56 protein-coding genes and 4 pseudogenes are annotated in these 55,508 nt (G+C 64.8%); 27 read left to right on the forward strand and 33 right to left on the reverse strand.

The window, feature by feature from the left end:
• From X742_RS144260 to X742_RS144230, 7 genes are all read right to left on the reverse strand, one after another.
• Positions 1-480: sigma-70 family RNA polymerase sigma factor (locus tag X742_RS144260; protein WP_023774586.1), on the reverse strand; the 480-nt coding region annotated here is incomplete at its 3' end.
• A 42-nt stretch (positions 481-522) separates the two neighbouring features.
• Positions 523-1,269 carry an SDR family NAD(P)-dependent oxidoreductase gene (locus X742_RS144255; RefSeq protein ID WP_023774587.1) on the reverse strand — a complete coding sequence of 249 codons (747 nt, stop codon included), beginning with the start codon at positions 1,267-1,269 and terminating at the stop codon, positions 523-525.
• Positions 1,270-1,417: 148 nt separating this feature from the next.
• A complete protein-coding gene (locus X742_RS144250) occupies positions 1,418-2,188 on the reverse strand; it encodes a pseudouridine synthase (RefSeq protein WP_023774588.1) in 771 nt (256 codons plus the stop codon).
• 162 nt (positions 2,189-2,350) lie between these two features.
• On the reverse strand, positions 2,351-3,175 hold the full coding sequence (locus X742_RS144245; RefSeq protein WP_023774589.1) for an alpha/beta hydrolase: 825 nt from the start codon (positions 3,173-3,175) through the stop codon (positions 2,351-2,353).
• Complete coding sequence (locus tag X742_RS144240; protein ID WP_023774590.1) at positions 3,165-3,665, reverse strand: SRPBCC domain-containing protein; 501 nt, start codon at positions 3,663-3,665, stop codon at positions 3,165-3,167. Before X742_RS144240 ends, X742_RS144245 begins: the two co-directional genes overlap by 11 nt.
• Positions 3,662-3,997, reverse strand: coding sequence for a metalloregulator ArsR/SmtB family transcription factor (locus X742_RS144235; protein WP_023774591.1), 336 nt, complete (start codon positions 3,995-3,997; stop codon positions 3,662-3,664). Before X742_RS144235 ends, X742_RS144240 begins: the two co-directional genes overlap by 4 nt.
• 137 nt (positions 3,998-4,134) lie before the next feature.
• Positions 4,135-5,016, reverse strand: a complete 882-nt coding sequence (locus tag X742_RS144230; protein WP_023774592.1) for an aldo/keto reductase family oxidoreductase — start codon at positions 5,014-5,016, stop codon at positions 4,135-4,137.
• A 95-nt stretch (positions 5,017-5,111) separates the two neighbouring features.
• Between X742_RS144230 and X742_RS144225 the strand changes: the two genes are divergently transcribed.
• The 3 genes from X742_RS144225 to X742_RS144215 all read left to right on the forward strand — a co-directional run bounded on the left by X742_RS144225 (position 5,112) and on the right by X742_RS144215 (position 8,282).
• Positions 5,112-6,017 (forward strand): LysR family transcriptional regulator, encoded by a 906-nt coding sequence (locus tag X742_RS144225; protein ID WP_023774593.1) that lies wholly within the window; start codon positions 5,112-5,114, stop codon positions 6,015-6,017.
• Positions 6,018-6,171: 154 nt separating this feature from the next.
• Entirely contained in the window at positions 6,172-7,356 is a 1,185-nt protein-coding gene (locus tag X742_RS144220; protein ID WP_245275615.1) for a PAS domain-containing protein, read from the forward strand.
• 5 nt (positions 7,357-7,361) lie between these two features.
• Entirely contained in the window at positions 7,362-8,282 is a 921-nt protein-coding gene (locus X742_RS144215; protein WP_051407717.1) for a diguanylate cyclase, read from the forward strand.
• 92 nt (positions 8,283-8,374) lie between these two features.
• On the opposite strand, the gene X742_RS1000000175995 is transcribed toward X742_RS144215, so the two are convergent.
• Positions 8,375-8,845 (reverse strand): hypothetical protein, encoded by a 471-nt coding sequence (locus X742_RS1000000175995; RefSeq protein WP_023774596.1) that lies wholly within the window; start codon positions 8,843-8,845, stop codon positions 8,375-8,377.
• A gap of 30 nt (positions 8,846-8,875) precedes the next feature.
• Here X742_RS1000000175995 and X742_RS0138235 point away from each other — a divergent pair, with 30 nt between their 5' ends.
• Positions 8,876-9,115, forward strand: coding sequence for a hypothetical protein (locus tag X742_RS0138235; RefSeq protein WP_015316799.1), 240 nt, complete (start codon positions 8,876-8,878; stop codon positions 9,113-9,115).
• 61 nt (positions 9,116-9,176) lie between these two features.
• Here X742_RS0138235 and X742_RS144210 read toward each other — a convergent pair whose 3' ends face one another.
• A complete protein-coding gene (locus tag X742_RS144210; protein ID WP_023774598.1) occupies positions 9,177-9,404 on the reverse strand; it encodes a hypothetical protein in 228 nt (75 codons plus the stop codon).
• Between the two features lie 947 nt (positions 9,405-10,351).
• Here X742_RS144210 and X742_RS144200 point away from each other — a divergent pair.
• Entirely contained in the window at positions 10,352-10,648 is a 297-nt protein-coding gene (locus X742_RS144200) for a DUF1236 domain-containing protein (protein ID WP_023784848.1), read from the forward strand.
• A gap of 133 nt (positions 10,649-10,781) precedes the next feature.
• On the opposite strand, the gene X742_RS144195 is transcribed toward X742_RS144200, so the two are convergent.
• Complete coding sequence (locus tag X742_RS144195) at positions 10,782-11,630, reverse strand: helix-turn-helix transcriptional regulator (RefSeq protein WP_023774601.1); 849 nt, start codon at positions 11,628-11,630, stop codon at positions 10,782-10,784.
• A 90-nt stretch (positions 11,631-11,720) separates the two neighbouring features.
• Between X742_RS144195 and X742_RS0138240 the strand changes: the two are divergent.
• Positions 11,721-12,137, forward strand: a pseudogene (locus tag X742_RS0138240) (NAD-dependent epimerase/dehydratase family protein); the annotation flags it as partial.
• A gap of 4 nt (positions 12,138-12,141) precedes the next feature.
• Positions 12,142-12,750, forward strand: a pseudogene (locus X742_RS144190) (NAD-dependent dehydratase); the annotation flags it as partial.
• Positions 12,751-12,768: 18 nt separating this feature from the next.
• On the opposite strand, the pseudogene X742_RS01000000170630 reads toward X742_RS144190, so the two are convergent.
• Positions 12,769-13,465 (reverse strand): annotated as a pseudogene (locus X742_RS01000000170630) (RibD family protein).
• 446 nt (positions 13,466-13,911) lie between these two features.
• Here X742_RS01000000170630 and X742_RS1000000176000 point away from each other — a divergent pair.
• From X742_RS1000000176000 to X742_RS144175, 4 genes are all read left to right on the forward strand, one after another.
• Positions 13,912-14,154: a dienelactone hydrolase family protein gene (locus tag X742_RS1000000176000; RefSeq protein ID WP_023774607.1), complete on the forward strand. Its 243-nt coding sequence runs from the start codon at positions 13,912-13,914 to the stop codon at positions 14,152-14,154.
• 262 nt (positions 14,155-14,416) lie between these two features.
• Positions 14,417-15,364 (forward strand): substrate-binding domain-containing protein, encoded by a 948-nt coding sequence (locus tag X742_RS144185; protein ID WP_023774608.1) that lies wholly within the window; start codon positions 14,417-14,419, stop codon positions 15,362-15,364.
• A 122-nt stretch (positions 15,365-15,486) separates the two neighbouring features.
• Positions 15,487-17,070, forward strand: coding sequence for a sugar ABC transporter ATP-binding protein (locus X742_RS144180; protein WP_023774609.1), 1,584 nt, complete (start codon positions 15,487-15,489; stop codon positions 17,068-17,070).
• Positions 17,067-18,083: an ABC transporter permease gene (locus X742_RS144175; protein ID WP_023774610.1), complete on the forward strand. Its 1,017-nt coding sequence runs from the start codon at positions 17,067-17,069 to the stop codon at positions 18,081-18,083. The genes X742_RS144180 and X742_RS144175 overlap by 4 nt, the downstream gene beginning before the upstream one ends.
• Positions 18,084-18,532: 449 nt before the next feature.
• Here the strand turns inward: X742_RS144175 and X742_RS144170 are convergent, their stop codons facing one another.
• A complete protein-coding gene (locus tag X742_RS144170) occupies positions 18,533-18,895 on the reverse strand; it encodes a hypothetical protein (protein WP_023774611.1) in 363 nt (120 codons plus the stop codon).
• Positions 18,896-19,077: 182 nt separating this feature from the next.
• On the opposite strand from X742_RS144170, the gene X742_RS144165 reads away from it, so the two are divergent.
• Positions 19,078-19,380: a hypothetical protein gene (locus X742_RS144165; RefSeq protein WP_023774612.1), complete on the forward strand. Its 303-nt coding sequence runs from the start codon at positions 19,078-19,080 to the stop codon at positions 19,378-19,380.
• A 158-nt stretch (positions 19,381-19,538) separates the two neighbouring features.
• Here X742_RS144165 and X742_RS144160 read toward each other — a convergent pair whose 3' ends face one another.
• Complete coding sequence (locus X742_RS144160; protein ID WP_023774613.1) at positions 19,539-20,234, reverse strand: helix-turn-helix transcriptional regulator; 696 nt, start codon at positions 20,232-20,234, stop codon at positions 19,539-19,541.
• A gap of 575 nt (positions 20,235-20,809) precedes the next feature.
• On the opposite strand from X742_RS144160, the gene X742_RS144155 reads away from it, so the two are divergent.
• Positions 20,810-21,517 (forward strand): GcrA cell cycle regulator, encoded by a 708-nt coding sequence (locus X742_RS144155; RefSeq protein ID WP_031248415.1) that lies wholly within the window; start codon positions 20,810-20,812, stop codon positions 21,515-21,517.
• Between the two features lie 116 nt (positions 21,518-21,633).
• Here X742_RS144155 and X742_RS144150 read toward each other — a convergent pair whose 3' ends face one another.
• Together X742_RS144150 and X742_RS144145 are read right to left on the reverse strand one after the other, a co-directional pair.
• A complete protein-coding gene (locus X742_RS144150; RefSeq protein WP_023774615.1) occupies positions 21,634-21,990 on the reverse strand; it encodes a DUF982 domain-containing protein in 357 nt (118 codons plus the stop codon).
• Between the two features lie 39 nt (positions 21,991-22,029).
• Positions 22,030-22,311 carry a DUF982 domain-containing protein gene (locus tag X742_RS144145; protein WP_023774616.1) on the reverse strand — a complete coding sequence of 94 codons (282 nt, stop codon included), beginning with the start codon at positions 22,309-22,311 and terminating at the stop codon, positions 22,030-22,032.
• 92 nt (positions 22,312-22,403) lie between these two features.
• Between X742_RS144145 and X742_RS144140 the strand changes: the two genes are divergently transcribed.
• The 3 genes from X742_RS144140 (at position 22,404) to X742_RS144135 (ending at position 24,097) form a co-directional block, all read left to right on the forward strand.
• A complete protein-coding gene (locus X742_RS144140; protein ID WP_023774617.1) occupies positions 22,404-23,066 on the forward strand; it encodes a DUF1376 domain-containing protein in 663 nt (220 codons plus the stop codon).
• Positions 22,987-23,376, forward strand: coding sequence for a hypothetical protein (locus tag X742_RS1000000171615; RefSeq protein ID WP_156939443.1), 390 nt, complete (start codon positions 22,987-22,989; stop codon positions 23,374-23,376). Before X742_RS144140 ends, X742_RS1000000171615 begins: the two co-directional genes overlap by 80 nt.
• 127 nt (positions 23,377-23,503) lie before the next feature.
• Positions 23,504-24,097, forward strand: a complete 594-nt coding sequence (locus X742_RS144135) for a DUF6456 domain-containing protein (protein ID WP_023774619.1) — start codon at positions 23,504-23,506, stop codon at positions 24,095-24,097.
• 92 nt (positions 24,098-24,189) lie between these two features.
• Here X742_RS144135 and X742_RS0138260 read toward each other — a convergent pair whose 3' ends face one another.
• The 4 genes from X742_RS0138260 to X742_RS144120 all read right to left on the reverse strand — a co-directional run bounded on the left by X742_RS0138260 (position 24,190) and on the right by X742_RS144120 (position 27,375).
• Positions 24,190-24,879 (reverse strand): Eco29kI family restriction endonuclease, encoded by a 690-nt coding sequence (locus X742_RS0138260; RefSeq protein WP_023794535.1) that lies wholly within the window; start codon positions 24,877-24,879, stop codon positions 24,190-24,192.
• Between the two features lie 22 nt (positions 24,880-24,901).
• Complete coding sequence (locus X742_RS144130) at positions 24,902-26,083, reverse strand: DNA cytosine methyltransferase (protein ID WP_023774622.1); 1,182 nt, start codon at positions 26,081-26,083, stop codon at positions 24,902-24,904.
• 1 nt (position 26,084) lies between these two features.
• A complete protein-coding gene (vsr, locus tag X742_RS144125) occupies positions 26,085-26,498 on the reverse strand; it encodes a DNA mismatch endonuclease Vsr (protein WP_023794537.1) in 414 nt (137 codons plus the stop codon).
• 523 nt (positions 26,499-27,021) lie between these two features.
• Entirely contained in the window at positions 27,022-27,375 is a 354-nt protein-coding gene (locus tag X742_RS144120) for a hypothetical protein (RefSeq protein WP_023774624.1), read from the reverse strand.
• 217 nt (positions 27,376-27,592) lie between these two features.
• Between X742_RS144120 and X742_RS144115 the strand changes: the two genes are divergently transcribed.
• Positions 27,593-28,453, forward strand: coding sequence for an NmrA family NAD(P)-binding protein (locus tag X742_RS144115; RefSeq protein WP_031248418.1), 861 nt, complete (start codon positions 27,593-27,595; stop codon positions 28,451-28,453).
• Between the two features lie 40 nt (positions 28,454-28,493).
• Here X742_RS144115 and X742_RS144110 read toward each other — a convergent pair whose 3' ends face one another.
• The 3 genes from X742_RS144110 to X742_RS144100 all read right to left on the reverse strand — a co-directional run bounded on the left by X742_RS144110 (position 28,494) and on the right by X742_RS144100 (position 32,133).
• Positions 28,494-30,530, reverse strand: a complete 2,037-nt coding sequence (locus X742_RS144110; RefSeq protein WP_023794541.1) for an acyltransferase family protein — start codon at positions 30,528-30,530, stop codon at positions 28,494-28,496.
• A 294-nt stretch (positions 30,531-30,824) separates the two neighbouring features.
• Positions 30,825-31,127 (reverse strand): hypothetical protein, encoded by a 303-nt coding sequence (locus X742_RS144105; RefSeq protein ID WP_023774627.1) that lies wholly within the window; start codon positions 31,125-31,127, stop codon positions 30,825-30,827.
• Between the two features lie 412 nt (positions 31,128-31,539).
• Positions 31,540-32,133, reverse strand: coding sequence for a TetR/AcrR family transcriptional regulator (locus X742_RS144100; RefSeq protein ID WP_023774628.1), 594 nt, complete (start codon positions 32,131-32,133; stop codon positions 31,540-31,542).
• Between the two features lie 103 nt (positions 32,134-32,236).
• On the opposite strand from X742_RS144100, the gene X742_RS144095 reads away from it, so the two are divergent.
• Positions 32,237-33,052 (forward strand): oxidoreductase, encoded by an 816-nt coding sequence (locus X742_RS144095; RefSeq protein ID WP_023774629.1) that lies wholly within the window; start codon positions 32,237-32,239, stop codon positions 33,050-33,052.
• A 27-nt stretch (positions 33,053-33,079) separates the two neighbouring features.
• Complete coding sequence (locus tag X742_RS144090; RefSeq protein WP_031248420.1) at positions 33,080-34,081, forward strand: NADP-dependent oxidoreductase; 1,002 nt, start codon at positions 33,080-33,082, stop codon at positions 34,079-34,081.
• Between the two features lie 59 nt (positions 34,082-34,140).
• On the opposite strand, the gene X742_RS144085 is transcribed toward X742_RS144090, so the two are convergent.
• The 9 genes and pseudogenes from X742_RS144085 to X742_RS144055 all read right to left on the reverse strand — a co-directional run bounded on the left by X742_RS144085 (position 34,141) and on the right by X742_RS144055 (position 40,716).
• Entirely contained in the window at positions 34,141-34,818 is a 678-nt protein-coding gene (locus X742_RS144085) for a GntR family transcriptional regulator (protein ID WP_023774631.1), read from the reverse strand.
• Between the two features lie 148 nt (positions 34,819-34,966).
• Positions 34,967-35,092 (reverse strand): annotated as a pseudogene (locus X742_RS1000000176005) (XRE family transcriptional regulator); the annotation flags it as partial.
• A 246-nt stretch (positions 35,093-35,338) separates the two neighbouring features.
• Positions 35,339-35,695 (reverse strand): hypothetical protein, encoded by a 357-nt coding sequence (locus X742_RS144080; RefSeq protein WP_023774632.1) that lies wholly within the window; start codon positions 35,693-35,695, stop codon positions 35,339-35,341.
• Between the two features lie 142 nt (positions 35,696-35,837).
• Positions 35,838-36,869, reverse strand: a complete 1,032-nt coding sequence (locus tag X742_RS144075) for a hydroxyacid dehydrogenase (RefSeq protein WP_023774633.1) — start codon at positions 36,867-36,869, stop codon at positions 35,838-35,840.
• A gap of 47 nt (positions 36,870-36,916) precedes the next feature.
• Positions 36,917-37,114: a hypothetical protein gene (locus tag X742_RS144070; protein WP_023774634.1), complete on the reverse strand. Its 198-nt coding sequence runs from the start codon at positions 37,112-37,114 to the stop codon at positions 36,917-36,919.
• Between the two features lie 119 nt (positions 37,115-37,233).
• Positions 37,234-37,461 carry a hypothetical protein gene (locus X742_RS04165; protein ID WP_023774635.1) on the reverse strand — a complete coding sequence of 76 codons (228 nt, stop codon included), beginning with the start codon at positions 37,459-37,461 and terminating at the stop codon, positions 37,234-37,236.
• A gap of 31 nt (positions 37,462-37,492) precedes the next feature.
• Entirely contained in the window at positions 37,493-37,696 is a 204-nt protein-coding gene (locus X742_RS144065) for a hypothetical protein (RefSeq protein ID WP_023774636.1), read from the reverse strand.
• A gap of 192 nt (positions 37,697-37,888) precedes the next feature.
• Positions 37,889-39,097 carry an NAD(P)/FAD-dependent oxidoreductase gene (locus tag X742_RS144060; protein WP_023774637.1) on the reverse strand — a complete coding sequence of 403 codons (1,209 nt, stop codon included), beginning with the start codon at positions 39,095-39,097 and terminating at the stop codon, positions 37,889-37,891.
• Between the two features lie 95 nt (positions 39,098-39,192).
• The gene (locus X742_RS144055) at positions 39,193-40,716 is read right to left on the reverse strand and encodes a hypothetical protein (protein WP_023774638.1); all 1,524 of its coding nucleotides are present in this window, start codon (positions 40,714-40,716) and stop codon (positions 39,193-39,195) included.
• 264 nt (positions 40,717-40,980) lie between these two features.
• Between X742_RS144055 and X742_RS144050 the strand changes: the two genes are divergently transcribed.
• Together X742_RS144050 and X742_RS144045 are read left to right on the forward strand one after the other, a co-directional pair.
• Positions 40,981-43,113 (forward strand): Wzz/FepE/Etk N-terminal domain-containing protein, encoded by a 2,133-nt coding sequence (locus tag X742_RS144050; protein ID WP_031248421.1) that lies wholly within the window; start codon positions 40,981-40,983, stop codon positions 43,111-43,113.
• A 1-nt stretch (position 43,114) separates the two neighbouring features.
• On the forward strand, positions 43,115-44,461 hold the full coding sequence (locus tag X742_RS144045) for a VpsF family polysaccharide biosynthesis protein (protein WP_023774640.1): 1,347 nt from the start codon (positions 43,115-43,117) through the stop codon (positions 44,459-44,461).
• A 69-nt stretch (positions 44,462-44,530) separates the two neighbouring features.
• On the opposite strand, the gene X742_RS144040 is transcribed toward X742_RS144045, so the two are convergent.
• Together X742_RS144040 and X742_RS144035 are read right to left on the reverse strand one after the other, a co-directional pair.
• A complete protein-coding gene (locus tag X742_RS144040; RefSeq protein WP_023774641.1) occupies positions 44,531-45,799 on the reverse strand; it encodes a cellulase family glycosylhydrolase in 1,269 nt (422 codons plus the stop codon).
• The gene (locus tag X742_RS144035) at positions 45,796-46,965 is read right to left on the reverse strand and encodes a DUF1972 domain-containing protein (RefSeq protein ID WP_023794554.1); all 1,170 of its coding nucleotides are present in this window, start codon (positions 46,963-46,965) and stop codon (positions 45,796-45,798) included. The genes X742_RS144040 and X742_RS144035 overlap by 4 nt, the downstream gene beginning before the upstream one ends.
• A gap of 441 nt (positions 46,966-47,406) precedes the next feature.
• Between X742_RS144035 and X742_RS144030 the strand changes: the two genes are divergently transcribed.
• The 6 genes from X742_RS144030 to ligD all read left to right on the forward strand — a co-directional run bounded on the left by X742_RS144030 (position 47,407) and on the right by ligD (position 55,283).
• The gene (locus X742_RS144030) at positions 47,407-48,576 is read left to right on the forward strand and encodes a glycosyltransferase (protein WP_023774643.1); all 1,170 of its coding nucleotides are present in this window, start codon (positions 47,407-47,409) and stop codon (positions 48,574-48,576) included.
• Positions 48,573-49,874: a hypothetical protein gene (locus tag X742_RS144025; protein WP_023794555.1), complete on the forward strand. Its 1,302-nt coding sequence runs from the start codon at positions 48,573-48,575 to the stop codon at positions 49,872-49,874. Before X742_RS144030 ends, X742_RS144025 begins: the two co-directional genes overlap by 4 nt.
• A 9-nt stretch (positions 49,875-49,883) precedes the next feature.
• Complete coding sequence (locus X742_RS144020; protein WP_023794556.1) at positions 49,884-51,104, forward strand: GNAT family N-acetyltransferase; 1,221 nt, start codon at positions 49,884-49,886, stop codon at positions 51,102-51,104.
• Positions 51,105-51,213: 109 nt separating this feature from the next.
• Entirely contained in the window at positions 51,214-52,362 is a 1,149-nt protein-coding gene (locus X742_RS144015; protein WP_023774646.1) for a GNAT family N-acetyltransferase, read from the forward strand.
• Between the two features lie 112 nt (positions 52,363-52,474).
• On the forward strand, positions 52,475-52,699 hold the full coding sequence (locus X742_RS144010) for a hypothetical protein (RefSeq protein WP_015316844.1): 225 nt from the start codon (positions 52,475-52,477) through the stop codon (positions 52,697-52,699).
• 94 nt (positions 52,700-52,793) lie between these two features.
• Positions 52,794-55,283: a DNA ligase D gene (gene ligD, locus X742_RS144005; protein WP_023774647.1), complete on the forward strand. Its 2,490-nt coding sequence runs from the start codon at positions 52,794-52,796 to the stop codon at positions 55,281-55,283.
• Positions 55,284-55,508: the final 225 nt, after the last annotated feature.

A 55,508-nucleotide genomic window follows, 5' to 3' on the forward strand; every position in this document is an offset into this window, starting at 1 on the left:
AAGCTGGAGGGGGGCGACGAAGGCGAGCCGCACCGCCTCGCGGGTCTCGTAGCGGGCGTCGGGGCCAGGCTGGCCATCGGCGAGGTCCGGCAGCTCGGCGTCAGGGTAGGGCTCCAGCCAGGCGAGTTCAGCTGCGGCGCCGGCGGCGGCGCGCCCCTCGCTCGGCGGCCGTGCGGGCTCTCGGAGAATGCGATGCGCCGACGACCTCGCCTTGATCGCATTGAGACAGCTGTTGGTGGCGATGGCATAGAGCCAGCCGCGCGGCGAGCCGCGCCCGTCGAAGCGCGAGCGGCCGCGCCATGCCTTCAGGAATGTCTCCTGGACGAGGTCGTCGGCCTCGTGCAGCGATCCCATCATGCGATAGCAGTGGAGCTTGAGTTCGCGGCGGTGGGCCATCGTGAGGCGCTCGAAAGCCCGCCGATCGAGGATCGGCCCGCCTTCCGGACCCAGCGGCTCAAGTGGGCCGGAAGCATCTGTCATGTCGAGCCTGCCAAGCGCGATTGCCCTGATATGCTGCGCCCCTCACGCCGCCGCCGCAAGCCCGCTGCCGCTCACCGTGAAGGCGGTGCCCTGCAACTTGCCGCCGGCGAGCGCGACCACGGCATTGGCGACATCGGCGGGTGTCTGCATGTCGGTCATGCTGGCCAGGAAATCGGCCGGGCTGATGCCGAGATAGGTCGAAACGCCTTCGATGCCGCGCTGGCCGACGCCGGTGCCGGCCATGATGCGCATGGGCGCCAGCGCCATGAAGCGCAGGCCGAGGCCAAGCCGGTCCGCTTCCTTCTGGCCGTGGGCGGCAAGCACCATCTGCATGCGCTTGGCGCCGGAATAGCCACCGGAGTTCGGCGGGCCGCCGCTGAAGGCCGCGCCGCTGGAGATCAGCACCACGCGGCCGCCGGACTTCATGCGGCCACGCAGCGCCGCCTGGCAGAACAGGAAGGATGCCTTGACGTCCATTTCCCAATTGGCCGAGAACTGATCCCAGCTCTGATCCTGGAGGGGCGCCGACGGGGCGAAGGCGCCGGCGCAGATCACCAGCACATCCGGTTCGAGAGCCGCGAAGACCGTATCGGGCGCTGCCTCCTGCTTGGCGTCGACGGCAAGCGTCCTGACGCCGGAGGCCTCCCAGGAGAGCTCCTTCAAGGCGGCCGCGCCGCGGGCGGCGGCAAGCACGGTCGCGCCCTCGCGGAGCGCGGCTTCCACGATCGAGCGGCCGACACCCCGGCTGCCCCCGACCACGACGACATTTTGACCCTGCAACGATCCCATGGATCACCTCGCTCTTCCGGCGGCGGACCATTCCGGCGCCTAAGGATCAGGACAGCCGAGGTAGGGGAAAATCATCGGTGGTGACGAAACTTTTTTTCGAGACATGTGTCCGCGAAAGCCAGACGCAAGAAAACGCTGCCGGCTTCGCTCAGCCCGCCAGCAGCGCCAGTTCCTCCGGCGTGAGATGCCGCGCCATGCCCTTGGCGAGGTCGCCGAGGGGCAGGCGGCCGATGGCGACGCGGATCAGGCGCTTGACCTCGACGCCGTGAGCGGCGAGCAGGCGGCGGATGTGGCGGTTCTTTCCCTCGTCGAGCACGATCTCCAGCCAGGCGGTGCGACCGCCGCTGCGCAGCAGTTCGATCGACTTGACGGCCAGGGTCTCGCCGTCGACGGCCGCGCCCGCGCGGAACATGTCCAGCATCGTTTCATCCGGCACCGCGGCGACCTGCACGTGATAGGTCTTGGGCAGGTGCGAGGCCGGGTCCATCAGCCGGTTGGCGAAGCGGGTGTCGTTTGTCATCAGAAGCAGGCCTTCGCTGGCCTTGTCCAGCCGGCCGACCGGCGAAACGAAGGGCAGGTCGAGCCCTTCGAGACAGGCATAGACGGTGTCGCGCTCGAGCGGGTCGTCGCGGGTGGTGACCAGCCCGCGCGGCTTGTTGAGCATGACATAGACCTTGCGCTCGGCAACCACCTCGACGCCATCGACGACGATCCTGTCTCGGTTCATGTCGACGCGCAGCGCGGCATCGCGCACCACCTTGCCGCCGACGCGCACGCGGCCCTGCGCGATCAGCGCCTCGCCCTGCGTGCGCGAGCACAAGCCGAGTTTGGACAGGGCGCGGTTCAGGCTGACGCTTGAAGGCCCGGCGGGCGGTATTTTGGCGGGCGGCCTGCCGCGTGATGGTGTTCGTGGAGCCATGCTGCTTGGGGTCGATCCGTGGTATCGGACAGATGCCATGGGCCGCACCGGCATCGCAAGCGGCGATCCATTCACGGCGGCGCTGGGATGTCCTCAACCGGCCGCCCATATGAGCCCTGCATGCCCGGATTCCCTTTGCTAGTTGGGATCTACCTGCCGCGCCTAATCTTGCGCGTTGAAGAACGCTGTCAGCACTGGGGCGTGTGCGGCGGGCTTCAATATGTGGTTCTGGCCGGGCAGCGTTTGGTGGCGGGCATTGGGCAGTGCTTTGGCCAGAGCCCTGTTGCCATGCCGCAGCCATGCCGGGCTCTTACCCCCGTCGGTTACCAGCACCGGCACGCGGAGCGACGCCCAGCGGACGGGGTCCAGGGGCTTGCCAAGCTGATCGCCAGCGACGATGGCGCCGTCATGCGGCAGCGTGTGCGCCACGGCCTTGAGCCGTCGCCAGATCGGCGTGAGCTTCATGAAGACGATTAGCAGGCGAGGCATGCCCACCGATTTGAGGAAGGCGGTTATAGCGTCGCCGCGCCGGCCTTCGGCGAGGGCTGTTCCGATCGTCGCCCAGTCGGCCTGCGTGGTCGCGCGGCTGTCGTCGACGATCAGTGGCGCTTCGTAGAGGGCGAGTTTCTTGACGCCGGGGAGGCGGGTAGCCGCCATCAGCGCCAGCATCGCGCCCGACGACGTGCCCCAGACATAGGCCTCGCCCCCGGCCGCCCGCAGTACGGCCTCGATGTCGTCAACCTCGCGCTCGATCGCGTAGGGCGCGGTGTTGCCGCTGTCGCCACGGCCACGGCGGTCGTAGCGGAACACGGTGAAGTTGTCCGCGAGGGCCTTGGCCAGCGGACCGCTCGGTCCCATCGTGCGCGAGCATAGCGCGCCGTCGACGAGGACGAGCGGGTGACCGTGGCCCTGACGCTCGCAGGTGATCAGCGTTCCATCCCGCGACAGTACGGCTTGCGTGGACGGTTTCGCGTTCTCATCCTGCATGGTTGGCTTCCCGGTCTATCAACTGCCCCAGCCGGTCGAAGCTCTGTGCCCAGCCGCCGCGCATGCCCAGCGCCAGCAGGCGCTCGCGGTCGGCGGCGCTCGCCAGCGTCACCTCGAAATGGACATGGGTCCGCATGCCATCGGGCGTAAAGGTCACGGTATGGCGGCTCTGGCCCGGCGGATTGCCGGCCCATTCTCGGATTTCCGGATCCGGTTCGTCGCGGTAGCTCAACCTGACGTTCTCGACGACTTCGAGATAGCTGCCCTGGTTGCGGTAGAGCGCGCCGCTGGCAGTCAGCATATCGATGCGCCAGCGGCCACCGACGCGCACGTCGAGCACGCAGTGAGGAATGGTGCAGTCCCTGATGCCCCACCACTGCGCCACGAGCCTGGGCTCGGTCCACAGTTGAAAGACGCGTGCCACCGGAGCCTCGAACACCCGTTCGATGGCAAAGCCGCGCCCGATGGCATCTTGGGCGCGGTCGCTCATGGCGCCTTGTCCGCGTCGCGCCGCAGCAGATCCTCCATGCGGTCGAAGCGGCCTTCCCAAAGTTTTCGATAATCGTCGAGCCAGCGGTCGATGTCGCGCAGCGGCTTGGGCTCAATGCGGCTCAGATGTTTCTGCGCCGCCCGGCTGCGGGTTACAAGACCAGCCTGCTCCAGCACGCCGACATGTTTGGAGACGGCCCGCACGGTGAGCTCGAAGGGTTGCGCGAGTTCGGCGACCGAGGCTTCGCCATCGAGCAACCGGGCAAGGATCGCGCGCCGCGTCGGATCGGCGAGCGCGGCGAATGTGTGGTCAAGGGAAAATTCAACAGCCATTATGGAACCAACCAGTTCTGGAACTAATTGGTTCTATATATGCCTTGGCTTCCCTCGTCAACAATCTTCCGGAAACTGCGAGAGCTGGCGCGCTCGCAGGGAAGAGGTTCATCCCGGCAAAACGTTGGGTGAAAGTCTCAGGCCGCTGCCTTCTCGCCTGCTATGCTGTTCAAGACCTGGACGGCATCCGCCGGCAGCTCAAGCTCGGCCGCCGCCAGGTTCTCCCTGAGATGCCCGACCGACGAGGTGCCGGGGATGAGCAAGATGTTGGGCGCGCGCTGCAACAGCCAGGCGAGCGCCACCTGCATGGGTGTCGCGCCGAGCTTTTGCGCGACGTCGGCAAGCGTGCTCGACTGCAGCGGCGTGAAGCCGCCGAGCGGAAAGAACGGCACATAGGCGATGCCGTCGGCGGCAAGCTCGTCGATCAGCGCGTCGTCTTGGCGATGCGCGATGTTGTATTGGTTCTGCACGCAGACGATGTCGACCATGCCGCGTCCCTGCGCGATCTGTTTGCGGGTGACGTTGCTCAGGCCGATATGGCGCACAAGTCCCTGGCGTTGCAGTTCGGCGAGTGTGTCGAGCTGCGGCTCGATCGAGCCTTCGGCGGGCCCGTGGATGCCATGCATGGAGCGCAGGTTCACGACCTCGATTACGTCCAGCCCGAGATTGCGCAGGTTGTCGTGCACGGCCTGCGTCAGCTCCCGCGGTGACATTGCCGGGATCCACGAGGCATCCGCGCCGCGCCGCGCACTGATCTTGGTGACGATGGTGAGGTTGGCGGGATAGGGGTGCAGCGCCTCGCGGATGATCTGGTTGGTGACGTGCGGACCGTAGAAATCCGATGTGTCGATATGGTCGACGCCGCTGGCAGTGGCCTCGCGCAGCACGGCAATCGCCGCGTCGCGGTCCTTCGGCGGGCCGAAGACGCCGGGTCCGGCCAGTTGCATGGCGCCATAACCGAGGCGCTTCACGGTGCGGTCGCCGAGCTTGAAAGTTCCGGCCTTGCTTATGTCGGTCATGGGTCTCGATCTCCTTTGGATCGGCACGATATAGACAGTCCTCGCCCGCGCGATAATATGGCGCAATCGGCACAGGCTGTGCGGAAAGGCGAACAATGGCGACGGATCTGGGTGACCTGCAGGCTTTCATGGCGGTGGCGCGGGCCGGCGGCTTTCGCGAGGCCGCCCGGGTCGGCGGCGTCAGCGCCTCCAGCCTTTCCGAGACGGTGCGGCGGCTGGAGAGCGGGCTCGGCGTGCGGCTCCTCAACCGCACCACGCGCAGCGTCGCACCCACCGAAGCCGGCGCGCGGCTGCTCGACCGACTTGGCCCGGCACTCGGCGAAGTCGAGGCGGCGCTCGATGTGGTCAACGGGTTTCGCGGCCGCCCGGCGGGCACGCTACGGCTCAACGTGCCGGTGGTGGCGGCGAAGCTGGTGCTGCCGCGCCTCTTGCCNCCCTTCCTCGCGGCCTATCCCGACATTCGCCTGGAAGTGACCGCCGAGGACAGTTTCGTCGACATATTGGCGAGCGGTTGCGACGCCGGCATCCGCTATGACGAGCGGTTGGAGCAGGACATGATCGCCGTGCCGATCGGGCCGCGCCGGCAGCGCTTCGCCACCGCCGCCGCACCGGCCTATCTCGACCGCCGCGGCCGGCCCGACCATCCGCGCGACCTGCTCCACCACGCTTGCCTGCGCGGCCGCTTCGCCAGCGGCTTCATGCCGCCCTGGGAGTTCGAACGCGACGGTGAGGTGGTGAGCGTCGAGCCGACGGGCCCGCTGCTTGTCAGCACCGGCACCGCCATGGCGCTTGCGCTCGATGTGGCGGTCGCCGGCGGCGGCATCGTCTCGCTGTTCGAGGACTGGCTGCGCCCGTACTTCGACGACGGCAGGCTGGAGCCGGTGCTGGAGCCCTGGTGGCAGGAGTTTTCAGGCCCGTTCCTCTATTATCCCGGCCGCCGCCTGACGCCGGCACCGCTGCGCGCCTTCATCGATTTTGTCGGCGGGATGCGGTGGGACTGATCCCGGACGGAAATCGTGCTGCGTGTTGCGCCGATCGGCCCGTCGCCCCGGCTCCTTTGGACCAAGCGCAAATCCTTGATGTAACACTTTGTTGTCATTGAGGGCCTATCGGAGTGGCGGTACGGCGAAAGCCCGGTAAAGGGAAAGGCGCGCAATGGGTTCGCCCTGGTCCGAATTGCTGGCCAATCTCGCGGTCGTGGCGTTGTTCGTTTCGGTCTGGATCCACACGCATGTGTGGCTGGACCGTTGGCCGCGCGCCGCGAAGGCCGCCGCTTTCGGCTTGCTGATGGGCGCCGGCGCCATCGTCCTGATGCTCACACCCATGCAGTTGCAGCCCGGCGTGCTCGCCGATCTCAGGGCAACGATGATTGCCGTTGCCGGCTTCTTCGGCGGTCCCGTCGCCGGCATCGTCGCCGGGGTCATGGCTGGTGCGTTCCGGACTTTCGAGGGCGGCATCGGCGCCTTCGCCGGTGCGGTGGGGATCGCGGCCGCCATGCTGGTCGGTGTCGCCGGGAACCTTGCCCTGAAGGGCCGGCGGCCCACCATGGTCGACATCATGATCCTTGGCGCGGCCGCCGCTGCCGCATCGCTGCTCGGCCTCAGCGTCCTGCCACGAGATGTCCTGCAGATGGTCCTGCCTGATGTGGCGCTGCCTTCCTCCCTGCTCATCTTCGTCTCGGTGGTGCTGTCGGGGCTCACGCTTTACCAGGAGCGGCGACGCCTCGAGGCGCTGCAGTCCCGGCGCATCTACAAGGCCGTGGTGGAGACACTGCCGGATTGCCTGAACGTCAAGGACCTCGACGGGCGGTTCATCGCGGCCAATCCGGCAACGGCCGAACTGATGCAGGCGGCCGACGCCAAGGCTCTGATCGGCAAGACGGATTTCGACTTCTATCCGCGCGAAACGGCGAAAGGTTTCCGCGAGGACGAGCTTGCCGTGCTGGCCTCGGGCGTCTCGTCCACCATCGAACAGCGCCTTCATCACGAGGATGGAACCGAAGGCTGGCTGGCGACCTTGAAGGCGCCCTTTCGCGACAGGAGCGGGGCCGTCGTCGGCCTGATCACGCACAATCGCGACATCACGGCGCGCAAGCAGCTCGAGGCCGAGTTGGCGGAAAGCCGGGTCCGGCTCGGAGACGCCTTGACGCACATGGCCGACGGTCTGGTGATGTTCGACCCGGACGGCAGGTTGGTGCTGTGCAACGCCCAGTACCGCGCCATGTTTCCGAAGACGGCGGACATGAGGGTGCCAGGCGCCGACTANCCCTACACGACGCTCTTCCGATCTAGCTCGAGGCCGAGTTGGCGGAAAGCCGGGTCCGGCTCGGAGACGCCTTGACGCACATGGCCGACGGTCTGGTGATGTTCGACCCGGACGGCAGGCTGGTGCTGTGCAACGCCCAGTACCGCGCCATGTTTCCGAAGACGGCGGACATGAGGGTGCCAGGCGCCGACTACCGTGACATCCTGCGCGCCTCGGCGCAGCGAGGTGAGGCGATCACACCGCCGGACGAGGTCGAGGGCTGGATCGCCGGCATCATGGCCTCGCAGAAGCTTGTCAGCCAGCGTCAGGTCCGGCTTGCCGACGGCCGCTGGCTCGACGTGCGCACCCGTCCGACAGGCGACGGCGGCAGCCTAAGCGTATTCTCCGACATCACCGAGGCCAAGCAGGTCGAGACCGAACTGCTGGCGCTCAACGAGAAGCTGAACCTTCTGGCACATCGCGACGGGCTGACCGAACTGTGGACGCGCCGCGCCTTCGACGAAGCGCTGGCGCGCGAATTCTCGCGCGCCAGGCGCAATGCGGCTCCGCTCAGCCTGGTGATCATCGATGTCGACTGGTTTAAGCGGTTCAATGACCATTACGGCCATCCGGCGGGCGATGAATGCCTGCGCGCCGTGAGCCGCTGCATCCAGGCGACTGCTCGCCGTCCGGCCGACGCCGCGGCCCGCTACGGCGGCGAGGAATTCGCGCTCGTCCTGCCCGAGACCGATGCCCGGGGCGCCTTTGTCATTGCCGAGACCCTCAGGAGCAAGGTGCGCGACCTTGCCATGGCGCATGCCGGCAGCGAAAAGAGCATCGTCACCGTCAGCATTGGGGTCAGCACCCTAGACGCGGACGGCGCCACGATGGAGATTGCCGATCTTCTGAGACGGGCCGACGAGGCGCTTTACGGCGCCAAGGCCGCCGGGCGGGACCGGGTGCATGGCTGGCGCCCGCATCTCAGCGACCAACGCTCGACCGGTTCCCGGCGCAAGATATGAGGCTTGCAAGGCCAGGGCCGGGCTGCCGCTGGATTTGGATGAGCTGAGCTGGTTATCGCCTGAACGAGGGTCCGGGCGGTGAAGCGTAAGCTTCAGCCGGAGTGAACTGAATCCGTGCTGGCGCGATCGAGCTTCACAAGACGAGCCTTCGCTTCGCCGACGCGCTGTTGCGCGGATCTTATCCTGTCACAAAGCCGCAGATTGATACCGACGCCACAGTCTTCGTCCAGCATCGCGTTTGCGCGTTCAAGGGCGAGTTCCGCTCGGTGAAGTCGCTGCCTCGCCCTGGCAAGTTCCAAGGTCAAAAGTTCCATTGCTGCCGCTTCCGTGGTTTGCGGTCCCTTCCATTGGGAAACCGCTGCCGGGTGGTTTGGTTCCGGGTCGTTCGCGAAGCTGCATCTGCTGCCGAAGTCAGGGCCTGGAGATGCCGCAGCCGCCACGCTTCCAGGATTGGGCCGGTAAGTGGCAGTCATGTCTTTGTTTATTGACCCCGCCAATGGCTGGCGTAGCTTGTCCACGGCCGTCAGCGATGCGAACATACGCGGGCGCTTGGGAGCGATCATCCTGCTTCCACCCAAATCCAGGAGGAAGCTGTGCGCAGGCTATTACAGACGCGCCCTGGCGAATATCTCGATCACCGATTGGAGTGCCCCTTTTGCGGCACCATCCGCCTGCAAATCCCGGCCGATGCGACACCATCGACGCGGATCAGTTGCGCCGAGTGCGGCAGATATCTTGGTATCTGGGATGAACTGCAGACCGACTTCGAGCAACAAGGCGGCAACGATGGGGTTTTCCGTCTCGACAAAGGGCGCATCCAGAAGCTCGACTAGACTTGCCGCGAGCAGCGCTCGATAGCACTGGCTAGGGTCGGCTCCCCATCGCCGATGCCCATCAGGACGGCCTTGGATGGGCAAGGCCGGTCTGGAAGGTGCCTGGCAACACGGGTGAGCCACCGCGGCTCGTCGAGGCTGTCGCCATGGCGTCTACCGGCACGATGATGATCATGCGGGCATGCTGCTCTGGCCACAATGGCTTTCCGAAAAGGAAGAATGTGCTGGCGAGAAAACAGACCAGCAAGAGGATGGCCAAGGTGTTGGCGATGATCTCACCAAGCTGCATTGCTCTTCTCCAATTCACGCGTCCCTCCCGGCAACGAGCGCCAGCAAACTATGTTCAACGTTTGGGACCAATGCGCATGGTTCGCAGGACTTCAGTCCGAGTTGCGGGTCGAGCGATAAACGCACAACCTGCCTTTGCACCGGCCGAGCCTCCGCCAAGTGTGGCAGCCGGGGCATAGCCCGGCCTGCTCGCAACGTGCCGAGCCCTCCGCCAAAGCAGGCCGGGCTCCTTTCTCGAAAGCGTCACAAACGGACCGCGATTTCCACGGGCAGCGGTGAGCGCTGGTTGCGCAGCGACGGCAAGGCCCGATCCGCGGGGTGGCGGAAAGCGCGCCGGTGCCGTCCGCCTTGCTCCACGGCCACAAAGGCGCGATTCTCCTCCCTTTGGCGGCCAGCCAGCATGGTCAGATTGGGATTGTGTGGACGGATCTGTTGTCCCATGGCCTCAAAGCGACCTCACGATTAGCGGTGAAGGCAGCAAGGCTGCTACCAGTTCAAAGTAAGGCTGACGAGCAGGACGGCGATCAAGGCCGACAACGGGACCGCCATCACCAGCGCCGCCTCCATAAGGCGGGTTTCCTTGTCGCTGAACATTAAACCTCCTCACTTGTCGGCTGAGCGCCGGGATTTAGGGTTCGCCCACCGCCCGAAGCAGTGAGCGAACCCTATTGGCGCAGGAAGGGACGTAGCTGCGCCAATTCAAAAACACCCCCGCAGTGCCACCCGACATCGGTCGGATATCCGCGATGAACTTGCAGCGAAACAACGAGCGCGAAAGACGGCCGTTCCCGGCAGTGGCGCCGGCAGGACTATTGCGTTTTTTTATGGGACCTAAGTCCGGTGCTGGCCGGACCGAAGCCCAAGCCTGGAACATTCAACCATGCCTGAAGTTCGATCCCGCAGCGCGGTGACAATGTTGTGCTGTGCAGGTTTCAAATGGAGGTACTCATGAAAAAAGATCTTGCCGCCGTAGCCGCGGTTCTGTTGCTCGCAGGTGTCGGCGCAGCCGCCGCCGAGGACGTCATCATCCAGCCCGAGCAGGAAACGGTGATCAAGGAGTATGTGCATAAGCAGCCGCTGGCTTCGGTCAAGGTTCCCGGCGTGGAACTCAACGTCGGCACGGCCTTGCCCGATACCGTCGAGCTTCACGAAGTCCCCAACGTCAAGTATCGTTACACCGTCGTCGACAACCGGACCGTGATCGTGGATCCAAGCACCCGCAAGATCATCAAGATCATCCAGTAGCGGCGCTTGGCCCGCTGCCGGCTGGCGGCGGGCCAACCATGCAGACGCATTGCCTTGACAGTCAGAATTTGCGTGATGCCGACCTTGCGCAAGCTGAACGGGTTCGCGAACGCCCCTTGAATGGGGTCCTGCGTCAACGCGACGGGTCCGCCCCTCGCTCCTTGTGCCGCCGGGCAAGCCCGCGAATGCGGTCGGCGACCTTGCTATCCACCGGATTGTAGACGGTCAGGCTCAGATCCGGCCGGCCATCCACCGCGAAGGCCGAATATTCCAGCTCGATGTCGCCGAGTTCGGGATGCTTCAGGCGCTTTGTCCCGTCGCCATGGCTGAGCACGTCGTTTTCCCGCCACAGCGCGTCGAATTCCGAGCTGGCGCTGCAGAGCTCCTCCACCAGTTGGGCGACCTCGGACACCGCGCCGGCGCGCGCCGCATCGGCCCGGAACGCGCCGACCACGAAACGCGCGAGGTTCTCCCAATCGTGCTGCTTGGCGCGGATGGTAGGGCTCAGGAACATAAACCGCAGGATGTTGCGCTGGCCAGCGGGCAAGGTGCTGTAATCGGTCATCACGACTTGCGCGGCGCGGTTCCATGCGACGACATCCCAGGTCGCCGTCTTGATCAGGGCCGGGCTTGCCTCCAGCGTGTCGATAAGGCGTTGCAGCCTGGGGCTGACGCCGTCCGCGCCGATGTAGCGGACTTCGGGCGGGCGCCCGAGCCCCAGCATGAAAAGATGTTCGCGCTCTGCCTCGGTCAGCAGCAGACCCTTGGCAATCCGGTTCAGCACATCGGCCGAAGGCGCGCCGCCGCGTCCCTGTTCCAGCCATGTGTACCAGGTCGGGCTGATGTTGGCGCGCTGCGCGACCTCTTCCCGGCGCAGTCCCGGCGTGCGCCTGCGCCCGGAAAAGCCGAACGATGAGGGGTCGAGCCGGGTACGTCTGTCTTTCAGGAATGCCGCGAGCGAACCGGCGGAAGTGTTGGGCATCCTGTTAGCCATTATACCATGATAAGATCACTACTTTAATGGAATAATAGAGCAGCGATAGTACGCAGGCAACTGTGCAGGAGGTTTTGCATGCGTATCTTTTTAACCGGCGCGACCGGTTTCATCGGTTCGGCCCTCGTTTCCGAACTTCTTCAGGCCGGAAATCAGGTCGTCGGCGTCACCCGCTCCGACGCGGGTGCCGAGGCGTTGGCTGCCGCCGGTGCCGAGGTGTATCGGGGAACCCTCGAGGATCCCCAAGGCCTGCGCGACGGCGCGGCCGAGGCGGAAGCCGTGATCCACACCGCGTTCGACCATGATTTTTCGCGGTTCGCCGAGAATTGCGAAAAGGACAGCCGTGTCATCGCCGCGCTCGGTCAGGCACTCGCCGGCTCCGACCGGCCGCTGGTGATCACCTCGGGCGTCGGCATGGGCAGTCGCGGACATGGCCAATTGGCCGTCGAGGATGTCTTCAACCCCGATCACCCTAATCCGCGCATCGCCTCGGAACNCCGCGCTCGGTCAGGCACTCGCCGGCTCCGACCGGCCGCTGGTGATCACCTCGGGCGTCGGCATGGGCAGTCCCGGACATGGCCAATTGGCCGTCGAGGATGTCTTCAACCCCGATCACCCTAATCCGCGCATCGCCTCGGAACTCGCCGGGAATGCGTTGCTGGAGGCCGGCATCAACCTGTCGGTGCTGCGCCTGCCGCAGGTCCACAACACGCTCAAGCAAGGCCTCATTTCGCCGCTCATCGAGATCGCGCGCCAGAAGGGCGTCTCGGCCTATGTCGGCGACGGCCGCAACCGCTATTCGGCCGGCCATGTCTCGGACGCCGCGCGCCTTTACCGGCTCGCGGTGGAAAAGCGGCAGCCCGGCGCGCGCTATCACGCCGTCGGCGAAGAAGGGGTGGAGGTGCGCGCGATCGCCGAGGCGCTTGGCCGTGGCCTGAACCTGCCGGTGGTTTCGATCGCGCCGGAGAAGGCGGCTGAGCATTTCGGCTGGATGGCGATGTTCGCCCCCATGGACCTGCCCGCCTCCAGCGCGCTGACCCAGGCACGGCTCGGCTGGCGTCCGACCGGCCCGACGCTGATCGCCGATCTGGACGCGATGCGGTATTGAGGCGCGTAAGAGGCGGCCTTAGCCTGGGGTGACGGCGTAGCGCAAATGGACGAGCCCATGCGCGAGGGCTTTGCAATCCGTGAGCGACAACCGCACCTTGTCGGCAAGGCCGCTATTCCCAAACTCGACAAAGCCCTGGTTTGCCTCCCGCGCATCGAGCGCGGGGGCAATGAGAAGGCTGAGTTCATCGACCAGCCCCGCCGCCAGGAAGGAGCCGTTGATGCCGGCGCCGCCCTCGAGCAGCAGGCGGCGGATGCCGAGCTCACGGGCAAGCACGTCCAGCATGGCGGCGAGATCGATGCCGGGCGTTTGCGACACGATATGACACGCCGTCGGCGGCGAGTTCGGCCAGATGGCTGTCGGCTACATCATGTCCGAGCAGCACCACGACATGGTCCCCGCCGATGTCGGGTTTTGCAAAGTGCAGCTTGCCCGAGGCATCGAGCGCCACGGCAAAGCTGCCCGCATTGCGCTGCGCGAAATAATGCGGCCGCTCGACCTTGCCGCCATGCGCGGGCGGATGCGCGGCGGCCTTGCTCATCTCGGCCATGGTGACGCGGCCGACGATCCAGGCGTCGCCTTGGAGGTCGTTGTGGATCTGCTCATAGAGGCCCGACCACTCGGCCCGGCTGCCGTCGGGGCTTTCGGTATAGCGGCTCGGATGAAGGCTGCCGTCGAGCGAGGCAAGCATATGGCAGATGATGCGCGGCTTCATATGGTGTCTCCATTTCGTCGGCTTGGCCGCCCCGAAGGTAGTGCCGCACCCGGAAAATGGAAGCCGATGCGGTGTGCCTTGAGGCTGCAAGTCCCGGCGGGTAAAATGACTATCTCTGCGACCTAGGGGCTGGTGCATGGCGGACATCATCCTGTCTCACTCGGTTCTTGGCCTTCGCCCGATCGAGCGTCATCTTGCGGAACGCCTTCGGGCCCGCGGCCATGCGGTCGCACTGCCAGACCTTTATCAGGGTGCAGCGACGGATGATCTCGATGAAGGGTTCGCGATCAAGGCGCGGATCGGCTGGGGTGCCATCTGCCTGAAGGCGCGAGAGGCTCTGGCCCCGGTGCCGGGCGATGCGGTGCCGGCGGGGATCTCGATAGGCGCCGGCGTGGTGGCGGAATTCTGGGCGTCGCGGCCGCTGGCAGCGGGTGTTCCGCTGTTGCATGGTTTGGCGACCGTGCCACACGACCCGGCTTGCCCATCCGACTGCATGTCGCGACACCGATCCACTGTTCCCCGAGCCCGACGTCAGCGCCTGGCAGGAAAGCGCGGAGGCAGCAAAAGCGGATGTGCAGGTTTTCCGCTATCCAAACACGGGACATTATTTTTCCGACCCGGCATTGCCCGACTACAATGCAACGGCGGCCGCGCAGCTCTGGAGCCGCTCCTTGGCGTTCCTGACGTAGAAGGCCTTCGGACCGAAGAGTCCAAATTCAGAGGATTCCGACAAGTTGCTGTCCTGGCTGTTATATCGATGTTGCACAAATGGTTGACCCTGGGTTAGCATCCTCTTGTTGACGCCGATCGGAGGAATTTAGGCGGCTGTCAGCTGGAGCGGCATGCGTTCTTGGCGCAAGGAGGATGCTCCAACACTTTAACCGGCGCATGATCCTTCCTGAAACCGGTCCCGGTTTTTAGGGGCCGTGCGCTTCTGTGGAGGAGGAACCCATGAACAGACGCGAATTCCTGATGACGTCCGTGGCCGCGGGCGCCATGATGCTGGCCGCACGCTCGGCTTTCGCCGAGGACAAACTCACCATTCTCGGCTCGGTGCCAAGTCTCGGCTTTCCCTTCTTCGTGCACATGCTGAACGAGATCAAGGCCGAAGCGCAGGCGCAAGGCGTCAACCTGACCGAGAGCGACGGCCAGAACTCGGCCACCAAGCAGACCGCCGACATCGAGGCGGCGCTGGTGCAGAAGGTCAACGCCATCGTCATCTCGCCGCTCGACGTCAACGCGCTGGCGCCAGCCATCGAGGAAGCGGTCAAGGCCGGCGTTCCCGTGGTGACGATCGACCGCCGCGTCGACGGTGTCCAGGGCATTCTGGCCCATGTCGGCGCCGACAATGTCAAGGGCGGCGAGGCGGAAGCCCAGGCCATGGTGGCCGCATTCCCCAAGGGCGCCAAGCTGTTCCACCTGCAGGGCCAGCCGGGCGCGGGTCCCGCGATCGACCGCAACAAGGGCGTGCACAATGTGCTCGATCCGCTGAAGGACAAGTACCAGATCGTCTACGAGCAGACAGCCAACTTCGCCCGCGCCGAGGCGCTGACGGTGACGGAAGCCGGCCTTGCCGCCAACGGCAAGCCGGACGCCATCATCTGCGCCAATGACGACATGGCGCTGGGCGCGCTCGAAGCGTGTGCCGCGCGCAATTTCAGCGACGTCAAGATCTACGGCTTCGATGCATTGCCGGAAGCGCTGGTCGCGGTGCGCGACGGCAAGCTCGCCGGCACGGTCGAACAGTTCCCCGGCAAGCAGTCGCGCACCGCCGTGCAGATCGCGGTCGCCTACGCCAAGGACAAGACCGAGCCGAAGGAGAAGCTGGTGCTGCTGACGCCGATCGTCATCGGTAAGGACAATCTCGACAAGGCGGAGAGATTGAACGAGACGAAGTAGGCTGATTGAATGAGGCCGGCGGGACAGCATCCCCCTCTGTCCCGCCAACTGTCCGGGAGGACAGAGGGGGTGTTCAAGCGCGGCTTGGCGCACAGCATCCGAACAGCATCGAGGAGGACTGCTTGCCGCCAGCTGAAGCCGCACCCGCCCTGCTTTCCGTCGAAGGCCTGACCAAGCATTTTGCCGGGGTGACCGCGCTGAGCGATGTCTCGCTCGATGTCCGCGCCGGCGAAATCCTTGGCCTGCTTGGCGAAAACGGCGCGGGAAAATCGACGCTTCTGAAAATCCTGTCGGGCGTCATGCCGCCTTCCGGCGGCCGCATCACCTTCGACGGCGCCGACTACCAGCCGGCGAGCCCGCAGGAGGCCAAGCGGCTGGGCATCGTCACCATCTACCAGGAGCTCAGCCTGATCCCGACGCTGACGGTGGCGGAGAACATCTTTATCGGCCGCGCGCCGATCGGCCGGCTTGGGCTGGTGAGCTGGCGCAAGATGGAACAGGATTCCCGCGCCATCATTGCCCGCGTCGGCCTTACCATCGACCCGATGACGCCGGTTTCGGCGCTGTCGGTGGCCGAGCAGCAGCTGGTCGAGATCGCCCGTGCGTTGTCCTTGAAAAGCCGGCTGATCATCATGGACGAGCCGACCTCGGCGCTGACCGAGACCGAGGTGCGGAGGCTGATGTCAATCATGGACCGGCTGCGCAAGGATCACGTCGCGATCATGTTCGTCACCCACCGGCTGGAAGAGGCATCCGCCATCTGCGACCGCATGACGGTGCTGCGCGACGGCAGGCTGGCGGGGCATCTCGAGCGTCAGGGGGGACCGATCAAATTGCCCGCTATCATTGAAAAGATGGTCGGCCGCGCCGCTTCCGAACTTTACGCCCGTCCGGCGCAACGCGCGGCGGCCGGCGATGTGGTGCTGTCGGTTCGGGGCTTGCGCACCGTGCGCGATCCCGAAGCGCCGCACGCCATCGTGCTCGACGGTGTCGATATCGACCTCAAGGCGGGCGAGATCCTCGGCGTCGCCGGTCTCGTCGGCTCCGGCCGCACGGAGCTGGCGCGCGCCGTTTTCGGCGCCGACCGCATCGCGGCGGGAACGATCACGCTCGACGGCAAACAGATCGCGCCCGCATCGCCGGCCGACGCCATCGCGCTCGGCATTGGGTTGGTGCCGGAAGACCGCAAGCACCAGGCGATCTTTGCAGCACTTGGTATCCTGCCGAATTTTTCCGTCGCCTCGCTTGGGCGTTTCAGCAACGGCTTCGGCTTCATGGCCGAGCGGCGCGAGCGCGACGCGCTGTCGGGGTTCAGGAAGATGCTGTCGATCCGTATGGCTTCGGCCGAGCAGGCGATCGAGGGGCTGTCGGGCGGCAACCAGCAGAAGGTTATCCTGGCGCGCTGGCTGGCGCGCGACCCGAAAGTGCTGATCGTCGACGAGCCGACGCGCGGCGTCGATGTCGGCGCCAAGGCAGAGGTGCATCAGATCCTGGTGCAACTCGCGGCGCGCGGCATCGCGGTGATGATGATCTCGTCCGAACTGCCCGAGGTGCTGGCGGTGTCGGACCGCATCGTCACCATGCGCAAGGGACGCATCACCGGTGAAATGCCGGGCGTCGAGGCAAACGAGGAAAGATTGATGGAACTGATGGCGCTCGACAGGCAGGATATGCCGGCACAGGATGCGGAGGGGCAGGCACGATGAGCATTGCCGAGGAACAGAGCCAGCGCGGCGGCGTGACGATCGCGCGGCTTTTGATGAGTTTTGGGCCGCTGCTCTTCCTGGCGGCGCTGGTCGTCGTCTTCACCGTGCTGAAGCCGAGCTTCATCGATCCGATCAACCTGTTCAACATCACCAGGCAGATCTCGATCACCGGGCTGATCGCGCTCGGCATGACCTTCGTCATCCTCACCGCCGGCATCGACCTTTCGGTCGGCTCACTGCTCGCCTTCTGTGGCATGGTCGCGGCCGTGGTCGCCAAGGGCGGCACCGCCAACACGCTGTCGCTGTCGACGTCAGGCACGCAGGGTTTTGGCTGGTTCGCGGCGTTGCTCGCCGCTGTCGTGGTCGGTGCGCTCGCCGGCGGCGTGCAGGGGTTCGCCATCACAAGGCTGAAAGTGCCGCCCTTCGTCGTCACGCTGGGTGGGCTGACGGTGTTCCGCGGGCTGACGCTGACCATTTCCAATGGCGGCCCGATCTCCGGTTTCGACGCCTCGATGCGCTGGTTCGGCACGGGGCTGATCGGTCCGGTGCCGGTGCCGGCGATCATCTTCGCCATCGCCGCCATCCTGTGCCACATCGTGCTGCGCTACACCCGCTATGGCCGCGCCGTCTATGCCGTCGGCGGCAATGCCGAGGCCGCGCGGCTGTCGGGCCTGCGCGTCGACCGCATACTGGTCTCGGTCTATGTCATCGTCGGCTTCTTCGCCGGGCTCGCCGCCTTCGTGCTGTCGGCCAGGCTGAATTCTTCCGAAGCGGTCGCCGGCATCGGCTACGAATTGACGGTGATCTCCGCCGTCGTCATCGGCGGCACCTCGCTATTCGGCGGCATCGGCTCGGTCGGCGGCACGGTGGTGGGCGCGGCCCTGATCGGCGTGCTGCAGAACGGCCTGCAGTTCAACAACGTCTCGTCCTACACGCAAAGCATCGTCATTGGGCTGATCCTGATCCTGGCGGTGGCGTTCGACCGCTGGCTGAAGTCGCGGGTGAGGCGATAGGAACGAGGGCTCTGCGCTCACCCGCCTCTGTCAGGCTGGACAGAGGGGGCATCTCACCCGGCCATTTGCCAGGAAAGCTGTCCCATTTCTTGCAAGAAACGCGATATCGTGCGCCAATATTCGCGCGCCTCGCTCGGCCAAGCCGGTTTCGGCCTGAGCGGCAATGTGCGCGTGACCAGCCGCGTCGAGCGGTTCGGCCGGCGCTGCCGTCTGGCGGCAATTGTGGTGGACCATGGGCGGGCAGGGCGCCGAATGCCCCCATCAGGCCAGCGACGGACAAGGCGGCAATGGTTCCCGCCCCGGCCCTTATCCAGGTCTGGACTCTTGAGCGGGCAGTCTTGAACATTCCAAATTAAGCGCGTCGAACGAACAGCCATCCCAGGCGCAATCTAGAAACCAAAATCGGGGATTGGAACCCGCGAATGGCTCGGTCCAGCCGTACTCGGGCCTCAGGCTGCCTCAAGTGCCCAAAGACGATGGCCGAAACGGCGGAAGAAGCGCGCCACAAGCCGCTGCTGCTTCGCCCTGGCGAGATCGGCCAGCCGTCGTTCCTGGCGCCAGCGCGGCATGTTGCGCCAGCCGGCGATGAAACGGACTGCATCCTCGACGGCTTCGTGCGCCGACAGCGCTGGGCCGATCATGGCCAGGAACAGCGGCTCCGCCTGCTTCAACTCGTCGATGACGGCCTTGCGCCTGAAATGATCCAGGCGGGCCTGCGCGATGCCGGTGCGTCGGATCGCCTCGAAGGCTAAGAGCAAGGCGGGGCTGTCGCCGGTGTAACCGCAGGCGCGGGCGAAATTGGCGGCATCCATCCTTGCTCCCGGATCTGGCGCGAGGTGATCCGGCGCCGACTCATATTTGCAAGTGATATGTAAGCATAACTCTGACAGACATAGAAGGGAGACTTTTGGAAGAGTTTGAAAACCGCGACTCGACTCCTGCTTCGAAACACGGGAAGATATGAACAAATCAGGAACAAAAGGACGGAGAAGTGATGGCGTTGCCGGGCAGGGAAGCAGTGATCGCGCAGGTTGCCTCGCTGTCGGTCGAGTGCGCCGATTGCGGCCGCAACAGGTGGTGGCGGCCCGATCAGTTGAAGCGCTTCGGGGTGAACGGGAGCACGCCGCTGGCCGCGCTGTCGGGCCGTATCGTCTGCTCGGCCTGCCGGGCCGACGGGCTGCCTGGCACGGCGATCTCGATCCAGGCCGCTTTCATCGACGAGCGCCAGCGCGTGCGCTCGGAAGCCCGCATGCTGAGCGGCCGCGACGTGCCGCTGGAGGGGTCGAGGCGAACTTGAGGGGCGGCGGCTGGCGAAGTCGTCAGCAGACGTCGTCTGCGTCGGAAAGGGCAACGTCTCGCCCTCCGCGAAAGGCCTGCAAGATCGTCACGGTGTTGTCCCTGAGGCTGAATGCTATCGTGGCTCGCCGGCGATAGCCCACGGCACGCAGGCCCGGTCTAGTATCCCAGCAGTTCCTTCAGCGGAATCACCCGCCAGACGTGCTTGATGGCGTAGCGGTTGAAGGTCAGCGTCTTGGGCGGATTGTACTGCTCGACCACCAGCTCGCCCGCGGTGCGCCGGACCAGCTTCTTGATGAAGGCCTTGCCGTTCTTCTCGTTCTCGTCCGGAAAGGTCTCGATCACCACATGGTCGCCCGGCACCGCGTCGCGGCCGCCGCAATAGATCATGTCGCCGGGTTCGTAGCGCGGCACCATGGAATCCGAGAGGACATGGAGCGCGAATACTCTCGGCAGGTTGCGGACCCCTGGCGGACGCTGCACGTATCCTGCCGGCTCGCCGTTCAAGGTGAAGTCGCCGTCGTCGCCGCCGACGGCGGCGCCCAGCACCGGAATGTCCATCGCTCCGGCCGACAGCGGGCCGGCGTCGGTGACGATCTCGGCGTCCGCCACCGGGCCGACATCGTCGAGGAAGACGACCTGTCCTTGGCCCAGCGCCACGGGGTCGACGCGCAGGAAGGCGGCGGTCTTCAGCAAGTTCTCGGTCTTAGGCAGGTTGCGCCCGGTTTCCCAGTTGCCTACGGCGGCGACATCGGTCTCGTTGTGTTCGGCGATGTGGCGCATGACCAGGCCACGCTGCTTGCGTGCCTGGCGGATCGCGGCCCCGACCCTGATCGACAGTTGCGTTTTCACCATGGCCTCATGTGACCGGCAAGTCCTGCTTTCGTCCATGAAAGAATGGCTTGCATCAATTTTTGAGTTATGCTTATATCAACTCATGCGAAAGCTCAACCCTCTCAGAGTCGACAGCGCCGCCAGGCCGGCATGCCGGACTGCCCTTTCCATTCCGCCCCGGCCGCCTCCTCCTCGGCCGGGGCGAAGCGCGAAGCCGATTGCCCTGGTGCATCGGCCTTGCGTCGGTCGGCCCGTTCCCGGCGGCCGGAACGGCCGGAGCCGCTCCCCGCGGCTCCGGCCCCCATTCGACCCGGCCGAGGGTGTTGCCTGTCGCACGCAGGACGGCACCGTACATCCTGTACGAGCCGATGACCGGCAGGGCGGGTTCGGCCCCCCGATAGGGACGTGGGGGGCGCGGCTTGCGCGCTTCGCCGCCGCGTCGGTCGGCCGGCGGGGCTGAGCGGCCGGTTCCGAAGCAATCCCAGCGGCCGACAGGCCAGACCAGCCCGACAGCGCCCATGAGGCCGCGGGGCAAACCAGACGCGTGCCTGACGGCCCCGTCCACGGCGGCCGCTGGCCGCGCAATGGAGACGGACATGGCAAGCTACAGTGACAGCGAATTGCAGGCGATTGCCGCCTGGCTCGGGGATGGGCTTTCGGCCTCCAGGATCGCGGCGGCGTTCAGCGCACAGCGCGGCAGCCCAGTATCGCGCAACGCCATTATCGGCGTCGTCCATCGCAACGCCATGCTGGGCGCGATCGGCTTCTCCAATGGCAGGGGCTTGTCGGCAGCCGGCACGGCGATGGGCAAGGCGGCGANGGGCGCGATCGGCTTCTCCAATGGCAGGGTCTTGTCGGCAGCCGGCACGGCGATGGGCAAGGCGGCGAGCCGAGCCGCCAAGGCGGAACCCCCAACGAGCCGTGCCGGCGCCATCCCGCAGCCGGGGAGCACACCGGCCGTGCGGCCGAAGCGGGCTCCTTCGCCCGTGCGGCCACGGCTTTTCCAGCGCGAGGCTGGCGTGCTGACTGCTGATGGGCAAACCTATCGCTTCAAGGTGCCGGCGTCGCCGCACGGTCCTATTGGCCGGCAGCCGCATGGCGTGGCCATGCGCTTCATCGACTGCCTGTTCACCCGCTGCCGCGCGCCGCTCGACCTGGCGCTGGAGGAAGATGCCAAAAATGTTGCGCCCGCGGGACGGCCCGGCCAGGACATGCTGTGCTGCGGCATGCGCACCACGACGATGAAAAGCTACTGCAGCTACCATCAGGCACGCTTTCACCGGCCTGTTTGCGAAGCCGGGTGAAGCTCGGTCCCTTCTCCCCGTTGAATGGAGAGAAAGGCGCTTCTAACGCCGCCGTCACCAGTTTCGATCGCCGCCAATTCGGGAGAATCACTGTGAACGCCCATCGCGCCGCACCGCTATTTCGGCATCTGGCGCCCTTGTTTAGGCTGCTGCGCCGCCCGTTGCTCCAGCATCGTCGCCGGGCCGCCGCCCGCAACCAGAATGCCGGCAACGCGGGCAAAGCCGGTGAACACTTTCATCGCATCGGATTGCGAGATCTGCGCCGCGATGGCGGCGCTGCAGGCGTTGAGGGCGCTGCGATAGACGTGGCCCCGCCGCTCGATCGGCCAGCGCTGCAGGAAATCGGCGGCCTCGCTGACAGTCTCGATCTCCTCGACATGGCCGTCCAGGGAGACTTTGAGCGGCACTCCGGTCTTCATCGTACCCACGGCATTCACCTTCGGTCCAAGCCCGGCTTTCAAGCCGACGCTCATAAACGCAAAAGGCCTGCCGCCGGTTGCATCGCGGCCGTCTCAGGGGCTCGCCGCCGCGTCGAGCCACTCATGCGCGCGGCTTCTTGGCTTGGCCACCAATATGCCTTGTTGCCTGGCCGCCTCGCGGAAGGCCTCGAAGGCGGGGCGCGGACAGCAAGTACCCTCGACCGCGAGCCGGACGAGCCGTGCCGCCTCGAGGTAGCCCGGCGCGGTTTTGTCGGGCCATTGGTGACGAAGCGCCGTCGCCGCCTCGGCCACCGAGCCGACCAGCATGGTCTTGTTGTCGCAGAAACGCAGGGTCACCGGCATGAAAGCCGTCATGGGCAATCCTCCCTTGGGCATGGACGCGTCACAACGTCCGGACCGGCGGCGGGTTCCATTAGCGCGGCTGTAGGAACAAGGTGGTGCGCGGCATGAGCGAACGGCCCTTCATGCAGCTCTACGTCTCCGATTTCGTCGGCGACACGCTGCAACTCTCGACCGAGCAGATCGGCGCCTACATGCTGCTGCTGATGGCGATGTGGAACGCCGGGGGAAGCCTGCCCGAGGACGACGCCAGGCTGGCGCGCGTGGCCCGCCTGCCATTGAAGCGATGGCGGGCGATCAGCGCCGAGCTGCTCGCCTTCTTCGAGCGCGAGGGCGACGAGATCGGACACAAGAGACTGACGAAGGAGCTGTGCAAGGCGCGGCTCAAGTGCGAGGCGAGAGCGGCCGCCGGCGCGCGCGGCGGAGCCGCCACCGCCTTGAAAACAAAGGCGCGTGTCCAAGCAAATGCCGATGTTTTGACGCGGCATTCTCCAGAGTCCAGAAACCAGATGGAAAAAGCTTCCGCTTTTTCAGCGCGCGAGGGGCGCGAAAGACCGGGGATTTCGATTGGGGGCCGCGAGGCGGCTTCGAGATCGCAGGGCCAGGGCCGGCTCAAAATGCCGCTGGGCTGGACCAGGCCGAAAACCCACGGAGACGCCGCCAACGCCATCATCGAGGAGATCCGCGGATATGACCACGGCCGAACTGCAGCAGGCAACGAAGGCGCTGGCGGCAATGTTCTCCTGCTTCCCGCAATCCGCCCTGACTGACGTCGAGATGCAACTGCGCGGCTACCTCGGCGCGATCAGGGATGCAGAGCTGGGCGACCTGCAGGCCGCCATCCAGCGCTTCGTGCGCGGCGAGGTGAGGAGCGGCAACGCGCAGTTCTGCCCTTCGAGCGCGCAGCTCTGCATAGAAGTGCGCGAGCGGCGGGTGATGCGGGAGTTGCTGGCGCGGAGGGGCGCCGGCCTGGTTTCCTCGCCTCCGCGAAGCGGGGGAGAGGTGGCCCGGCGAAGCCGGGACGGAGAGGAGGCCACGCCAGAGCCGACTGAGAATGAGCATCGCAATGCGCACCCCTGAAGAGGCAACTTTCGACTGTCGGCGCTGCCCCGCTCGGTCCGCTTCGCGGCCACCCCTCCCACGCTTTGCCAGGCGAGGAACCCAGGTTCTGCAAGGCCACCACTCGAACACAACCAAGGAGCCACCCATGCCCAAGAAAACCAAGGCCGCCAGGCCGCAAGCGCCGAAACTGCCGAGAGGCGAGGCCGAGCAGGTGCGCATCCGCCGCGAGGTCGGCCATGATTTCGCGCTGAAGGACGATGCCTTCGGCCGCAAGCGGCTGACACCGGGAACGGCCGAGGCACGGCGCGTCTACGAGGTGTCGAATGACGGCCACACTTCCACCGGCGGCATCGTGCGGGTGCGCAATGTCGACCCGCTGCTGGGCATCACCTCGCTGACCCGCCAGCAGCGCGAGGCCGGCATGCGCTACCGCGAGCACTTCCGGTGCAGCCAGCAGGCCGATATCAAGCCGATGCGCTGGACGGAGCGCGTCGACGGCGGGCGCCTCGGCGGCGGCATCGCCGACAGCGTGCTGAACGCCGGCCGCGCGCACGCCGCCGCGACACGGGCGCTCGGGCATTGGGACGTGGCGGCAATCGTGCGGAATGTCGTGTGCCTGGAACAGCCGGTGAAGACCGTGGCCGAACAGGATGGCGAAGGGCGCGACGTGGTGACGAAGCTGTTGAAGGTAGGGCTCGATCTGCTGGCCGTGCATTATGGGATGATGATGGGGCGCTAGGGCAGCTCCATTCTAAACGGCAAATCACCGGGGAAGAGCTACGGTACAGCCCGTCGTCTCGGTCTTCCGCCGAGCGGGTCGATAGCACTGATCTACGCTTCGTCCGCGCTCTCCTCGGTTTCTTTCGTTTCTTCGTCCTGCTGGTCGGCGATCACCTTTGGCAATCTAGCCAGTGGGCGGCCCGCTAGGTAGTCCGCTACGCGTTGCTCCAGGAATTCTGTTGTCATTCCGCCATCACCTAATTTGTCGGCGAAGCGTCGCCCGGGATGAAGCACATCCCAAGGAGACTTGTATTGGTTGGCTCGTCTACGGCCCGGGTCCTTGTTCCCGAAACCATCGATTGCACGATTCCAGGTCGGCTGAAACGTCTCAATGAGCATGTTTTCGCCTAAAGGAATCCAAATGTCGTCCACCACAAGATGACGGAGGGAAAAATCAGCGAGGTTGAGATTGATCGCTTCGTCGATCGACGCTGCATGCTGACGGAGACGACTTGCGAGTGCGTTGCCAGTTGGCGAGAAGTCTCTCCGAAGGCCACCTTTTCTTCCGCCTTTGGGAATAGCCTTGCCTACATAGATCGGCCGGCTAAAGGTGCCGCCTTTATTGCCTTCGGCAATCGGGGCATAAATGGGCAAGCTGCCGGAATAATAGATGACGTACACACCCGCACCAGGAATATGATCGACCGAAGACAGCGGTCCAGGCTCGCGCGTTAGCAGTTCAAATTCGATGCTACGGGCAAGGTTCAGTTTATCCAGCGGATTATAAACATCTTCAGTCACGCTGCCCCCAACACATAAGCCTTCATTTCAGGAAGTCCGATCCCCCCAACGTAAGATGGCGTTTCACGCTGCGCGCGATAATGTTCGCCAGTTCCACCGGGACGGCATTGCCGAGCTGACGCATGGTTTCGGACCATGCGCCGTGGAAGCGGAAATTATCCGGGAATGTCTGCAAGCGAGCGCTTTCGCGCACGGTAAAGTATCGCACGCTACCATCCGGCCGCAGCAGCATGTTCTCGCCGCCCGGAACGCCATGGACGCCTGCTTTCAAGGTCTTGGCCGGTTCGTCGAGCGGGCTCCCAGTATGTCCGGGGTAGGATCGCGCCCCAGGTTGGAACCGGTGATTGTTATGGTTCGCGGCTTTTCGCGACTCGTGCTCGGGATCGGGCAGATCGCCAATCGCATCTCGCGTTGTCCGCCATGGTGCGGTTTTTGGTTTGACGTCGAGCCGCGCCGCGCGCTCGGAATGCCTGTCCCCAACCTTGCGATCAGCATTGCGGACTTTATGTCGGTCCCAGTAGTCCCCGTTTTCCTGATCCCACAGCAAGGCCTCCAGAGAGTGCGTTTCCAATGGAAAAGCCCATTTGATGTCGAGGTCGGCTCGAAAGCCCACGAAAATCACGCGCTCCCGACGCTGCGGAATCCCGTAATTCGCCGCGTTCAACGAACGTGGAACGACCCGATATTCGAGGCCTCTTGGTCCGCGACGGCCAGTATGATGCTTCTCGAGCCGCCGCAGGTGGCTTTCCCAACCCTCGTCGGATTCGGCGACCAACTCGGGGTACGTCATTTGCAGTACGATGTGCGAAAAATACGTCGCGAAGGTTTCGCGGGTCAGCCCTTTTACATTCTCGAAGATGAAGGCGCGTGGCTTGGTTTCGCGGACCGCGCGGACTGCTTCCGGCCACATATCACGCGAATCCAGATGGGCGCGATGCTTGCCGCCCAGCGAGAATGGCTGGCAGGGCGGGCCGCCTGTCACCAGATCGATCTTGCCCTCGTGCGCCCGAAAATCGACGCTGCGGACATCGCCCTCGATGGGCTCGGGCCAGTCGCCGACCAGGCCGAGGCCATCAGTCCGGTTTTCTCGAATGGTATCGCAGCACCATCGGTCCCACTCAATTACGGCTTCCGGCGTGAAGCCGGCACGGCTCACACCCATGCCAAGCCCGCCGGCGCCTGCGAACAGCTCGATCGACTTCATGCTATTCCCCCACGAATTGGCGCAGCTTGTTCTCTAATTGTTCACCCTGCCGCAATTCGCATTCCCAGACAACCAGTACGTTCCAGCCGAGCCGCTTCAGTGCATCCTGTTTGAGCGCGTCGCGCTTCGCGTTTGCCGACAATTTTGGTCCCCAGAAGTCCAACCGGGACTTTGGAAGACGGGCGAGCGTGCACGCCGGATCGTCGTGACGATGCCAAAAGCAGCCATGAATGAAAATCGCTTTTTTGCGTTTTCCAAAAACAATGTCCGGCTTTCCAGGCAGGTCGCCACGGTGGAGCCGGTAACGATAGCCCATCCCGTGGAGCAGCCGGCGCACGACCATCTCCGGCTTCGTATCCCTGCCATGGATACGCGCCATCCGTTCGCTTCGTTCGGTGGTAGAGAGGGTGTCCACTTTTCATCGTCTCATGATTCGGGAAGATGGTGTTGCGTTTTGCCGCGAAAGTGAAGGGCCAGAGGCGCAAGCATTGATGGAGGGAGTCATCTCGCCCGAAGCTTGAAAGCTCGCTAAGCCCAATACCAAGCAGTGCCTGGGAATCGTGAAAGCCGTTTCGACGTTGAGCCTGGCAAGCGGCCCGAAACGTTGTCGGCGATTGGGTGCTCTTTACGTGAGCCGCAACGCAATGGCGGCCGAGCCTATATTGCCTAAGCGCGTGTGACCATGTCGTACCGGATCCTGAACGGTCTGACACCATTATGCCTACGCGGCTGACTATCTCGAATTTCCGGCGCCGGGCCTTTCATCACCAATGGCCGCTACGCGGAGGCGTTGTTGCGCGGCGATTGATGCCACATCCGGCGTTCTAGGCTCACCACGGAAAGCGGTTCGCGGCGTGCACTGATCTTGAAGCACGCTCTTTTATCCGTCCGTTAGCAAGCCACCGGCCGGCTTACGCCGGCCGGGATATATCCCAAGGTCAATAGCCGCAGACGCGCACTGTCTCGATGACACGGTGGTGGTGACGCCAATGCTTCACCAACTCGGTGTGGCAGCGGCGATGGTACATGCCGTAATAGCGCGGCCGGTAACCGTCGTCGTAGACGCCATAACGATAGTGGTGACGGCGGTAATAGGCGCCATCGTCGGAGTAGCCACCGTAATAGGCGCCATCGTCGGAGTAGTGACGGTAATAGTCGCGATGTCTGGGAACGTAGTAGTCGTCATCATAGCCGTTCCCGATGCCGAGCGTAATACTGGCGGCACTTGCCGGAGCGATCACCGCCACCGCCGAAGCGATCGCGATCACGGATGCAATCAAGAGCTTTTTCATGACAACCTCCTTCTTAAGGTGTGTCTAATAAACGCTGCAGCCACGGCCCTGTTCCCATAAATCGATGAATCGATCGTTCGAGCTGGTTGCCGTGGCGCCAAAGGACCTGCCGGGCGATGCCGCCCTGGCCATACCTGTCAGCATGGCGAGGGGCGTTTTGAACCTTGGTCGCCGCCGTCCATTTCCCCTGGATGCAACCAGCAAGGGAGATTGGACCATGCACATCATTCTTGGCGGCACCGGGCATGTCGGCTCGGCAGCGACGGTAGCGCTCCTGCGGCAAGGCGAGCCGGTCACGGTGGTGACGCGCGACAAGGCCAAGGCGGCGCCTCTGGCCGCGCAGGGCGCGGAGGTGGCGGTGGCTGATGTGCTCGATGTCGAGGCGCTGCGCGGGGTGTTCAGGCGTGGCACACGGGCGTTCCTGCTCAATCCGCCGGCCGATCCTTCGACCGACACGGATGCCGAGGAGCGCAGGACTGTGGACGCCATCATTGCGGCGCTGGACAGTTCGGGACTGGAGAAGGTCGTGGCGGAATCGGCCTATGGCGCGCATGCGGGCGAACGGGCCGGCGACCTCACCGTACTGCATGGGCTGGAAGAAAAACTGCATAGCCAGGCCATTCCGGCCAGCATCATCCGCGCGGCCTATTACATGAGCAATTGGGATGCCTCCCTGGAGACCGCCAGGCGTGAGGCCATCGTCAACACGCTCTTCCCGGCGGATTTCGAACTGCCGATGGTGGCGCCACGCGACCTCGGCGAAGCGGCGGCGCGCTTGCTTACGGAGCCGCCGGAAAAGAACGGCCTGCATCACGTCGAAGGGCCGTCGCGCTACACGGCCAGGGATGTCGCCGCCGCTTTTGGCGGGGCGCTCGGCAAGGAGGTGCGCGTGGTCTCGGTGCCTCGCGAACATTGGGCTGAGACGTTCGAGAGCATGGGGTTTTCGCCGAAAGCGGCACAATCCTACGCGCGCATGACGGAGGTGACGGTTGATGACACCTATGATCCGCCGACCAGGCCGGAGCGTGGGAAGGTGACGTTGGAGCGGTATATGGCGGAACTGGCGGGGGCTGGGTAAGCGAGCGTTTCTTCCTTCTCCCACAAGGGGCAAGGAAAGTCTAACTCCCTCTAAACAGCGCCTTTTCCAGCGGTCCTGCCAGTGTCTCGGCAAAGGCCGTCGCCAGATGATGCCTGTCGCGGAAGGCGAGTTTGCCGTCGATGAAGACGTGGCATTCGGTCGGGCCGCAGAAGCGGTCGGTGAGGTCGATATAGAGCGTGTCTGGGATGCTTTTCACCACCGCGCGCTCGGCGGCGGCCACGTCGTCATTGGCGGCCTCGGCCCTCGGTGTGTCGCACAGCGACGGCGCCTCGCGCCACCACAGCGCGCGGGCGACGCAGGCGTCCGCGAAGCTGTCGCCGATCGGCGTGTCGCGGATCACGGCGGTCTCGACGCCGGCCTGGCTGAAGGCCTCCAAGGTAGAGCGCAGGCCGGCCTGCCAGCGAGCTATCTCGGCGTCGCGGCTGGCGGCGGACATGTCGCGCGTCAGATTGCCGATCGAGAATTCTGAGATCACCACCAGGCGCGGCTTGCCGCGGATAATGTCTGAAATCGCCTGTTCGCGCCAGGCGTCGCATTCGGTGTAGTCGCGTTTGAGCACGGCATTGAAGGTCGACAGCCGCGAAGCGCGGCACGAGGATTTGAGGTAGGTGACCACTTTGGTGTCGTTGCGTTTTGCCGCCTCGACCAGCGGCGTCGACCAGTGGTCGGCATGCGAATCGCCGAACAGCACGATGGTGTGGGCGGCGTCGGCCGGCCCGAAGGTGCAAGGTTTCGGCTCCACAGTGTGAAAATCGAGCAGGCAGTCCTTGTCGACGGCGCGCGCGATGGACGGCTGTTCGGCGGCCTCTTCGATGCCGCGCTGGGTCGGGTCGATGTTGCGGGTGGCCAGATGCGCGTTGGCGTAGGCCGCAGCCACGCCGGCGGCGGTCAGCACGAGGGCCGGGGCGAGGGCAAGCCCCGGTAATAGCCGAAGCGGTCTTGCGGCCGGGCTGGCGTCGAAGCGAAAGGCCCTGGCTGTCGCCGCCAGCCAGTCGCCGCGCCGCGCGGGGTTTTCGATCAGCCGGTAGGTGGCCGCCGACAGCGCCAGCGCCAGCACGGCGCAGCCGATACGCTGCGCCACGCCGAGGTCGGGGTGCAGCATGGCGGCATAGACGATGACGGGCCAATGCCAGAGATAGAGCGAATAGGAGAGCGTGCCGACCCACTGCAAGGGCGCCAGCGAGAGCATGGCGGCGGGCGCCAAGGCCTGCCAGCGAGTCTTGGCCGGGGCATCGCCCTGCTCGCCGGCGCCGCTCAACAGCACCAGCACGGAGCCGGCAACCGGCAGCAGCGCGTACCAGCCGGGGAAAGGCAGGTTTTCGCTCAAACAGAGATAGGCGACGGCGATCAGCGCCAGGCCCAGCCACCCCTGTGCCGCCCGCAGCCAGAACTGATGCCGCCACAAGATTGGAGTGGCAAAGGTCGCCAGGCCGCCGGCGGCGAATTCCCAGGCCCGCAGCGGCGAGAAGTAGAAGGCCCAGGCCGGCGAGAGGCTGGTGAACCACAGACAAGCCGCGAAGGAGGCGAGGCCGACGGCGCCGATCACGACCACCGTCATGCGCCGGCCCCGATGCAGCCAGGCGGCGAAGACAAGCAGTGCCGGCCAGACGAGATAGAACTGCTCCTCCACCGACAGCGACCAGAAGTGGATGAAGGGATTGCTCAAGGAATCGGCGGCGAAATAGTCGAACGACCAGCGCAGCAGCCACAGATTGATGGTGTAGGCCGCGGCATACATGGCGCCGCGCGAATAGAGCGCCTGTTCCCGCGGCGCCATGATGAAGGTGCCGACGGCGAGCGTGGCCAGGATGACGAAGATGGCGGCCGGCAGAAGGCGCCGTGCTCGCCTGGCATAGAAGCGCCAGAGGTCGAGCCGGCCGGTCTCGGTGATCTCCTGCATCAGATGCGTGGTGATCAGCCAGCCGGAGATGACAAAGAAGATGTCGACCCCGGCAAAGCCGCCGGGCAGTGCCGTGACGCCAAAATGGTAGGCGACGACGCCGCCAACCGCCAGCGCGCGCAAGCCCTGTATGTCAGGCCGAAACGATGCCGCCACGACACCTCCTTCGTTTGCGCCCAGCCGTCATCGTCCGCCGGGTAGCCGATATTGCAATGCAGCATATATTCCGCAGTGCAACATGGCCAGAGCAAGGACGCTGTTTTTTCCTCTTCATGAAGCCGCGGGAAATGTGTCGGTCGACGATAAGGACTGGCGGCAGGCGCCTGGAGTCGAGGCAGAATGAGCAGTTGTGTCGGGGCCAAAGCGGCGGTGACGGCAAGGCAAAGCACGGCAGTCACGAAAACAGCCCCGCGAACGGGGCTGTTCCATGCCTACGGCGCCAACGCCTTATCAACTGCCGCCGTTCAATTTCACGCTACTGCAGAATTCCGGATGCGTGTTGGTTGGGTTGGCGTTCTTGGACTCGTCGGCGCAAGCGGTCTTCATGGCGGTCTGGTCTTCAGGCGTGAGGGCCTTCCAGGCTTTCACGAAGTCATCATTGCCGACCATCGTCTTCATGCCGGAGTCCGTGTAGAACGGCTTCATCTTGGCAGGATCGTCGAGAGCGGATGTTCCCGTGTTGGATCCCGCGAGAGCCGAACCGGTGGCCATCGAAAGCGCCATGGCGCCAAGGCAAATCATCTTGATGTTCATGACTGGGTCCTTCCCTGTTGCTTTGTGACCGTCGAAGCAACGATCAAGATTTAAACGAAACGGTTTGCCCGAAAGTTCCGGTTTATCAGACCAAAATTCCAAACTTCGCCCAAATATGTTCCGGAGAACCTTGAAACCTTTGCGGTATTGAGCGGTAGCCACGGCGTACAGGCGGTTGCTTGGTTTTTGGCAGCCTTCTCCGTCGCGGCGCATCGCCGGTACCGCTGGACGGCCAGGCGCCTGGCCCTCTGGATAACTTCGCGGTTCGCGGATGGTGCCGGTTCCCGCAGGACGGGTCTCGTCGCCGCACAAAAAAGGCCTCGCGGGCGCAGCCAGCGAGGCATTGATTGGAGGGTCTTGTCATCGCCTCGGGAGGCGATTGCGCAGCAACGAGGCCCGCTTGCGGAAAGTTTCAGTGCCCGAGCGAGGCAGCCTCGTTATCCCCCTGGATCAGCGTGCGTGCCGCGCTTGCCCCTGCCGCCAGGATGCGTCCCGAGAGGTCCGTTCCGTCCACGGCGCGGGCCATCTGAAGAGTGCCGATAAGGGTCGCAAAGATGCCCAGCGCAACGCTTTCCGGGTTCCGGGTCCGCGGCGGCAGTTCCGCCGCTACCTGGCGCACCAGGGTCAGCAAGCGCTCGGTATAGAGTTGGCGTGTTTCGGAAGGCTCGCGTGCGATCTCCGGCAACAATGCGGCAGACACGCAGCCCTGTCCCGGATTGTCCCGGTGTGCCGTCGACAGATAGGCGTCGATGGCCATATCCAGGCCGCCGGCAGCCAAAGCTTCGCGGATCTGGTCCGACTGATCCTCCAGGGCCGCTGCCACGGTTTCACGGACAAGCGCCGCCTTGGATTGAAAGTGCGGGTAGAAGGCCCCGTTGGTCAAGCCGGCGTCTTTCATGATGGTTGCCAGCCCCGACGCAGCGATACCGTCACCGCGAAAACGGTTGGCGGCCACCTCAATGATCCGGCCGCGCGAGGCGTCCTTCCGGCCTTTTTCATAGCGCATGGCTGCGGTTCCTTTCTTCTATTGCATTATGGATGTAATATGATAGTACGATCATAATTCTAATGGAGCGAAAAAGATAGCCCCTCATGATTTTGGAGCCCCAATGAACAGGAATTCGGGAAAGACGGCGCTCGTCACGGGAGCCTCCTCGGGTATCGGCCGCGCCAGCGCGGAAGCGTTGGCGCGAGCGGGATTTACCGTGTTCGGCACAAGCCGCCGCAAGCTCGGCGACAGCCCGAAAGGAGTGACCATGCTGGTTTGCGATGTGACCGACGATATGGCCATCGATGCACTCGTTTCAACCATCCACGCGCAGACCGGCCGCATCGATCTGCTGGTCAACAATGCCGGCGTCGGAATGCTTGGAGGAGCCGAAGAATCCTCGGTTTCCCAGGTGCAGGCGCTGTTCGACGTCAACCTGTTCGGCGTCATGCGCGTGACCAATGCGGTGTTGCCGTCGATGCGGCGGCAGGGCGTAGGACGCATCATAAATATCGGCTCGATCCTGGGAGTGGTACCCGCGCCATATTCGGCGCATTACTCCGCAGTCAAGCACGCGCTCGAAGGTTATTCGGAATCGCTCGATCATGAGATCCGTGCCTTCAATATTCGCGTCTCGGTCATCGCGCCGGCATTCGTGCGCACCGTTTTCGACCAGAATGGGTTCGAGCCCGATTCGGTCATGAAGGAATATGATCAGGCGCGAGCCGGGGTCGACGCATTGCTTCGCGACGTGATGCCCAAGGCGGACCCGCCGGAAGTGGTGGCAAATGTGGTTCTCAAGGCGGCGACCAACAAACATCAGCGCCGGCGCTACACCGCCGGCAAGACGGCGCGGCTGGTCAACCTGCTGCGTCGCTTCGCGCCCGCCGGGATGTTCGACAAGACGTTGCGCAAGCAGTTCCGCTTGCCTGCCTAAACAAACGATTTTCAGAAAGCGAACATGATGAAAGCCTTCGTCGTCGACAAATATCAAAAGAAGGGAGCGTTGCGGCTCGCCGAGATGCCGCAGCCTGATGTGGGGGACAACGATGTCCTGATCGAGGTCCACGCCGCCGGAGTGAACCTTTTTGATTCCAAGCTACGGGACGGGGAGTTCAAGCTGATATTGCCCTATCGCCCGCCCTTCATCCTGGGCCATGACGTGGCAGGGGTCGTCATGCGGGTCGGATCCAAGGTCCGCAAATTCAAGGCTGGTGACGAGGTCTTTTCGCGGCCGCGCGACGGCCGCATCGGGACATTCGCCGAGTTCATCGCCGTGGACGAAGCCGACGTGGCGTTGAAGCCGGACAATCTCAGCATGGAGGAGGCCGCTTCCATTCCGTTGGTCGCTCTTACCGCCTGGCAGGTGCTTGTCGAAAGGGCAGGGCTGACGAAGGGCCAGAAGGTGTTCATCCAGGCCGGTTCCGGCGGCGTCGGGACCGCCGCCATCCAATTGGCAAAGCATCTCGGCGCCACCGTCGCAACGACGGCCGGCGCCGCGAGCGCCGATCTGTTGAGAGGCCTCGGCGCCGATATCGTCATCGACTACAAGAAGGACGATTTCGAAAAGATCCTGCACGGCTACGACCTCGTCCTGAACAGCCAGGACGCCAAGACGCTGGAAAAATCCCTGCATGTGCTGAAGCCGGGCGGTAAACTCATCTCCATCTCCGGTCCGCCGGATCCCGAATTTGCCAGGGACAAAGGCCTCAACATCGTCCTGAACCTGGTGCTGCGCCTGCTGAGCCGCGGCATACGCCGCAAGGCCAGACGCGCCGGTGTCGAATATTCGTTCCTGTTCATGTGGGCGCAGGGCGAGCAACTGAGCAGGATCGCATCGCTCATCCAATCCGGTGTCATACGCCCCGTCGTGGATCAGGTTTTCCCGTTCGAGAAAACCAACGAGGCGCTGGCTTATGTCGAGACGGGGCGCGCCAAGGGCAAGGTGGTCGTGAAGGTCAGATAGTATCGCCGGGCCGAGCCCGAATCTCTTCGCCGCTTCAGGGGAGCGGCGGGTTGCGCGTCTCAGCCGGCGTCGCGGCCCACCGGGCCCACCTCGACCTCCCTGAGATAAAACGCCTTGCTTGGCTGCAGGTGATCGACGCAGAGCTGCGCCAGCACCCAATTGTCGCTGCGCTTCAGCGCCTCGATCATCATCAGATGATGCTGGCGCGAGATCTCGAGCTTGTCCCGGTCGGCCAGCGAATTCGCCCGTACCGGCAGGCTGAGGCGCATATAGTGCTCGATCGAGGACACCAGATAGGCGTTGCCGCAGGCCGAGAACATGGTGAGGTGGAAGCGGTCGTTGGCCTCATGGATGCCTCTGAGGTAGCCGGCGTCGACATGGGCGCTGTAGACGCGGTGGATCTCAGCCAACTCGGCGATCAGCGCCTCGCTCGCCGGCAGCCGGATCATCAGCGCGGCCTGGCGCTGCAGCATCTCGCGCACCTCGTAGATCTGGCGGACTTCCTCGGGGGCGAGCCGGCGCACCGTGGCACCCTTGTTGCGCTCGCGCGTGGCGACGCCAAGCCTTTCCAGTTGATAGAGGGCCTGGCGGATGGTGTGGCGCGAGACCGGGAAGCGGGCCAGCAGCACGTCCTCGACCAGGCGCGTGCCGGGCGCCAGCCGGCCAAAGATGATGTCTTCCTCCAGCGCATGGACAATATCGGCTTCCTTGCCGCCATAGTCGACCGTGTTGAGCATCGCGATCCTCTTGCTGGCCCGGCCAAATCGTCATTGGCCTCGACCACTCTAGCTTTCGCGCGCGAGGCTGGCCACAAGCTGGTCGAGGCGCGTATCGTCGAGGCTGACGACGCCGCACATCCGCATCGCCTGCCGCAGGCTGATCCTCCTTGCCTTGCAGGTAACGCTCGAACTGCGAGCGGTTCATGCCCAGTCCGCGGCAAACGGCGCTCACCGACGCGTGGCCGCTGACCAGCCGTCTCGGATTGGCGGCAAGATTCCTGCGAATTGGCACGATGCCGTCCCCCAAAGACGTCCGGACCATTAATCAAGCTATGGCTGATANGCGCGAATGGGACCTTCGGCCAATATCGCTGCTGGACATGGAAAGGCCCGCCACCGACGCGACTCGTGACGGGCCTTCTGAGTACGCCGGGCTTCCCACCGCCCGACCATTTGCAAAACCAGCCGGCGGCACGATCGTTCCATCAGGAAGCGCGGGCATCCCTTGGGGGACGGGCTCACGGGCCTTGGCGGATCACTATTTGTGAATGAGCCATTCTATCAAGCCGGTCTCGACCAGCTCGCAGCCGGTAAACTCGTGAACCAGGCTTTTGGCCAAGTCGCGCCATTGACACTCGGGCACGTTCGCTTCCGAGACCAGATCTCGAAACACAGCGCGCAGAATATCGGCATCGAACGCTGAGATGGGAACCGGGTCTGTATCTTCCCAGGCCGGACCGTTATCATCGCGCTGGCGTTGGCGAAGCCGTTTCAGAAGCTCGCGCGATTGCGCGATCACGTGCCTGGAATGGTCGATTTCGCGGCGAAAGGCGACGTTTCCAGCAATGGAACGATGTCGTAGCAGGAGGCTGGCTTCGATAGCTGCCCGCGCCATGTCTATATGGCTTCCAACCATCGCTACCTCCCAGAGGTTGTTTTTTACTCCTCCGAAGGTGCATCTCAAAGGGGATTCAACGTACGGTTTGGTACAAAACCTTGCCGATGGGGTTGAGCAATGCTCACACCGGCGCGGTTGCTTAATTCCTGTCCGACGGCTTCGAGCGCATCCTCGACACCGTCTCGCGCTCGGCGCGTTTGGAGCGCAGTGGCGGCAGGCCGCGATCGATCAGGTCCATGTCCTCCAGCACCATGTCGCCCATGCGTTTGAAGGCGATGTCGAGGGCGCCGGCCCGGTGGGCGGAGCGCAGGAAGCCGGGCAGCGCGCGCACGGGATGGTCGCCCGCCAGCGGCTCCTCGGGAAAGACGTCGCTGGCGGCAAGGATGTGACCGCTCCTTACCGCCGCCATCAAGGCGGGGAAATCGACCACGCCGGCACGGCTGAGCAGGATGAAGGCGGCTCCCTTGCGCATCCTGCCAAAAGCGTCGGCGCCGAGAAACCCCTGGTTCTCGGAGGTTACCGAAGCGACGACGAAGACGAAGTCGCTTGATGACAGCACCTCGTCCAGCGAGGCCGGCTCGACGCCGTTTTCCCTCAGGATCGACGGCGGCAGCCAGGGGTCGAACACCTTCGTGTGGGTGCGGAAGCCCGACAGCAGGCGGTTGAGGGCGCGGCCGAGATCGCCGAAGCCGATGATGCCGACATCGGCTCCCGAAAGCAGCCGCGCCGTCTGGTTGCCGTCGCCGCCCCACAATTCCTCGCCTTTGCGGAAAGCAAGGTCGGCATCGACGATGCCACGGGCAAGGTTGAGCGCCATGGCCAGGCCGAGCTCGGCTACCGGCTCGGCGAAGACCAGGCCCGTCGTGACGACATGGATGCCCCGTGCGAACAGTGTTTCGTAGGGCATGTTGTCGAGGAGGTTGCTCTCGACATTGAAGACGCAGCGCAGCGTTTTCATCGCCTCAAGCGTCCGCGGCGAGATCGGCGGCTGGCCGACGATGTAGCGGGCCTCGGCCAGCAGCTCGGGCGGCAGCCGCGCCACGCCGTCGGGCGTCGTCTCGACGATGCGATAATGTGCTTTGAGGCGCGCCAGCTTTGGCGGCGTGAAGATCAGTTCGAGCGTACGCGGCTCGGGCGCGCTGATCACCAGCGGCAAGGCGGTGTCTGACATTGGCAAGGTCCTCCCAGGCGGCTTGTGGCGCTTTCTCGATCCTAAATCTATCCTGTACCGGCGGATTTGAAAGCACGGGAGACCGATTCACCCGGCGCAGGCGTTTCGAACACCATGGTCGTCCTGGTACGATTGACATTGGCGGCGAAGCCGGTCTTCTCTGCGGTATCCACCAAGGGGAGATAGCTGGTGAAGAAATACGAGAAGCCAACCTGGCACAAGCGCGAACGGCTTTCGGCCGTCACTGCTCTCGCTGGACCTTCAGGGTTACCGGCCAAGCTCTGAATGGAAAAGTGCATTCGCCTGCTGAAACAAAGGGGCGATCGACCGATCGCGCCTTTTGCTTTTGCGGAACAGCAGGCCGTCATCCACGTCGCTTCGGCGCGGCGGGCTTCTGTCGCTCGCCGCTTGGCTCGGCGGACAGCCGCTGCTTGCGAAGCCGCGCCGTCTTCGCGTCGCGGGCCTGCCGTTCGGCGTCAAGGATGAGCCGCGACTCGCGATCGGCTCTTTCAAGCTTATGCTTGTCGACCAATCGGGCCACTTTGTCCTCCGGCGGCGTATAGCATTCCATGAAACCAATGCCGTTCGGCAAGGTTCCCTCATGTGCGATCCTTGAGATCGCGTCAGGGTTCTGCGTGGTCCGATAGCTCGGCGCGATGACCGGTCTGCCAACTGGTGAGTTGGCGCTCGGCCTCTGATATGGTCACGCTCATCAAGCCGTCAAATTCGGCCATGGCTTCCATATGCCCATGATCAATGATGGATTTGCGAAGAATGCGCATTGCCAGAATAGCATCCTGCAACGCGCGGTCGATATTCTTGACCATGACAGGATCTCCTGCGGGAATAACCTGTCGGCAAGCCGCTTGTTCCCACCGAACGGCACTCGATCTGCTTTTTGAGCGCCGTTTCCCGATGAAGCGCTCCGGCGGTTTCCTTCTCCGGTAGGCGGGTAGAGGTGCTGCCTCGAGGGCAGAACCACGGAAGTGCCTTTATGACGATAAGGGGTGGGAAACCCCTCACGCCATGCCCGGCTGCCGCCGCATTCCCAAATGGCGCACCTTGCGGCCGATGATCATCAGCCTGCGTGCCGTGTTGTTGCGCAGGCGCCGCGCGCGCCATTCCAGCCCGGTTTCGGTGGTGATCCGCCTGGCGTAGATGCTCACACGCATGCCGGCCTCATCGGAGGCCCGCTTGACCGGATCGTCATAGAAGGCGGCGATCTTGTCCGCCGCCATGCCTGGCGTCTCCAGCCAGCGTGGAATGTGCACGGAATGGAGCTGATCGACGTCGATCATAACCCGCCCTATGCCGACGCCCGGCGTCGGGCATGTCGTCCAGAACGCGTCACCGATGAAGACGACCCCGTCGCGGCGATGGCCTTGCGTCGTGGTAAGGTTGATCTGCCGGACCTCGACGGGACTTGAGACAGCGAAGTTGCCGCATTGGGCCGATATTTCAGGCATCAATTCGCAAAGCATCTTCCGCGGATCGGCCCGAAAATCCCTCGTCCATTGTTCGGCCACGGTGCGATAGACGAACATGTTGGCCCGCATCTTGTCGCCGAGGGGAAAGACGGTGATGTAGGCGACGCGGTCGCTGGCCCGCCTGCCGTAGCAGGTGACGGCCTGGTAGACGCATTCGCGCGGCGGAATGGCGAGGTCGAAACCCATCGACAGCGAATGAGCTTTCGATTGCTCGACCCGCTCGACGCCGATGGCGCGCCGCACCGCTTCGCTGTGACCGGTGGCGACCACCAGCAGGCGAGCCGTGATGACCCTGCCGTCGTTCAGCACAAGGCGCTGCCGATCCGGCCCGGTCGAGACCTCGGCGACCTTGCCGACGGTTATCGGCACTTGCGGAGGAAGGGCATCGCGCAGCCCGTTAATCAACGCGGCATAGGAAAATGCGTATTCGGGCCTGCGCTCACGCGCGAACAATTGGCCAAGGCGGAAAACATGAATGTCGTCAAACGGCGTGACGAGCCGCATGATCGTTTCGTCGAGGCCGAGCTTCTCGAACAGCCGTATCTGATCGCTACCGATTTTCTCGGCCCGGAACTCTTCGTGATGAACGCGGTGCGGATCGATCAGTGCCACCTTGCGGCCGGCTTTTGCCAACACGGTTGCCAGCGTGGTGCCGGCCATTCCAGCGCCAACGATCGCGACGTCGACTTCGGCCGGGACAGCGTCGACGGTTGTCATCTCGCTGCCCTTCATGCTGGTCATCTTCTGTCTCCACAATCCGTGGTGGAAAATATCTTCCGGACCATAATCAACCTCAAGCAACCAGCGCGGGTGGCCGGTAGTAACAAACGTTTAGGTTAACCACGGCCACCTCTTTTCCAGCGCGGCGCGATCGCCGAGCCGTCGATGAACTCCAGGCCGCCCGCCTCGTTGAGCGTGTGCAGCTTACGCCCACTCCATAGCGCGCCGGGGGTTAAGATCGTCTCGACATGCTGCTCCATGCCGTTCAAATCAAGGTGAGTGACGCGTGCGATGCCAAGGGCGCCGCCGTAGCTCCCGCGGCAGTCCTGTACCGGACGCAGCAACTGGCCGTTGCGTTCGACCATGCGTCCGGCCGGCCGCGCCGAGGCGATGTCGATCAGCACCGGGTTCCTGGGATGCGGCGTCCAGGGGCCGCGAAAGTCCGGCGCCGACCACAGATGCAGCGCGTCGGAGAAGGCGCCGCCGCCGTGCCGGGCGCTGCCTTCACCGTCCCGAACGGTGGCGAACAGCCACCACGAGCCGCCATGCTCGACCAAGGTGGCGTCGCTGGCGACGATGTCGGACAGCAGCGTCGCTTCCTTGACCCATCCGCCCGGGAAGGCGGTGGCGCGGTAGAGATCCACCGTCCGGTTGGCGCAGCTTTCGGGCACCATCCAGACCTCGTCGTCACGCTCGAAGACGAAGGGGTAGGAGAGGTGGTAGGGCAGATCGAGCACCGGCTCCGGACGGCCGATCGGCCCCGACGGACCAAACGGCACGGCGGAAATGATGGCTCGGCCCAGGCGGTGGATATAGTCCTCGACGAACAGGGTTACCTGTCCTTGATGAAGGATAGGGAACGGATCGGCGTAGAAGCGGCTGCCGTCGTCGGGCAGCTCATGCCAGCCCGAGGCCGGATGCGCGCGCAGGTCGAACAGATCCCGCCCGCCGGTTTCGCGCCAGCCGACCTTCCAGTGCGGGGCGTTGTAGCAGAGATGGTAGACCTTCTGGACGATGCGCCGCGCCAATGCCTTGCCCGCCCTGACGCCGAGCTTGCCGGCCGAGGGCAGCGAAGGCGGCCCCCTGCCGTCCACCGGCTCGGGCAGGACGGGTAGGGCGCCCCGCGCCGCGCCTGTCACCGCCGCCAGGATCAGGCTTGCCGTGCGCGCCAGCATGTCCTGGAACGAGGCGAGCGCGATGCCACCATATTCGGTCCCCAGGCGTCCTTCGGCGACGACGCCGCCGTTCTCCTCTATGCGGGCCCGCGGGGTCCGGCCATCGAGGATCGACGCCAGCAGGGCCGCTTCGCCGCCGGCGCCGTCATAGGTCACATGCCATACGCGTGTTCCCTCTATTGGCACATCGCCGCAGAGGTCGACCACGAGGTCGGGCGCGGCGGCGGGGTGCGTGCGGTAGGGTGCCAACGCCGACAAGGGCAGGCGCTTGGCCAGTCCGTCCGCGGGCAAGCCATGGATGACCGTTTCAAGCTGAAACAGTGCCGCGACGCTGCCCGGAATGCAGCTCCCGGCTGGGCGTGCGTCGACGCTGACCGCGATCTCGGCGAGCGCGGCAAGGCGCTGCAGCAGCAGCAGGTGAAAAGCACGGAGGCAGTCGCTGTCCAGGCGCAGGCTCACCCGCATGTCGCACCCCAAGAATTCTGATGTTCGGTATTGGCCAGTGTTCGATTCTTAGGCCCGATCTGGTGGGGCGACGGTCGGACTGGCATTCGTTTCCCGCTCGCTTGCGCCCTGTCAACATGGCCCATGCCTCTGCTACGCAAACTCCGTGCCAAAAACCAAAAGAGCTCCCAACATAATTAACAGTGTTTTAACAGTTGGAGTAATAGCTAGGCTGAAGCCGCAATTTAAGCTTTTGGGGCACATGGAGTGTTGTCGGAGCGACCTTTGCAATCATCCCTGCTCTCGTTGCCGCAACAACACGCTCCCGAGGTGATGCAATATGCGCCGGAGCCACCGCCGGCCGCGTCCTATCCGTCCTCGACCGTCGAGCTGGGTGACCTGAAGCGCATTCTGGTGCGCCGCCGTTTCCTGATCCTCGCCACCGCCGCGCTGCTGACCCTCGCGGCGCTGCTCTATGGACTGTTCACCCCGGCGCTTTACAGCTCGGCGGCGGAGATCATCGTCGATCCGCAGGACCTGCAGGTGGTCACCAACGACGTCAATCCGAGCCGCGTTCCACCCGATGGCGGCATCACCATGGTGGAAAGCCAGGTTGCCGTCGTCCAGTCGAGCGGCGTGCTGCTCAGGGCAATCGCGGCGACCAACCTGACCGACGACCCGGAATTCAACGGGCAGGGCGGATTGTTGAACCGCCTGCTCGGCGGCGTGCTAGGCTTGGGGTCGGCCGAAACCGACAAGACGGGAAAGACGCTCGATGCGTTGCGCCGGCGGCTTGCGGTCAAGCGGGCCGACAAGGTGCTGGTCCTCGACGTGATCGTAACCGCCAAGAGCGCCGACAAGGCGGCGAAGCTCGCCAATGCCATCGCGCAGGCCTACCTGGCCGATCAGGCGAGCGCGCGCGCGAAGATGGCCACGGATGCTTCCGACTCGATCACGGCGCGGCTGGACGAACAGCGCAAGCGCGTCCAGCGGGCCGAGAATGCGGTCGAGGCCTACAAGTCGGCCAACAATATGGTGATGGCCGCCGGCAATCTGGTCAGCGACCAGGAACTGACCGAGATCAACACGCAGCTCGCCGCCGCACAGAGCCGCACCGCGACGCTGAAGGCGCAGGTCGACCAGTTGCGCCGGTCCGGCGGCGCGCCCGACGCGACCTCGGAAGCGATGCGCTCGGCGGTGATTTCGAGCCTGCGGGCGCAGGAGGCGACACTTGTCGACCAGGTTTCGCAGCTCGGCACGGAGCTCGGGCCGCGCCATCCTTCGATGATGGCGGCCCAGCAGCAATTGCGCGACACGCGCGCGCTCATCGCGCGGGAACTCGGTCGTATCGGCGCCGCCGCCGAAACCGACTACGAGCGGGCGCTGGCTAACCAGCAGGCGCTGGAAGCGAAGGTCGCGGGCATGAAGAGCAAGTCGCTCGACACCGACCAGGCCTCGGTCAAGCTGCGCGAACTGCAACGCGATCTCGAGGCGGTGCGCTCCGTCTATGCCACCTATCTGCAACGGGCGCAGGAAACGCGCGAGCAGGTCAATGTCGACAGCACCAATGCGCGCATCATCTCCGACGCCATGCCGGCCCTGAAGAAGAGCTGGCCGCCGCTGTTGCTGTTGGTATTCGGCGCGTTCTTCGGCGGGCTGGGGCTCGGCACCGGCATGGCGCTGATCGCGGAATACTCGTCGCCGACGGTGCTTTCCAGCGCGCAGATGCAATCCGCCATCGACGCGCCCGTGGTGGGCGTGCTGCCGGCAAAATCAGCGCGCCGTCGCTGGTGGCCTTTCGGCGGCGCCGCCGCGCCGGCCGGACAGAAGATGGACGCGGTTGCCGGCCTGGCGTTGAGACGCCTGTTCTCGTCCAGCCGGCGTCCGCCGAACTGGCCGCTGGTACCGTCCATCCTGGTGACGTCGGCGCCAGAAGACTCCGCGCAGCGGGGCCGGGTGGCGCGCCTGCTGGCCAATGCGGCGGCTGCCAGGGGCAGCCGTGTCCTGTTCATCGACACCAACAATGCCGGCGGCAGCCAGAAAGAGCCGCAGCCAGGTCTCCTCGACGTGCTGCGCGGCGAATACGCGTTCGAAGCGCTCAGCCAATACGCGCCCGGCAGCAACGTCGCGCTTCTGGGGAAGGGTCGGCCGAAGGCTGCCTTTTCCGAGGCGCAGGGCGTCTATTTCACACAGCATATGCTGGCCCAGGCGAGCCGCAATTTCGAACTCGTCGTCGTCGACGGCGGCGCGCTGGCCGACAATCTCAACGCCTCACCGCTGGTCGCCATGGTCGACGAGATCGTGCTCGTCGCCACGCTGAACGCGACGCCGATGCGCGATATCACGGCGGCCTCGCAAGCCATTTCCGTCATGGGGCGGTTGCCGACCGGCGCCTTGCTGGTCGACGAGGCGGCCTGACATGGCTGCCATCCGGGGCGCCGCCCGGTCCGCCACCCCGGCGGCGGGCTGGGCCGGCCAGGGTCAAGCCCCGACCGCGCCCCGCACCGGCAATTCCGTTGACTGGGTGACCGGCTACGGCCTGGTCGCGGTGGTGGCGCTGCTGTTCAGTATTTCGGGTGGCATGCTGTGGCTGGTGGGCTACAATTACGACGGCCTGACCGGCAATCCGGCGACCAAGATCCATCCTTCCACCTATCTGCTCGTGCTGATGTTCGCCTGGCGCGCCTGCACGTTCGGCAACCCGGTCGGCTACATGCTAACCATCGCCGACAGGCGGCCGGCCAGCGCGCTGCTGGCCGTCATGTCGATCATGCTGCTGGTCGTCGTCATCATCAGGCAACGCCCCGGCATGGCCGGCATGATCGACACGTTCGTGGCGGCGGCGCTGCTGGTGATGATGCTGGCCGAGGCCGACGAAAAGACGTTCGCCCGCATGCAAACCGTGGTGCACGCGGTGATGACGGTGAACGCGCTGCTGGCGCTGTTCGAGTTCGCCACCAAGACGCTGGTCTTTCCCTACCGGCTCGACGGCGAGGTGTTCATGAACGACCTGCGCTCGACGGCGCTCCAGGGCCATCCTCTGTCCAATGCCACGATCACCTCGATCTATGTGCTGGCGCTGCTCTCCGGTTCGAAATCCCTGTCCATGCCGCTGCGGCTCGGGCTGATCGGCCTGCAATGCGCGGCGCTGGTCGTATTTGGCGGGCGCTCGGCGATGGTGACGACGATCGCGCTCGGCGGCATCTATCTGCTTTTCAGCGGCGTGGCTTATCTGCGGCGAGGGCGCATCAGCCTGCCGGGTGCCGCCCTTGCCGTCATGCTCGCCTCGCTGTTGCCGGTCGTGGTCGTCATGCTGTTCTCCTACGGCTTCTTCGACGCGCTGCTGGAGCGCTTCGTGTCGGACAGCGGCAGCGCCAATGCCCGCGTCGAAATGTTCGAGTTGTTCAAGCATTTCGAACCGCGCGACCTGATCGTGGGGCCCGACATCGATCTCATCGAAAGCCTGCGCCGCATCAACGGCCTCGAACAGGGCATCGAGAACCCGATCATCCGCCTGCTCCTGTATCAGGGCGCCTTCTTCACCCTGCTGTTGTTTTTCGGCTTCGTGCTGTTCATGCACGAAGTGGCGCGCCGCTGCCATCCCGGCATCTGGCTGACTATGCTGGGCTGGCTGATCCTGCTCAACACCTCCGAAAGCCTGGCGTCCAAGACGACGCTGATGACCAAGTTCGTGGTGATAGCGCTGGCGCTTTACAGGCCGGTGAAGGTGGCGGGGCGTCCGGGCGCGCAAGGTGTGCCGAGGTAGCGCTCTACGGCGCGCTCCCCCTGTCCTGGCGGACGGGGGACAAGGAACTCGGCCGCATCTGGAAGGCGCTTATTCCGGCATACTCAACCCCAATGCATCCACCATCGCCGGGTCGAGCGAGCGGGTTTTGTCGTCCATCATGCCCATGCCGTCGAACAGGTCCCAGAAGGCCCACGGGAAGCCGGATGCCTCGGCGCTCTGCCTTACATCGGCGATGTAGCGGGCGCGGTCCGGGTTGGGGGCGGCGACGTAGCGGGCGTCGGTGCGGAGCGCGCCGAATTCGCCCATGATGACGCGCGTCGGCGCGATGCCATGGCTGTCGGCCCAGCCGCGCGCCTGGCCGATATATTTGTCGACGAACCAGCGATCGGGCCTGGCGTCGAAATAGACCGTCAGCACGCGTTCGGTTTCGGCATAGGCGGCCTGCTTGTCGGCTTCCGAGGTTTCGGTGTCCCCGGCCATGCGGGCCCTGACCGAGGCCAGCGTCCGTTCGAGCGAACCGGCGGAGGCCGGCCACGGCACGTTGTTGAGCGCGCGGTAGACGGGCTCGCGCATCCAGGGTGCGCCCTGATGGCTGAACAGATAGGGTTCGTAGAAATGAAAGGTGAACAGGATCGGCTCGAAGGCCGCCAGCGGTTCCGGATCGAGCGCGGCAAGCCCGCTCACCATCGAGCCGCAACCGCCGGTGACGACAAGCGGCAAGGTCGACGACGATGCCCTGGCTGCCGTCAAAAGCGCCGCCTGGACCAGAGACCAGACGTTTGACGAGCAGGATTGCGGCGGCTCGTTGACCGGTTCCAGCGCCACCATGCCCGACGGGAACCGCTGCAGCCTGCCGGCAAGCGTGCCCACCAGCGCGCGATAGGCTTCGAATTCGGGCGCGGCGGTGCTGGAAACCATGCGGTCGGGATTCCAGTAATGGGTGGCGCCGTTGGCCTGCACGTTGACGATGATGCCGAGATCCGCATCGATGACTGCCGCGACGGCATCGTCCAGCATCGCCAGCAATTTTGTGCGCGTGGCGGCATCGGCGGCCAGGAAAGGGCCGGGATCGACCGGCAGGCGGACGAAGTCGAGCCCGGTCCGGCGCAGCCGGCGAAGGTCGTCCGGTGTCGGCACCGGCCGCTGCGATTGGAAGGGCGGCCAGTCATAGTCGGTGCGCGGCGCGGGAAACTCGCGTGTGAGCGCGAACCAGGGCCAGGCGTTGACGCCGTGGCGAAAACGCCATTCGCCGGCGGCGGCCGGCGCGGGCGATGCGGCCGAGAGTGCTGCCGTTGCGGGCACCAGCGCCGTCGACAGCGCGGTCCTCAGCAGCCGCCGTCGCGACCAGCCCGTCATACGGCTCCGGGCGAGGGACGGTCGACTGGCTGGGCAGCGGCGGCGCTCACCCCCAGAAGGCGGTAGGCTTCGGTTTCATAGGCAAGCAGGACATCGTCCCAGCGGAAAGCTTCGTTGGCGCGGGCCCTCGCGGCCGCGCCGCAGGTCCTGACCAGCGCTTCATCTTCCATCGCCTGCCGCATCCGCTCGGCGCAACTCTGCCGGTCGGTGAAGAAGATGGCGGCCGCGCCGGCGGTCCATCTGTTGTAGGGATTGTCATGGGCGATGACCATGTTGCCGGCGGCCAGCGCCTCGACCAGCGACGGGTTGGTGCCGCCGACGGTATGGCCATGCAGATAGGCGCGCGCGTGAAAACGCAGCGCCTTCACCGCCGCCTGGTCGTAGATCGCGCCGGGCAGCACCACCGAGGCGTTCGCCGCCTTGCGGACGGCGACATGGTAAGGGATATCGGGGGAAAGCGTGCCCAGCACCACCAGCTTCATGTCGCGCTTCCGGCTGCAGAAGGCCTCGACCATCGGCAGGATGTTGTTGTCGGGCTCGATACGCGCGATCGAGATCAGGTACTCGCCAGGCTCCAGGCCGAGCGCGCGCACCGACGTCTCCGGTGCCGATGTAACCGGGTCGGCGCCGTAGGTGATGGTGGCGATGGCGCTGCGCGGCCGGCGGGTCGCCAGGTGATCCGCGATCACCGGATGGTCGGCGACCAGGCGGTGCGAGGCCCAGGCGCCTATCCATTCGTTTAGCCAGAACCACGCGCGCGCAGCCACACCCCATTTGGGCCGGCGCCACTCGATGCCGTCCATGTTGGTGATGATCTTGCGCCGCATCAGCCTCAGCCAGGTCAGGAAGATCGCGCCATTATAGCCGAGCACCAGGCAGATGCCTGGCCGCCGGGCGGCGTCGAGCACGCATTGCCAGTCGAATTCCAGTGTCGCGCGAGGGCCTTTCGAGGCGACCTGGATATGGATGAGATCGATGCCGTTCCAGGTGTCGACACGTACCCTTTGGTCGACCCGCTCGACCTCCTCCTGGCAATAGACGCCGACCTTCCAGCCGCGCCCGGCCAGAAACAGCGCGAGCTTCTCGGCGAAGGTTTCAAATCCACCATGGGCCGCTGGAATGCCGCGCGTCCCGAGAATCAGGATGGTGGGCATTTCAGGTCTCATGGCTGCTGGCGCTTTCAAATCCGCTCGATTCCGCAATGCGCGGGCCGTCCCCTCTGAAAACCCAGCCCAGCGATATCCGTGCCAGACTCAGTTCCAGCTATCATGGCACTGGGGTGTAAAATATTTCTTCCAGCGGCCGGAGTTGTTTCACTATCGGTCAACTATCCCAGCGTATGTGTATCGAAACAAGGCAATGCCGCGACCGTGCGACCCGCGGACAGAGAAATCAGGGCCGGCATGATCCTTGCTCATGGACTTCTGTGCGCCACATCGGCGGAGGACGTGCGGCATTTGGTATGGTGATCCGGGTTCTCCATCCACTCGTCACCATGACGGCAACAAGTGAAGTCCAAAGGGGTGTTGGGCTTGAAGTCTCCACTCGCCTGTTCCGTCAGGCGGCGGGATCGTCAAACTACCCCTGGCAGAAAGATGCATGGGAATATGCGGATTGCATGCGTCCATCAGGGCTATGAACTCTATGGTTCCGATCGCAGCTTCGCGGAGAGCGTCGCTGCGTTGCGCGCCGCGTTTCCGTCAGCCGACATTGAGGTCGTCCTGCCGCGCAGCGGACCGATCGTGCGGATCCTCGAACCGCATGCGACCCGGATCGTCTTCGAGCCGCTCTGGGTGCTGAGGCGACAGGCGATTGCGCGCCTTGCCACCGTCGAGATGGCGCGGCTGCCGGTCGCGGTGCTGAGGGCCTGGCGGCGGCTTCGGAATTGCGATCTGACCTATGTCAACACCTCGATCGTGGCCGATTATGCGCTGGCCGCGCGCCTGCTACCGCACAAGGCCGTGCTGCACATCCACGAAATTCCCGAAGGCACCATGCGCAGGATCCTTGTCGGCCTGATGCACTGGAGCCATGCCGATCTCATCTTCAACTCGCGCGCCACCCGCGCCGCGTTCGGGGAGCCTAGATCCGCGCGCTCCTATGTTGTCTATAACGGCGTTGCGGGCCCGGCCGCGGCCGAAGCGACGACCTATGACGGCAAGCGCCCGCTCAAGGTGCTGCTGCTTGGCCGCATCAACAGGATCAAGGGCCAGGAAGTGCTTTTGGAGGCGATCGCCTCGTTACCGGCGGAACTGAAGTCGAGGATCGAGGTGCGGCTGGTCGGCGGCGCCTTCGAAAGTACCGAGCGCGAACGCGCGCTCGCCGAACTGGTCAGCAGCATGGGGCTCGGCGGACGCGTCAGCGTGCTGCCCTTCATCCCCGATCCCTCCGAGCATTATCGCTGGGCCGATATCGTCACGGTTCCCTCGCGGCGTCCCGAATCCCTCGGCCGCGTCGCCATCGAGGCGATGGCCTATGGCCGGCCGCCGCTGGTGTCGGCGATCGGCGGGTTGGTCGAGGTGGTCAGCGACGGTGAGACCGGTTGGCATGTTTCGCCCGGCGATGCCGCCGCCCTTGCAGCCAAATTGGAGGAAATCATCCTGCGGCCCGAGGCCTGGCGCTCCTTTGTCGCCGCCGGGCGGGCGCGCTACGAGGCGGTCTTCAGCGAGCCGATCGCGGCGGCGGCGATCGCGGCGATAGCCGGGGACAAGCTGAAGGCAGCTATCGCCAGGCCGGGGCGGACGGCAACCGCCCGCCAGGCGGAGACACGGCCGTGAAACTTCCTGGCCATCTGGTGCGGCGTCTCGTGCTGATGATCGGCGGCGAGGCGATGCAGAGCGGCTTCCACTTCGCCCTCAACATCGCGCTGCTGCACATGCTTTCGGCGCAAGGCTACGGCCTCTTTGCCATCGGCATGGTGATGGGCGGCGTCGGCCTGTCCTACATCAGGTCGCTCACCGCCGTTCCGGCCTCGATATGGATGGGCAAGAGCACCAACAGCGCCGGCGTCGATGCCTATGACGTCGCCTTCGGGACGGCGGCGCTGGTCGTTGCCTTGCTGATGGCCGTCGGCACGGCGATCGTGATGCGTCTCTTGGGCGACCCTAGCGGAATTGCCGCGGGCTGTTTCGTTGGCGCATGGTCGCTGCGCAGCCACATGCGCACGGCCTTCTTCGCGCGCCGCCAGCAGGTGATCGTCTCCCTCAGCGATGCCGCCTTCACCTTCGCCGGCACGGTCATGGCCGGCCTGGCGATCTGGCTGGCCAAGGATGCGCTGCAGACCGTGTTCTATGCGCTTGCGGCGGCCAATGTGTTTGGCATCTTCGTCCTGGTCAGGCTGGCGCGCCGCACGATGCGCATCAGCTTCCGCATGCCGACGCGGCGGCGCTATGCAAGGCTGTGGTCCCAGCTCTGCTGGTCGGCATTCAGCGCCACCACCACCAACATCCAGGGACAATGCCTGGCGCTGCTGGTCGCGGGCATTGCCGGGCCGGCCGCCTATGCGCCGCTGGCGGCGGTGCTGGTGTTGTTCGCGCCGCTGCGGATCAGCAGTCTTGCCTTCGTGAACATGACGCAGCCCGAACTCGCCAAGCTGATGCGCAACAACGAGACGCGCCGGGTCTGGGCGCAGGCAAAGCTGTGGGCCGTTGTCATGGGGCTTGGCGCGGTCGTCTATGGATGCGCCATCCTGGTCGTACTGCCGATGATAAAGTCCCAGGCTCTCCAGGACGCGTCGGTGGGATTCATCGGGCTTTTCGTGATCGCGAATTTCGTCCCGATCATGCTCTACATCATGCCCCGCATCGTGCTCGAGATAATGGGTGACTTCCGCATCGTCGCGTTCATCACCCTGGGCGGCGCCATCGTCGGGCTGGCGTTGATCGCCATCGTGCTGTCGATCGCCTCCCCGCCATGGGCGCTGCTGGGTTCGGCGGTGTCCGAGATCTTCGTGCTCGTGGCATCATGGTATTTCGTGCATCACCGCATGTGGAACATCGAACACCCGGACCAGCAGCGCGACAGCCGCCTGGGCTCCTGGCGGCGGGCGGTTTCGTTCGCCGCGGTAAAGCGATAGGAGAAGGATGTGACAGGCCACGCAGTGCAAATTGCCGCGATGACCGACTTGCCTGGCGGGCAGGTCTCGCATCCCACCTCCATCGCGGCGAACGACGCCTATACGGCAAAACTGCACACCAGCCTCGAGGCGGTCAGGCCACTCTGGCTGCGCTTTCAGGAAAGCGGTGTGTGCACCGGCCACCAGAATTACGCCTGGGCGGAAGGGATCGCCACGCGGCTGCTGCCGGAAAGCGCCGAACTCCTCATCGTCGAGGTGGGCGACGCCACGACTGGCGAACCCAGGATGCTGGTGCCGCTGATGCGGCGCAGGGCTTTCCATCATTGGGTGGTCGAATGGTTGAGCTGCGGTGTCTGCGACTATTCGGCACCGCTGCTGGCCGATGCCAGCCCGTGGACGCGACAATCCGCGCAGGCTGCGTGGGCGGCGGTGCGCTCGGCGCTGCCGCCGGCGGACCGCGTCCACATCGTGGGGATTCCGCGACAGATCCAGGGCGTCGCCAATCCGCTGGCCTTGCTGTCGGCCACACGCGATTCCATCCAGACCACTTTCGGCCTCGCCATCGATGGCGACCCTGAAACAGTGCTCAAGCGTCTCTGCAGGCCATCCTTCGCCAAGGAATTCGGCAAGGACTGGCGCCGCCTCGAACGGGTTGGCGGCGTGGAACTGGTCGAGGCCGGGGCGCCGGCCGAGGTTGACCGTATCTTCGGCGAACTGGTGCGGATGCGGCTCGACCGCTTCCGCGAGCTTGGTCGCTTCGATCTGCTGACCCAGGAGAACATCGTCGAGTTCTACCGGAACGCGGCTATTCAGGGCCTGTTGGACGGTTCGGTGCGGCTTTTCGGGCTGCTCGTCGGCGAGGCTCTGATCGCGGTTCAATATCTGCTCGTGCATCAAGGGACTGTTCATGCTCTGCTGATAGCAATGGACCAGGGCGTCGTGCCCAATGTCTCGCCGGGGCTTGCAATCATGGGCAGGTTGATCGGCTGGGCGCGCGAACGAGGCTTTGGATATTTCGACCTGTCGGTCGGCAACCAGAGCTACAAGGAACATATGGGCGCCAAGGGTTCGGTATTGGTCGAACTCTGCCATGGGTACACGATGCGGGGCAGTGTGGCCTCCACCGCCATCGAGTTCCGCAGGCGGGCCGAGGCTTTCGTACGCTCCAGCCCAAGGCTGCTCAACGCGGTCAAGGGAACGATGCGGGGTTTTCGGCGCCTGCGTGGATGATGCCCATGCGCCCCAGAACGAATGGGAGAGGCATGTGGCAAGCCAGGCAGTGCGGTTGGTCGCGACGGCGGATGCACCGGTTCAACCAATTTCTCCGGCTAGAGCAGGCATGGGCGCCACCGCGCGCTATACGGCGCGGCTGCACACCAGCTTCGACACCGTCAGGCAGCTCTGGCACCGTCTTGAGGAGACCGGTTTGTGCACCGGCCACCAGGGCCTTGCCTGGGTGGAAGGCATTGCCGGGAGGCTGATGCCCAAAGGCGCCGAGCTGCTCGTCGTCGAGGTCAATGATGCCGCCACGGGCGCGCATGTCATGCTGCTGCCGCTGACGCGGCGCCGGGCGCTCGGCCACTCCGTGATCGAATGGCTGAGCCACGGCGTGTGCGATTATTCGGCGCCGCTGCTGGCCGATGCCAGGCCTTGGACCAGGCAAAGCGCCGACGCCGCCTGGGCCGCGGTCCGCGCCGTGCTGCCGCCGGCCGACCGCATCCATATTGCAGGGATTCCGCGAGAAATCCACGGCGTGCCCAATCCGCTGGCGCTGCTTTCGGCGGCGCGCGACTCCATCCAGATCGCCTCCGGCCTGGTCATGGACGGCGAGCCGGAGACGCTGGTCAAACGTATCTGCAAATCGTCCTTCACCAAGAATTTCAACAAGCACTGCCGCCGCTTCGAACAGCTCGGCGGCCTCGCATTGGTCGAAGCCGAGACGCCTGAGATGATCGATGAGCAGTTCGGCAGGCTGCTGGATCTCAGGCTCAACCGCTTTCGCGAACTCGGGCGCTTCGACCTGCTGACGCAGGCGCCTATCGTGGAGTTCTACCGCAACGCCGCCTTGCAGGGGCTTTCCGACGGCTCGGTGCGGCTGTTCGGGCTGCGCGTCGGCCAGGCCTATCTCGCTGTCATGTATGTGCTCGTCATGAAGGGCACCTTGCACGCCCTGCTGCTAGGGATCGACCAGGAGGCGGTGCCCAACGTCGCGCCGGGCCTGACGATGATCGGCAAGCTGATGGTGTGGGGACGGGCGCAAGGGCTCGGCTATTTCGACCTCTCGGTCGGCGGACAGGGATACAAGCAGCAGATCGGCGCCTCGAACTCGGTGCTGGCCGAACTGTGCGAGGCGATGTCGCTGAAGGGCAGGGGCTCGACCGCCTATATCAGGCTGCGCAGCAAGACCGAGCTGTTCGTGCGCTCCAAGCCGCGGCTTTACAAGGCCGTGCAGGGGGTGATGCACCGTTTGCGGCGGTTGAAGAACTGAAGGATGCCGCCCGCGAAATTGACAGGCGCGCGCGTCTCCGCCATCCTTGGGGCCAGTCGCCGGGCCGCCAAGAGCGGCCGAGTTCCGTGTCAGGCGACCGAGGGTGAAGCGCATGTCGACTGCCGTGAACGGCCAGAACTCCAAGCGCGCCGCGGTGCGCAAGGCACTTGACCGCCACAAGGTCTACGTCACCGCGCAGCGCTTCTCAGGCGGCACCTACAGTGCGCGCGTGCTGGTCGACGGCGAGGCCTACTGGGTGGATGAGTTCCGGCTGAGCCAGTTGCAGCAGGGTTTGTCGCCGGCCGAGCTGGAGCTGACGCCGGCGACCGACGACTGAGACCACGTGAAAAATCGCGAGCGGTGCCAACGTAGCGCCCTACGGCGCGAAGGAACGAGGCGGTTGTTGGTTTCCGCCAGACTCGGCTTTTGACATGCCGCCCGCCAAGCTCACATCCTATCGCGCCAAACGCGAATTCTCGAAGACGCCGGAGCCGGCCGGCGGGCTGATGACCGGGAGCGGCAACCGCTTCGTCATCCATAAGCATCACGCCACCGCGGACCACTATGATCTGCGCCTGCAGGTCGGCGATGTCTTGAAAAGCTGGGCGGTGCCGCGGGGGCCCTCGCTCAACCCAGCCGACAAAAGGCTGGCGGTGGAGACCGAGGACCATCCGCTCGAATACATCGATTTCGAGGGCGTCATTCCCGAAGGCGAATATGGCGGCGGGCCGATGATCGTCTGGGACAGCGGCAGCTGGGCGCCGATGGACGATGTCGACAAAAGCCTGCGCACCGGCGCCTTCAAGTTCCGGCTGGCCGGCGAAAAGCTCAATGGCGGCTGGATGTTGACCCGGCTGAAGCCAAAGCCCGGCGAAGACGAGGACAAGAACAACTGGCTGCTGTTCAAGGAGCGCGACCTCGCCGCCGACACGGGGCTGAATATCCTCGAAGCGCGACCGGAAAGCGTGAAATCCGGCCTGCGCATCGAGGAGCTGGTGGCGCCGCCTAGCCCGGCCGCGAAGTCCGCGCCAAAGCCCGGTTCGCTGAAGCCGGGCGACCTGCCGGGTGCGGCCAAGGCGCCGGCGCTGAGCCGCATCGAGCCGCAACTGGCGAGCCAGGTGCCGAAGCCGCCGGGCGGCGAAAGCCTTGCCGAGAATACGAACGAGCTCTGGCTGCATGAGATCAAATTCGACGGCTACCGCACGATGGCGCATGTTTCCGATGGGGAGGTGCGGCTGATCACGCGCGGTGGCATCGACTGGACGAGACGCTATGGCGACTTGCCACATGCGTTCGCCAAGCTGCCGTGCCGCGAGGCGACCGTCGACGGCGAGATCGTCGTGCTCGACGCCAAGGGCATTTCCCGCTTTGCGCTGTTGCAGGACGCGCTGGCAGCGGGCGCCGGCAGCAAGCTGCATTTTTACGCCTTCGACCTGTTGCATCTCGACGGCTGGGACCTGATGAAGGTGCCGCTCATCCGGCGCAAGGCACTGTTGGCCGAACTGCTTGGCGGGCTTGGCGCCAACTCCGCGATCCAGTTCTCCGACCATGTCGAAGGTTCGGGGCAAGCGCTTTACGACCAGGTGACGGAACTCGGCCTGGAGGGCGTGGTCTCCAAGCGCGCCACCTCGATTTATCAGAGCGGCCGCACCAAGAACTGGACCAAGACCAAGGCGCTCGAAAAGGACGATTTCGTCATCGCCGGCTACACCACTTCGGATGCGGCCGAGGGACTGGCCGCGCTCGGCATGGCCGAGTGGGTGGACGGCGAACTGCACTATCGCGGCAAGGTCGGCACCGGCTTCGATGCCGGGACCGCGGCCGACCTGCTGGCCCGGCTTGAGCCGCTCACATCAGGCGCTACGCCGCCGGAAGGCGTGCCGCGCGAAATCATGCGCGAGATGCACTGGGTCAAGCCGCTGTTTTCGGCGCGCATCCATTTTGCCAACCGAACCGCGGACAATTCGTTGCGCCACGGTGTGTTCCGGGGCCTCAGGGATGTCGGCCTGTCGACGCCGGTCTCCTCGACCCGCAAGCGCCTGATCGCCGAAGCCGATCTCGCCACCATCTGGGTGACAAACCCGACGCGGAGGCTGTTCGGCAAGACCGGCCCGACCAAGCTAGACATCGCCGTTTATTACGCGCTGGTCGGCGATTTCATGCTGCCGCACATCCTTGGCCGCCCGGTGTCGCTGGTGCGCTGCCCGACCGGCCTGCCCAAGGACTGCTTCTTCCAGCGTCACGCGTTCACAGGCATGCCGCCTTCGGTGGTGACATTCCAGGCGACCAATTCAGAGGGCGAGACCAAGTCCTATCTCTCGGTCGAGGGCGCGAAGGGCTATCTGGCGCTGGCGCAGTTCGGCGTCGTCGAGTTCCACACCTGGGGCACGCATCGCTCGAGCCTCGACAAGCCCGACCAGATCGTCCTCGACCTCGACCCAGGCGAGGGGATCTCCTGGCGCGAGGTGGTGGAGGCCGCCATCCACATCAAGGGCGAGCTGGAGGGGCTTGGCCTGGTGCCGTTCGCAAAGACCTCCGGCGGCAGCGGTATCCACATCACCGTGCCCGTGAGGCAAAAGCAGAACTGGAAGAAGCTGCATCAGGCAACCAGCGCCATATCAACGCATCTAGCGGCCACCGCGCCGGACACCTTCACCACCACAATGGGCAAGGAAAACCGCAAGCGGCGCATCTTCATCGACTATCACCGCAACGCGCGCGGCCACACCTCGGCGGCGCCCTATTCCTTGCGCGCCCGCACCAACCTGCCGGCTTCGACACCGGTGAGCTGGGCCGATCTGGAGGCGATCGATGCACCGCAGGATTTGAATTATTCGTCGCTGCCGGGGTTGCTGGAGACGTCGGGCGATCCGTGGGCCGAGATTGACGGGTTTGCCAGGGATTTGCCTGTGGTCTCGTAGAGGTAAACGGCTTCGAGGCGCCCTTCGACGACCAGGGCTCCTGAAACTCTAGGGTCCGTGCGCGTCGCTTCGCTCCTTGCTTCGCTTTGGGATGACGAAGCATGGGAGCGTTCGCTGTGGTCGCCAGCGTGTCGGCTCAAACTCCATCGACGCTTCCGACAATTTGAATTATTCTCCTCCCGTGGCCTCCAAAGCCGGCGGGAAGACTTCGTCAGGGATTTGCCG

This window comes from Mesorhizobium sp. LNHC229A00, from assembly GCF_000502415.1.
GTDB lineage: Bacteria > Pseudomonadota > Alphaproteobacteria > Rhizobiales > Rhizobiaceae > Mesorhizobium.

Bases quoted from the DNA above. Each gene is read 5' to 3' on its own strand.
- X742_RS144255 (WP_023774587.1), bottom strand. From the start codon at position 1,269: ATGGGATCGTTGCAGGGTCAAAATGTCGTCGTGGTCGGGGGCAGCCGG.
- X742_RS144250 (WP_023774588.1), bottom strand. From the start codon at position 2,188: ATGGCTCCACGAACACCATCACGCGGCAGGCCGCCCGCCAAAATACCG.
- X742_RS144245 (WP_023774589.1), bottom strand. From the start codon at position 3,175: ATGCAGGATGAGAACGCGAAACCGTCCACGCAAGCCGTACTGTCGCGG.
- X742_RS144240 (WP_023774590.1), bottom strand. From the start codon at position 3,665: ATGAGCGACCGCGCCCAAGATGCCATCGGGCGCGGCTTTGCCATCGAA.
- X742_RS144235 (WP_023774591.1), bottom strand. From the start codon at position 3,997: ATGGCTGTTGAATTTTCCCTTGACCACACATTCGCCGCGCTCGCCGAT.
- X742_RS144230 (WP_023774592.1), bottom strand. From the start codon at position 5,016: ATGACCGACATAAGCAAGGCCGGAACTTTCAAGCTCGGCGACCGCACC.
- X742_RS144215 (WP_051407717.1), top strand. From the start codon at position 7,362: ATGGCCGACGGTCTGGTGATGTTCGACCCGGACGGCAGGCTGGTGCTG.
- X742_RS1000000175995 (WP_023774596.1), bottom strand. From the start codon at position 8,845: ATGATCGCTCCCAAGCGCCCGCGTATGTTCGCATCGCTGACGGCCGTG.
- X742_RS144210 (WP_023774598.1), bottom strand. From the start codon at position 9,404: ATGCAGCTTGGTGAGATCATCGCCAACACCTTGGCCATCCTCTTGCTG.
- X742_RS144200 (WP_023784848.1), top strand. From the start codon at position 10,352: ATGAAAAAAGATCTTGCCGCCGTAGCCGCGGTTCTGTTGCTCGCAGGT.
- X742_RS144195 (WP_023774601.1), bottom strand. From the start codon at position 11,630: ATGCCCAACACTTCCGCCGGTTCGCTCGCGGCATTCCTGAAAGACAGA.
- X742_RS1000000176000 (WP_023774607.1), top strand. From the start codon at position 13,912: ATGGTTTGGCGACCGTGCCACACGACCCGGCTTGCCCATCCGACTGCA.
- X742_RS144185 (WP_023774608.1), top strand. From the start codon at position 14,417: ATGAACAGACGCGAATTCCTGATGACGTCCGTGGCCGCGGGCGCCATG.
- X742_RS144175 (WP_023774610.1), top strand. From the start codon at position 17,067: ATGAGCATTGCCGAGGAACAGAGCCAGCGCGGCGGCGTGACGATCGCG.
- X742_RS144170 (WP_023774611.1), bottom strand. From the start codon at position 18,895: ATGGATGCCGCCAATTTCGCCCGCGCCTGCGGTTACACCGGCGACAGC.
- X742_RS144165 (WP_023774612.1), top strand. From the start codon at position 19,078: ATGGCGTTGCCGGGCAGGGAAGCAGTGATCGCGCAGGTTGCCTCGCTG.
- X742_RS144160 (WP_023774613.1), bottom strand. From the start codon at position 20,234: ATGGTGAAAACGCAACTGTCGATCAGGGTCGGGGCCGCGATCCGCCAG.
- X742_RS144150 (WP_023774615.1), bottom strand. From the start codon at position 21,990: ATGAGCGTCGGCTTGAAAGCCGGGCTTGGACCGAAGGTGAATGCCGTG.
- X742_RS144145 (WP_023774616.1), bottom strand. From the start codon at position 22,311: ATGACGGCTTTCATGCCGGTGACCCTGCGTTTCTGCGACAACAAGACC.
- X742_RS144140 (WP_023774617.1), top strand. From the start codon at position 22,404: ATGAGCGAACGGCCCTTCATGCAGCTCTACGTCTCCGATTTCGTCGGC.
- X742_RS1000000171615 (WP_156939443.1), top strand. From the start codon at position 22,987: ATGACCACGGCCGAACTGCAGCAGGCAACGAAGGCGCTGGCGGCAATG.
- X742_RS144135 (WP_023774619.1), top strand. From the start codon at position 23,504: ATGCCCAAGAAAACCAAGGCCGCCAGGCCGCAAGCGCCGAAACTGCCG.
- X742_RS144130 (WP_023774622.1), bottom strand. From the start codon at position 26,083: ATGAAGTCGATCGAGCTGTTCGCAGGCGCCGGCGGGCTTGGCATGGGT.
- X742_RS144120 (WP_023774624.1), bottom strand. From the start codon at position 27,375: ATGAAAAAGCTCTTGATTGCATCCGTGATCGCGATCGCTTCGGCGGTG.
- X742_RS144115 (WP_031248418.1), top strand. From the start codon at position 27,593: ATGCACATCATTCTTGGCGGCACCGGGCATGTCGGCTCGGCAGCGACG.
- X742_RS144105 (WP_023774627.1), bottom strand. From the start codon at position 31,127: ATGAACATCAAGATGATTTGCCTTGGCGCCATGGCGCTTTCGATGGCC.
- X742_RS144100 (WP_023774628.1), bottom strand. From the start codon at position 32,133: ATGCGCTATGAAAAAGGCCGGAAGGACGCCTCGCGCGGCCGGATCATT.
- X742_RS144095 (WP_023774629.1), top strand. From the start codon at position 32,237: ATGAACAGGAATTCGGGAAAGACGGCGCTCGTCACGGGAGCCTCCTCG.
- X742_RS144090 (WP_031248420.1), top strand. From the start codon at position 33,080: ATGAAAGCCTTCGTCGTCGACAAATATCAAAAGAAGGGAGCGTTGCGG.
- X742_RS144085 (WP_023774631.1), bottom strand. From the start codon at position 34,818: ATGCTCAACACGGTCGACTATGGCGGCAAGGAAGCCGATATTGTCCAT.
- X742_RS144080 (WP_023774632.1), bottom strand. From the start codon at position 35,695: ATGGCGCGGGCAGCTATCGAAGCCAGCCTCCTGCTACGACATCGTTCC.
- X742_RS144075 (WP_023774633.1), bottom strand. From the start codon at position 36,869: ATGTCAGACACCGCCTTGCCGCTGGTGATCAGCGCGCCCGAGCCGCGT.
- X742_RS144065 (WP_023774636.1), bottom strand. From the start codon at position 37,696: ATGGTCAAGAATATCGACCGCGCGTTGCAGGATGCTATTCTGGCAATG.
- X742_RS144060 (WP_023774637.1), bottom strand. From the start codon at position 39,097: ATGACCAGCATGAAGGGCAGCGAGATGACAACCGTCGACGCTGTCCCG.
- X742_RS144055 (WP_023774638.1), bottom strand. From the start codon at position 40,716: ATGCGGGTGAGCCTGCGCCTGGACAGCGACTGCCTCCGTGCTTTTCAC.
- X742_RS144045 (WP_023774640.1), top strand. From the start codon at position 43,115: ATGGCTGCCATCCGGGGCGCCGCCCGGTCCGCCACCCCGGCGGCGGGC.
- X742_RS144040 (WP_023774641.1), bottom strand. From the start codon at position 45,799: ATGACGGGCTGGTCGCGACGGCGGCTGCTGAGGACCGCGCTGTCGACG.
- X742_RS144035 (WP_023794554.1), bottom strand. From the start codon at position 46,965: ATGAGACCTGAAATGCCCACCATCCTGATTCTCGGGACGCGCGGCATT.
- X742_RS144030 (WP_023774643.1), top strand. From the start codon at position 47,407: ATGCGGATTGCATGCGTCCATCAGGGCTATGAACTCTATGGTTCCGAT.
- X742_RS144015 (WP_023774646.1), top strand. From the start codon at position 51,214: ATGGGCGCCACCGCGCGCTATACGGCGCGGCTGCACACCAGCTTCGAC.
- X742_RS144010 (WP_015316844.1), top strand. From the start codon at position 52,475: ATGTCGACTGCCGTGAACGGCCAGAACTCCAAGCGCGCCGCGGTGCGC.
- ligD (WP_023774647.1), top strand. From the start codon at position 52,794: ATGCCGCCCGCCAAGCTCACATCCTATCGCGCCAAACGCGAATTCTCG.